Source organism: Priestia aryabhattai (assembly GCF_023715685.1).
GTDB lineage: Bacteria > Bacillota > Bacilli > Bacillales > Bacillaceae_H > Priestia > Priestia aryabhattai_B.
The window spans coordinates 1-48,476 of record NZ_JAMBOQ010000015.1; the positions used below are offsets into that span (position 1 = coordinate 1).

Consider the following 48,476-nt stretch of genomic DNA (forward strand, 5'->3'; position numbering starts at 1 on the left):
GCCTATATCCTATATTACAACCATCTACGAATAAAAGAAAAATTAAAAGGATTGACCCCTGTAGAATACAGAATTCAATCCTCATTAGCTGCCTAAATAACGTGTCTAACTTTTTGGGTTCAGTTCATCAGGAGCAGTAGTTTTTTCTGTTTTTACTCTGTATATAGTATACATGTTTAGTTAACATAATGGATTTTATCGTTAGATGCTTAGCATTCTATAGGAATTGTTTTATTAACCTACTATACGAAGGAAAGGTACCTAGCTTCCATAATATCTGTTACTACTCTCGCTGCCAAAGTAACAAGTATTATTACAAAAAAACATTGGCTAAAAATCAGCCAATGTTTTTTATATCAATTTGACTAACTATCCATAAGGTAACACTTAGAAAAGAAAAAAACACTAAAAATTAGTATTTCAATTTATTCAATAATAGAGAAAACTATTTAATAACAACATCCTCTTTTATGATCTTTTTTATCATCTTTTTTAATAATTACTTTGTCTGTCTTAATAATTACTTTGTCTGCTTTAATGATCACTTCTTTTTTATCATTATGAGAATCATATTTTTCACCATAAGACATTCAACACACCTCCCATCATATCGTTATACTATATGATATGTTTATATAAGAATAATGAATAGACAAGTGTACAAGCCCTCTTGAAAAATTTTATAAATAGAGTTAATTGCCCTAAAGAAGAAAATAATGTATATTTCATTTATTTTTACTTAACATAATGGATTTTATAGGTAGTTAATACATCTAGGAGTCTACAAAAATATCCTCCAGTTAAGTACTCTGGAGGATATTCGTATTTACATAATTATTCTTACAAGAAACCACACAAAATTAGACCTCTTTAGCTCCTAAGAGGCCTAATCTTATCTATTAATAACTGTACATCGTCTTGCCCCTCTACGGATTAAACGCTCGGCTTCTCTCAATGAAATTTGGACAAGTACAGCTTCATCAACATCGTTTTCTACATCAAAAACCGCAAATGCTTCTCCACCCACGATTAAAACACAAATGAATTCTACTTCTAAATCATCACAAGACCTAGGAATAGAATTAGCAATAGTACAACGTTGAATACCTCCTGCTAACAATGTTCTAGCCTCTTGCTCAGATATTCGAATAAAAACAAATTCTTCTATTTCTACATTTCCTTCTTCTACTTCGATTTCTACTAAAAGAAAGAATCTGTTTCTAATTCTTACTATACAATTTGCTCCAATCGAAATAATATCTTCCATATTCATTCTTTTCACCTCCTTTAATACTATAAAATGCAAAAAGGAGTAAAAACGTGTGGACAAACATTATCAAAAGCAGAAAAATCCTTTAGATAATCTAAAGGATTTTTCCATATATAACAGGAACAGGTTCATTTCTGATTAATCTTTTAATTTTTTTAGTTTAAATACCTAAAGTCAGGCTCGTTTTTTTAGGTATAAGTCCATATCGATTCTTTCTTTAAACATATAGTGTGTTTAAGTAAAGCCAAATTAAAATGAAAATTTCAGTAATTAATAAAAGGAGAAGATTACCTTGTATTATCATTACCAACCCGAAATAAACCCTAACGATCTACAACAATTTTCTCATGCTGATACTTTTAACAGACAACAACAGCCTCAGTCTTATCAACAACCTTACCACCAGCCTTATCATCACCCCCGTCCTCCTCGCTGTCGTTGGGTTCGTGAATGTAGATGGGTTCGCCATTGTTATCCAAGAGATGACTTCTATACCGATGGTTACGGCTACTAATCTGGTAGTGCCCATTAATTAGAAATAAAATAAATAGTATCCTGTATTTTAAGTGAAAAATGAAGGATACCGTGAAATACCAAATATCCTAATTCACAGAAAGACTATCTTGTTTTCGGAGCTAGGAAAAAGCCCTTAGATTATTTCTAAGGGCTTTTTGACTGGTTGTGGTGCAAAAAACATTCGCTAGAAAAATAAAGCGTTAGGTTCCCTTAAATTACTAGCTTAGGAGGCTAACCCAAACAGTTGATGGATGAATTCTTTTCTACTTTGGGCAGACTTCACCTCTTGGTAAACTTGCTTCTTTTTCAGCATATGCATGACTTCTATGCCACTCAGTATGTAAGTGGCTGTACGAAATGATTTGAACCCTAACATCGAACGAACACGCTTCTTAATAAAACGGTGATCTTGTTCCACGATGTTATTTAGATATTTTATCCGCCTTATTTGGATGCCTACGGGCATCTTTTTCTCTTTCTTCAACTCTTCAATAGCCACAGGATAGGCCGGATTCTTATCGACTGTTATGACACGGGGCATTGAAACATGAAAAGACCGCATAGCTTTCTTGAAAAAGCGTTTTGCAGCCTTATGATCTCTTGTTTTGCTTAAATAAAAATCAATCGTATTTCCTTTTGAATCAACGGCACGATATAGGTACATCCATTGACCTTTTACCTTAATATACGTTTCATCCACTCTCCAGAAATCATTGATTAGCTTAAGGTGACGCCGTACTCGTTCATCTAGTTCAGGACCATACTGATGAACCCAACGCATAATCGTTGTATGAGCAATCGATAATCCGCGTTCTTCCATCATTTCTACTATATCACGAAAACTGAGATTGTACCGTAGGTACCATCTCACGGTTAATAAAATAAGGTCAGGTTGATAATGTTTCCATTTGAATAGATTTTGCTTTTTCATACTAATCGCATCCCCTTTTTTAGAGTACTAGTATCAGTATGTCCAAGTTTGGAAGGTTACTTGCATATGTTTTTTAATTTTCGCACCAGAACCCTATATTTTATATGTTAAAATTCGGTGTTATTCTATGTTTTAGCTTAACTGATTAAAGAAACCATCTATTAGTGTAATAGATGGCTTTTCTATTTGAAATTTATAAACTTTATAGATTACTAAAAAATAGTCACTTTTCCTTAGAGTACATTTATACTAACTGGACAAACATACATATTGGATAATATAGGTATTATATTCATTCCCCTATGAAGAATGACGAATATACATATAAGGAAATAATCATAGAGAGACAACTTAATTATGTTTGTCGAAAAAGGGGAATGGATAAGAATGAATTTCGAAATTGGAATGACTATTTTTGTATTTATCATGACAATGTCGATCATCTTTTGGAGGCCAAAAGGAATTAATGAAGCTTGGCCAGCCTCAATCGGTGCGCTAATCATTTTATTGATGGGCGTGGTATCACGTGGAGACATTGTAGATATTATTAGTAAAATTGGTGGAGCTTCTATTACCATAATGGCAACCATTGTAATGGCTGTTATACTAGAGAGCTTCGGTTTCTTTCATTGGGCAGCCGCACGGCTTGCAAATTTAGCTAGGGGATCAGGACATCGTTTATATTGGTATATACAATTGCTCTGTTTTTTAATGACACTTTTATTTAACAACGATGGAAGCATATTAATTACAACCCCTATTTTAATTCTGCTCTTAAAAAACCTCAAACTAAAACCTCATCAACAAATTCCTTATCTTCTTAGTGGGGCATTAACAGCTACAGCTTCTAGTGCACCTATTGGAGTAAGTAACATTGTGAATTTAATTGCTTTAAAGATTGTCCATATGACTCTATATATGCACACAGCCATGATGTTTGTTCCAGCAACCCTAGGATTACTATTTATGTCCTGGCTTATGTATATGGTTGTCAAAAATAAACTTCCAAAAAAATTACCTACTGTTTCGTATGATATCGAACAAATCTTTTTCACAAAACATTTCCATCCTTTAAAAGGAAATATTTCTGTCGAAACAAAACGGAAACGTACCCAATTTATGTTGAAAGTCTTACTATTTGTATTCGTTATGCGTTGTTTACTCTTTGTTGCCTCTTATTTTGCAATTCCTATTGAACTAGTTGCTGTGCTGGGATCCCTCATTCTACTTATATGGAGATGGTATTATTTACGAACAAACCCTATAGACATTTTGAAAAAGACACCTTGGCATATCCTTATATTTGCCTTTTCAATGTATGTCATTATATACGGACTGCATAATGCTGGATTAACTACTATGCTCGTACACTTATGTGAGCCGATTGTGAACCAAGGATTATTTCAAGCAAGTTTTATTATGGGAGGACTTGTTTCCCTATTATCCAACTTCTTTAATAACCATCCAGCTTTAATGATTGGAACCATTACTTTAACAGAAATGGGCCTTGATCCGATTACATTAAAGACCATTTATCTTGCCAATATTATTGGAAGTGATATGGGATCATTATTATTGCCTATAGGAACCCTTGCCTCTCTTATTTGGATGCATATTCTAAAAGAAAATAAACTTAAAGTAAAATGGAAGGATTATTTAAGTGTATCACTGATTGTTATCCCCTTAACCACTCTTGTCACATTATTTCTATTATTCTATTGGATACAAATGGTCTTTGCATAAAAAAGTGCCATTCTATATTCATCTCTAGGAGGAGATTTTTATGAGTAATGTTATGACATTACTAGGAAAACAAATTGAAGTACAAATCTCACGAAAAGACTTGTTTGAAGGGTTACTCATCGATTTTGGTCAAGATATTCTTGTATTATTTAATGGTCAACACTTTGTTTATATTCCATTGCTGCATATTCATAATATCAAGCCTAGTAACAAAAAAAACCAAATAATCGATAGCCCAACTGAACAATCCTTTACGGAAGAAATTGAATCTATTTCTTATCGTAAAGTTCTAATTAACGCAAAAGGAATGTTTATTGAAATTTATACAACAGGAAACATATCGTTTCATGGATATATTTTAAATGTCTTAAATGATTACCTTATCTTTTACTCACCTGTATATAAAATTATATTTATCCCCTTAAATCATGTGAAATGGCTTACCCCATACAATCATAATGTCACCCCTTATGCTCTTGATAACAAAGCTTTACCTGTTAAACCATCTAATATTAGCTTTAGCCGAACGTTAGAGGAACAACTGAAAAAATTAGAAGGAGAGCTAGTTCTATTTGATGGAGGAAAAGATCTAATGAAAGTAGGTTTACTAAAAGGGATAGAGAATAACCTAATTGAATTAGTCATTGCAAATGGAGAAACCATATTTTTAAAACTAAATCATATTAAGTCCGTACATTTACCATAATGATCTATACAACGGACTATCCTCTTCTATGTACTTCTTAGAATTATGCCGAATCCTAAGAAGGAGTAATGTTACTCAAAGCCGATAATCTGGTACGTTATAGGCATTTTCAATGACAATATATTCACTGACTTATTTTTAGGTAACTTGCCTAAGTTGAATATTTTTTTGTCATTTGAACAAACTACTCAAGACGCCGTGAGGCATCTACCACTTTTCTTATTTGAATTCTCAATAGAAAAAAACTCCTGATCGCCCATGGAGTTTTTTTCTATTTTTAAGCTGTATATCGTATACATTCGTAGTTAACATAATCAACATTTCCGGAAGACATCACTAAAAAAACCTTGTCACAGTTCATTTTTCATACCTTGAAAGTCTTGTCTTTCTCACTCTTACATTAAATAGTAATTCGCTATTAGAATTGCAAGACTCTTTTTATATTTTTTTCGTGTTTAAAAAATTAGCCATAAAGGCTAAAAGGCCGCCTGAAGGCGGCCAAAAACTTGCTATTAAGAAGGTGTTCTTCTTATGTGTTTAGTGAGGAACATTAAATTTTTATAATAATAGTGTTATTTACCAAATAAACGTGTAAAAAAACTTTTTTGCTTTTGCTGTTCTTTTTCTTTTGTAGCTGCAATTTCTGATAACTGTTGTTGGTTATGTTTTTGTGATTGGCGTATGTAGTCCATCATATCTTTATCTCTATTATTAATTTGTTTACTTATTCTTTCGGCCAAGCGTTCTTCTAACTCTTCTAATTCTTTTAATTGTTTGCTCATCTGTTCTTGTTCTGTTTGTCTTTTCTCTTCAGATACTTTTAAAGCCTCTTTATAATGATCTAGCATTTCTAATAATTTATTATTAATGGACTGTTGTTGTTCAAACTGTTCTTTTATTGTATTTAATACAACATCTGTTGTGCGATTATTATGTTCTTGGTAAACAGTTAGCTCACGGTTAGTTTCTTTGTTTTTTGAGTGTTCTTCTTGTGTGTTTGATGAGGAACGGTTCCTATCAAATCCTTTTACAACAGTCGTTGCAGCTATTTCTAAAGGGAGTTTCTTCTCTTGGATAGCGTATTTTAAGTTTGACAATAAAGTTTGGTCAGTAACAGAATAGTAACGCTTTTTTCTGTTATCTTTCACAAACTCATAACCATGTTTTTCTAACTCAATACACCATTTTCTAATATTGCTGGAAGTTGTATTTAATCGCTTGGCCATTTCTTCAGCATTTATTGTATCCTGCTTAATATCCATACTTGGCCTCCGTTTCTAATATGTTATCTTTGTACTTTCTATATGATACAATTTTACTAAACAAATTCGAGAGAACTTAGCTATCTCCTTTTGTTTAGTAAAATTTGAATGTATAAAATTCTATATAACTGAGAAAATGGGAGAGTGAACCAACCTTTGGCCGCCAAGAGTTGGTTTTGTAATGTGTGCAGTAAGGGAAAGAAATAGAAACATAAAATTCTTTTATACAAGGACATTTGTATATTGTAAAATATTTATATAAAAGTAAAAAATAAAACTAACACAAGGTTAATTACTCTTAGCATGATTAACCTTGTGTTAGTTTTGCGATTAAAAGTAAATGGGTGATAGGATATTGGAGTCTCATAAAGTGATCTTAAGAGAAGCTTTAACAGTTGAGATTGAAAAAGAGAGAAAATCTTTGATTGAAACGGCATTTGAAGAGGGTTTTACAAGTAAAAATACAGTGGAAATTAGTCAATTTATTGATGATATGTTAAATGAATTGGAAAAGATCAGGTAGCCTCAAATAGTTATTTTTATTTAATACTAAAATTTTTTATATGAAAAGAAAGCTTCATTGTTACTGTAACAGTGGAGCTTTCTTTTCTACATGTGTGGTTTTTGTGTTTCAATAAATTCGATAAAAGATAAAAGGTGGATCATGTCCGTATACACGATATAACAGAGTCTTTATTTTGTCCAGTTAAAAGGTTACACAATAAAAAGCTACCTCGGCAGTGGAAGCGAGGCAGCTTTTCGTCAGGGTTCACACGTATAAAACGAATTAAAACGTATTCAAAGAAATTATATCATATTTTACCAATAAATATATATTTTCTTATTTTGCATATGTATAAAAGGTGCGCTTTTATACATTTTTCTGCTACTTAAGCCTTGGATAATCAGCGTTATATCAAGGATGTATAAAAAGCTGCATAAACGAGAAACAAGGACCTCATCAGAACCCTTTTCCCAATAGGGGTTCTCTTTTTTATGTCTTCCGGAAAGAGACATTATGTTAACTAATTTTGTATATTGTATACAGACTAAAAACAGAAAAAACTCCCTGTTGTGGTAGGTTGTTTTTTCTGTTTTTTTGAATGGACAATAAATCCAATAACTGGTATTTCTATTTATATTTTTAATCACCTTTCTTGTACTTACTCCAAAACTTAAACAGTTGAATAAAGTAGAAGGTAGAAAATATGTCTAGGAGGTTATGTTTTGGAATATCAAGACTTTAATTCTGAAGAACAACTTGAGTTTGTAAACCTTGGGGATGAAAGACAACCATATAGCCATTACCCATATCCAAGGCCGAGACCAAGACCATATTATCCATACTATTACCCACCATATTACTATCCACGTCCACGGCCATATTATCCGTATTATCCACCATATTATTATCCATATCCATATTACCCTTGGTACGGATATGGCGGAGGTTATTGAAAAGAATCTCATTCATAGTAATTAAAAGGAGTCGCATATGCGACTCCTAAAATCAGTAAAAATACAGTGAATGTTTTTCGTGTTTATGCTTCAAGTGGGATATAGGTGATCTTATAAATGAAAAATACATAGTATTAATCTGTATAAAAAATAAAAATATAACTTTTTATTTTTACATCCTTCTATTTTAAATAAATAAATACCAAGCACCCTGGGAATCATTGATCCCCAGGGTGCTTGGTTCTGATAATGTTGATTATGTTAACTAACTTTGTATATTATATACAGCTTAAAAAACAGAAAAAACTATCTCATGCGAATAAGATAGTTCTTCTGGTGAATGCTCTAAATAGATGTATTTGACACCTTACAGTGCCTTGAGTAGTTTGCTCTAGAGATATAATTCTATTCATTTAGATAAAAAATAGGTTATTGTTTAGGACAAGTTATTCTTAAAGTACATATGATGTAGTATGTAGCGACTCATAATATCTTTTTCTATAGTCATGTTCTTATTTTAAGAACATGGCATTTTTTATATTGTTTCCGGTAAAGTTCATTATGTTAACTAAAGATGTATATTATATGCAGCTTAAAAAAAGAAAAAACTACCTTTGCAAAGAGGGAGGTAGTTTTTCTCTTTAATCATGTGGGATTTTTGATGCTTTAAAGCATCTTGAGTAGTTTGCTCAAAGTCCTAACTTTTATTCTTTTTTATTATGATTGGATGCTTGTCCATTTCGGTTTCATTTTCTCTACATAAAATATAGTACCTCTGCGAAAAGGAGGTGAATAGTATGATCAATGGCTTAATTCAATTTATTCAAGCTATATTAGAAAGTGTAATTAATTTGGTAAACTCACTTCTTACGGTAGTTACTGATAATTTGGAAGAAGTAATTAATGCTTTAGTTCAATTACTTCAATCTCTGATACAATCTATCACTGCTTTTCTTAATGCACTTATCCCTATAATTGGTGAGGTTTTAGAGGGAGTAGTCACTACATTACTCCAATTCTTCCAATCTGTTGTACAAGCTCTTATTGATTTACTTGGTTCACTTCTTTCCCTTTTATAGTAGGAAAAGCACTATTTATAAGATAAATTTTGTTGTACTCATGGATAAAGCTCGTTGAATTAGCATAATTCTCCGAGCTTTATCTTCTTATAATTTTGATTATGTTAACTACCTTTGTATATCATATACAGTCTGAAAACAGAAAAAACTACCCTATGCTAGGCAGTTTTTCTCAATTAGTATCTATAACCATCAGTGTAGAAGTCGTCTCTTGGATAACAACGGCGAACCCATCTACATTCTTGAACCCAACGACAGCGAGGAGGATGAGGGTGATGATAAGGTTGGTGGTAAGGCTGTTGATAGGACTGAGGTTGTTGTTGTCTGTAAAAAGTATCGTAATGAGAAAATTGTTGTAGATCGTTAGGATTTATTTCAGGTTGGTAATGATAATACAAGGTAATCTCTCCTTTGTCTTTTCTCCAATACACTATATGTTTAAAGAAAGAATCGATATGGACTTATACCTAGAAAAACGAGCCTGACTTTAGGTATTTAAACTAAACAATGTAGGTAATGCTTGAAAATCTTCATTTTTATATAAATTTAATTAAAAACAGAAAAAAACAATCCGTGGGAGGTGGATTGTTTTTTTCTCAAGAAAAGATCAGGCTTATAGTTCCTAATTATATTTTATATTCCCCCTATAAACCCTTGATATTACTCAATTTATAGAGGGAGCTCTGTATATCGTATACATTAAGAAAACAAGAAAGAAAGCTGCCAGGGAGGACAGCCTTCTTTCTTAATACAAGGTTGCAGTGGAAGACGCCGTTCAAGCATCTTGAGTAGTTTGCTCAAAATATCCAAGATATTATTCATGATGGACGATTCACCTATAAATGAGTGGGTGAATATAGTGTAATTAGGATAAATGATGCCTTTATATACCTCTTTCTTGAAATTCTTCATTTGTTATAAAAGTCTAATTTTATTACAAAATACAAACTATGTTTTTTATACCAACAGATAAAGCCTTTGGTTAGTATCTCCAAAGGCTTTATCTATTCATTCAAATTTTCCTCAATATAAAGTTATAAAAAATTATCGTAAAAGGGAGTGTTTATATGTCTAAGGATGCTACATGTGGATTTGGATCTAGTTTTGCTTTAGTCGTTGTATTGTTTATACTTTTAATTATTATTGGATGCTGTTCTTACGGTGGCGGCTATGGTAGTCGTCATGGTTATTGTTAGTAAATCGTTGATGCTTCTTGCTTTGATGGTGATTTCTAATAAAAACAATTAAAAGAAAAAGTCCTTATTTATTAAAATAGGACTTCTTTTATTTTATTGCTAATAATTTTGATTATATAAAGTAGGATTGTATTCTTTATACAAATAAAAAGACTGATCTATGAAAGAGTAGATCAGCCTTTTAGTGAAGAGGAAGGTATTGCAAGTAACTGGTGGTGGCAGCATATGCAAATAAGAACGAAACTGTACTTTTAATACAATAATATTTAAATTATATTACTACCTAGAAAGTATATTATGGTAACTAAGGTTGTATAGCGTATACAGCTTAAAAAATAGAAAAACCAACCTCTGAGTCCTAAAGGTTGGTTTTTCTGCTCTATTGCTAAAGGATTTTCGTAGATGCCTCACGGCGTCTTGTGTAGTTTGCTCAAGATATAAATCTTTATTCTTATGTATGGACAATTATCCAATGTAATCATCCATGAGTATAGTAATTCATAACATGAAAGAGGTGTGTATATGAATTATTATCCTTATGATGATGGACGAAACCATCAGCAATTAGCTTGGCATGAAACACTCGAATTACATGAGTTAGCTGCCTTTCAAACTAATAGCCTAATTCAATTTAAAAAGGCAGTTAGAAAAATTCAAGATCGAGAACTAAAGAACTTATATTTAGAAGCTATCGAGGGAATACAAGGGAACCTTAATGAATTACTATCATTTTATGAGTATGGTCCGTATCCTGAAGAACATCATGTGGTGAGAAATGATGAGTCAGCTTTCTTTTCTGGAAGTTTATTGGGTTTTACAAAAACTTCTGTTCGTTCTTATGCTACAGCTATTACAGAAACAGCTACTCCATCGCTACATGAAATATTTAATCATCATTTACAAAAAGCTATTAACTTACACTATAAAGTCTTTACTTATATGTATCGAAAAGGCTATTATCTGGCTTATGATCTCACAAATCTCCGTATGAATGATGTTAAAAATGCAAAAAAAGCATTAAATATGCCTTATTAAAGAGCCATAAAATAAAGTGCTAAAAAATATAAACTACTTTTCATAAATCACATTATGTTAACTAAAAATGAATACTCTATACAGCCTGAAAATAGAAAAACAGTCCGTATTTTGCTTTTAAGATTGATATATAAAGTGAGATGTAAAACCCTCTCGACATTTATTCTTCTAAAGTAAGTTCGAAAATAAGCTGGTAATTACAGTCGGTTAAGTCGATTTCAATGATTTGAAAATCTTCCCCGTACCAATCCGTTTCAGTAATAATTAGTTTGGCCGTATTGAAATAAAATTCCTCCGAAAAATGGGGACGGAACGTAATTCCTACCTCTTTCCCTACGGTCTCATACTTTTTGAATTCTCGCAAATACAGTTCCGCATAGAACGGATGGTCTTTCCAAAAAGCTCTAGCGTTCTTTTCAATATGTGATTGGATATAGGTCTCACGCTCCTTAATGCTCATTTTTCTTATATGGCGAGGATAGTCTAAAATGTGACCCTCGATAAATGACCCCTTTTCATCACGAAAGAAATCACCATACAGCCCTTCAATCGAAAAATCCTCAATATGCGCTCTGATACCAAAATCCTCTTGTTCTTCTAGTTCTCGGTTAACAAGAATAGTAAGGACTTCTTTTTCGTTCTCAGCTTTAGCAATGGCAAAAAAGGACATCCCTGCATTGATAGCAAATAGTTTGGTCACATCGTGAACCCCCTGAATTTTAATTTGGTAATCTTTCCTATGATATTTGAATTTCCCGATATAGATAATTAACGACTAAAAAGCTAACTTTTTTTAATCTTGGTTATTGACTATGGTAATTATATTCTTTAAAATTTTTATTAGCACTCATTTGAGTGCGCACTCATTTCAGGAGGAAGCTTAACATGCCTAAAACACCGCCTGGATTCAAGCGTTTAAATGCTGATATACCAGAAGAATTATTTAAGGAATTTGCAAAGAGATGTATTGAAGAAGGTGTGAGCAAAAAAAATTTTCTTGTTCAACTTTTGGAAAAAGAACTCTTTAAAGATTCAAAGAAGTAAAAGAAAGCAAAATAAAAGGGCACTTCCTGTGCAAAGGAAGCACCCCCATGTAAAAAACTTATAAGGATTTTTATTATAACATGGGTTGCCCTCAAAAAACAGGAAGGTCTTATGATGGATCAAACCAAAAAATTGTTAATGGGAATTGAACATATTTTGAGTGTAGCTTCTGATTTAGTACAAGAAGTAGATCGTCTTAAACGTGTTGAAGAAGAATGTCAGATGCTTAAAGAAAAACTTTTTTTGAAACAACTTACGTCATCTGAACAAGACGTTTTTGCTCTTGCACTTGATGGCTATTCCATTACAGAAATGCAAGATATTTTATTTAAAGAAGAGAGCACAATTAAGAATCAGAGACACAGCATTCTACAAAAATTAAACGTTTCTTCGATGAAAGAAGCGATCGATTTTTATAAAAAAACTACCCAGACTTCTTCTCAAAACTTCACGAATTATCATCAAGAAATCTTTCAAAAACTCGTTAAAACTTCATAAAAGTTGAGGGGACTTAAAGGGGACAGTAGCTCAACATGTACAAAAAAGTGCCAAAATTGATGTCAACACCAGGTCAACATTAGGCGTTTTTCTCCTCTTTAGGTCAACAGCAGTTCGACAGACTGGAAGTTTTCGTGGGATCACTTTTTTTGAGGTGAAAACGTTGTTTTGCTGGGCTTTGCCCAGCATATCACAGCGATGTGATATCAAAAACCCCTTATGCTCTTCTCTACTCGTACTGGAAATTCTGCAATTTGATAGAAAAGGAATGATTTCATGGATATCTTTTTACGAAATATTGATCCGGTTGCTATGCAAAAAGTTGATGAACTAGCGAAAGAAAATGGGATGTCTCGCCAACAATTTTTGAAAGAACAATTCGAAGTATTAGCTTTTTTTGATGAGCAAGTAGCAAGAGAAAAAAGATTAGAAGCTATCATTGATCAGAACATTGAATTGATGAAGGAATGTGCGATAACAATCGAAAAGATGAACAACATTCTATATGAACTGATGGGAGATGTGGAGGAGTAATGGAAACACAACGACGTATGATTACACTAGATAAAGAAACGGATCAATACATCCAAGATTATATGGCTGAACATAAACTTCGTTTCCCAGGAGAAGCGATTATGGATATTTGTAAAAAGTATCGAGAAGAAAAAAAGAAAGAATGGTCGTTAGATTACATTACGGAAACTGTTAGTGAAAATCTTCATGATGTATTAAAAAGTGAACTTAAAAAGATTCGATTAGGAACAAATAGTGCAGATAAAAACACACAAATTCTTATCGAGTTTATGAATGGTTTGTATTTCCATCATGGCTATGATGCGATTATGACAACGGATCTTCTAGAATTAGAAGCAACCAAACTTGCGAAAAAAGTTGTACAAGAACGTATTTTGAATCAACGACAAAAACGACTGGATAAGGAGTATCCTAAAAGCTGAAATAGCCTTTAAGGCTATCTAGGTAGGCTTAAGCCTACTTTTCCTTTTAGTAAACGAGGTGAATATAGATTGATATGCAGTTATTGTGAGACAGAAGGAATAGAAGAAAACTGCTCTTTTTGTGGGGCTAGTTTAAATATACAAAGACCAAAACTAAAAGAATTTATGGTCTTAGAGAATGTAGAGAAGTCTCTCGATGAACTAGCATGCTTTCATACGTATGATTTGTTAGTTTTGCTGCGTTTTGGTACGTAAAGAACGGACAAAAGCATATGACTTAATGCTAACACTTAAAAAAGCTGGTGAGAGCCCTCAAATTGACCAAGCAATGGTAAACTATTCAGAAGAGCAATAGGTTCTGGTGCAAACATTGCATTTGGCTAAAACAGGTATATAGATTACTAGTGGAATTTGTACTTATGCAGTTAATCCAAACAGTTGATGAATGAACTTCTCTTGATTTTGGACAGACGTGTCCCGTAAAACAAGTTGTCCTTTTTTAATGATATGCATTGCTTCTATTCCCGAAAGAATAGATTTGGCTGTACGAAAGGATTTCAATCCTAACATTGAACGAACTCGCTCATCTAATTCAGGGCTATACTAATGAACCCAGCGCATGATGGTTGTATGAGCAATGGAGAGTCCACGTTCTTCCATCATTTCGACTAAATCATGAAAACTGAGGTTGTACCGCAGGTATCATCTCACAGTTAATAAAATAAGATCAGGTTGATAATGTTTCCATTTGAACAAATTTTCCTTTTCCATACTGATCACGTCCTTCTTCAGGGTACTAGTATCAGTATGTTCAAGTTTGAGAGATTACTTGCAGATATTTTGAAGTTCTTGCACCAGAACCAAACAAGTAACCTCTATCATCAAATAATTTATTTGATAGTCAGACGACAACAATTTAAATTTCATTCTATTTGCTAAATGCTTGTATAACAGGCTTTTAAAGAGCTTATATTGTCTACAATAGGTGGAATCAAATCGCTATTAATCTATCCAATTATGACAAGCTACTCCCCTAATAATCTACAGTCTATAGACAAAAATAGCATACAAGATCACTAAATTAAGCATCTAAGTCTAAAAAGTTATAGAATAAGGGATTAGCTTTATTCCTTTGAACTTCTCTTCTTCGTTCAGCAGTGAATAAACCTCTTAAAGTCCCAAAAAAATAGGCTTCAAAGGTTGTCTTTATCCGATTTCTTTTATAAGCAAACACGGTTTCTTTAAATGCTTGAACAGCAATTGCCACTAAATCCTCAACAGGCCTCTCTAGACGGCTTATTTTGTGTGATAACCGTACCTTACCCCATAGATGATAAATATCATCTGCATAGTTAAAAAAAGGCTGTACAGCTTCTTTAAACGAAGCTGGAATAAAAGACGGTAGATAATCTATTGAAAGTTTCATATTTAAGTTCTTACGTATGTATTTATTTAAATTTTTTAAAGTTAAATTATAGGTAGGAGTTTTTTTCACGTCTCTATTCTTACTCTCATAAGGGTTCTCAGTACTTTCTGTTTCAACATCTGTTTCAACATTAGATGCTAAATCAAGCTGTAAATAGTTAACCCAGTGATCAAAATAGGGATGATTGACAAACAAGTGTACTGGATTGCCCTTTCCATTATTACGAGGGCAACGACGATAAACAGTGACAATTTGTCTTTGTTTTCGAAGCTCCCTTAAATGACGGTCGATTGTTCCTTTGGATTTTTCATATGTTTCACCTAAATATGTACTACCAGGAAAGCAAAAGCCTTTTTCTGCAGCAAACCAACAAAGCCTGTCCAAAGCTTTCCTAGTTCCTTCGTGGAGACGATAATACTTTTCCCCATAAAGATTTATAATTTCTTTCAGTAATTTTCGTTTCATAGATTGATGTTGGGAACGATCCTCTATATAACTTTGATAGTTTTTCATATAATCAAATTCTTCTGCCGTAAGCATACGTGTAATAGGCATTAGTCTAATCTCTCCTTTTTAGGAACAAAAAAAGACATCGCATCCCATAAAAAAGGAAAACGATGTCGTCTTTTTGTATAGACTAAGCCCTTGAAATAAATCTAATTATCCTATAAAATGAAGGCGTAACTAAATTTAAGTAATAAGGCTTCGACAGGTGTTTTCCCTAGTGTGTTTAGGGTTAACGGTGTAAGGGTGTTGGCGCACCACTTGCACATGTTGGAGTCTTTTTATATTCCGCACTGTTTTGTTGATTCTATTATACCGTCTATTAATCTTATAATTCAATAAGAATTCATGATCTCCTCATAAAATCTCTGTATTCTACCTATGATTAAAAGTTACTTCATTTGGCTATACTGCTAATATTATAAAAACCTCACTACATATGTATCCTTTTACTTAATCATTAATCTTGAAAGTTATAAAATAAAAAACACCTACTCTCTTATTTGTTTTCTTGTTTTATATATTGTTTTACATATTTGTTTTCTTGTTTTCTTGTTTTAGGTCTCCTACAGATATTGGTATGACAGCATTTATCAGCTTAAACTATCACTAATTTTGCGCGAACTATCACTAATTTTGCGCGAACTATCACTAATTTTGCGTAAAACTATCACTAATTTTGCGTAAAACTATCACTAATTTTGCGCGAACTATCACTAATTTTGCGCATTTTCCTATATACGTTCATAAGTATCACCAATTTTGCGTCAGAAATGTAGATGAGGTGTAAGTATCACTAATTTTGCGTTAGAAATGTAGACGAGGTGTAAATATCACCAATTTTGTGCATGAAACTCAAGGGTTAAGGTAATAAATTATGACTAATTGATGTTTCAAGGACCAAAAGATTTCATGAAGTATCACTAATTTTGCGCGATATTTAAATTTCAAGGAAATGCAGCTTTTTAACGTGGCAATTTACACAGTATCACTTTTATGATATTTTAGTGATAGTTTAGAAAAATATGGGGGATTTTATGAAGAAATCGAATGTAGTTCAACCATATGATCTGGAAAGCATAAACATCAAAAATTGGGTAACAAAATCAAACATCCTCATTGAGAGTACATATAAACTGTCTTTACAGGAACAAAGAATCCTTTTGATTATGGCATCTAAAGTTCAACCTAATGATGAAACTTTAAAGACATATAGATTTCGAGCTAAAGATTTTATTGAAATCGTAGGAAACAAGAAAGGTACAGGTTTTTACTCATACTTAAAAGAAATCGTGAATGGTCTTCAAACAAAAATTCTTACGATAAAAGAAAAAGGCAGACAAAGAAATTACAACTGGGTAATTACGTCTATCTACGAAGAAAATGAAGGCTATATAACATTACAATTTCATCCTAGCTTAAAGTATCTGTTTTTAGAGCTTAAAGAAAAATTTACATCGTATCAATTAGAGAATGTAGTGAGACTCAATTCGGTCTATTCAATTCGTATTTATGAGTTGCTCAAGCAATATGAACGTCTGCGAAAAAGAGAGCTAACTCTGGAAGAACTACGTCATTTTTTAGCTATTGAACCTACTAAGTATAAACAGTATGGCCATTTTAAAAGTAAAGTACTAGCAGTAGCTCAAAAAGAAATCAATAATAAAACGGATATTCATTTTGAGTTTGTTGAAATAAAAACAGGAAGGAAAGTAACCTCTATAGAATTTATCATAACTGGTTCGTCTGCATTGAATGGCGGTAGCCCTTCTAAAGAGAAAAATCCTAAGGTAGAACAATCATCATTAGATTTAGTAACCAACGAAAAAGATAATAGTTTGGAGCCTGATTTAGTGAGATTGGGCGTTAAGTCCGAAAAAATTGAGTGGGTTTTATCAGAATTTACAAAAGAACAGGTTGAAAGAAATATAAAATACACGCAAGAGCGTTTAATTATTGGAGATATCGCTCATCCACATTCCTATGTAATAAAGGCCATCCAAAAAGATTATGCGAAACTTTCACAAGAATCAAAGATTAATAAACCTAAAAAGTCCATAAGAAAAGAATTAGTCCCAGATTTTATAAAAAAGGTTAAGGACAAACAACAGATTTTTGAGAATTCTACATCACAGGAAAAACAGAAATTATTCTTTGAAAAAAATGGAACTCAAAAAGATTTTGAAGAAACACTTATCCAGATTCAAGAATTAAAAAAGAAGTTAGTTTTAAATTCAAAAGAACCAAGCAAAGAAGAAATAGAAAAAGCCCACGAATTAGCAGTGCAGGAAGTCCTTCGAAATATGAAAGAGGACTTAAAAAACCGTAAAGAAATAGGTCTTGAACCGAGATTGATAGATGAATTTAAAAATAAAGAACTAAAGAAGATTTATAAAATCTTTTTACAGAGCCAAATTTCAAGCGATGTTTAAAGATAATACTTTTTTATTAACACGCCTTCTATGGTGTGTTTTTTGTGTATAAAATTTTTGTCTGTTAGGTAAATTTAATATACAATATTTCTAGAGAGATAGGTCTTGGGAGATTTTGTTATTTATTTTTATATTTTCTAACAGTATATTAAATTTACCTAGAATGGATGTGTCTTATTTGAAGATTCCTATTATTGTTCAGAGTTTTCTTGTCCATTTGCCTGAATCAGGAAAAAAGAGTTCCACAATTTCTATGTATACTCACGATTTGAAGAAGTTTTTTGAATGGTTAAATCTTCATCATTCTCATATAGCAACAGAAACCTTGCCAGAGGGCAAAGAAGTGTACGAAGAATACTTTACCTATCTAAAAGAAAAAAACTCCTCTGAAGCGAATTTGAAACGTATAGCTTCACACTTAAATGGTTTGTTAAGATATTACAACCTCACGGACCAGATTGGGATACTCAAGGCTACAACTAAAAAGCAGAGGGATTTAACTGACAGCGATTTTATTAATGAAAACGATGCCCTTGCGCTTTTGAAGTCTGTTATAAGTCATAAACATCTAACAGATACACAATTACAGATACATGAATATATAGCTTCTCGTAATTATTCAATATTAATTCTTATGCTTCATTACGGTCTTACGATTAATGAAGTTGTATCCTTAAATATAAAGGATATTAACTTTAGTCAAAATACATTAACTATTCTAACTAATAAAGGAAGCCGCCTTTTAGAGCTTTCTAAAGAAGATAAAAAGGTCATATATAATTACTTTTTAGCAATACCTCCACTATTTAGGCCTAAGGATTATACCGACGATCCTTTATTTATTTCTTTTCACCCTCAAAAGATGGTTTATTGGTATGATTACAACTTAAATAAACCTAAAAGGATTAGTTTAATTGGTGTAAAACGTATGATTGAAAAAGAAGTTAAACGCTCAGGCATAAAAGCTAGGGTGAGATCTACCCATTTTCGGAACAGTTGTATACTAAAAAAGATTTGTGAAGGTCATTCAAATGAAAACATTATTTACTACTTTGGTTTATCTAGCCGCCATGCTTTATATCGTTATAAGAGATACCTAAAGACAAAATAAGTAAAGGTATCTTGTTATCCTTTAATAAGTTGAACTTACCTTATGCATAAAATTTTATTATATCAATGGTTAAAGTTACTAAGTTCAACTTGTGTTACTTTTGAATTTTAATTAATTCTAGAAAAAAGCAACAAGTTCAATTTAAGTTAAACTTGTTGCTTTTAAATAGCGGCCGCCGTTTTTATTAAAGAGTAAAATATTATGTTATGAGTCCAATGAAATTTCATAGCTCTAAGGAATATTAGCAATATAACATATATAAAAACGCAATCCGAATAATCATTATCCTAGAATTTAAACAGAATTCCTATTCTCGATTTAAAGCTCGATGAACTACGTTCTAGAATTAGGTATATCCCTTTATTATCAAGGGTTTAGACTGATCTAGATTTATTTACTACGATCCAAAAAATTGAAGAAAATCTAATGAATTAATTAGAATATAGAGTTCTTTAAAACGTGTAAGTTCGCTCTTGTATCAAAAATAAAGCTCTCCAGAAAAAACTAGTTATTAAGTGATACAAATGTTTCATTTCTTATGTCTTGCAATGTGCCATGTTTCTATAAGAACACGATTGGCTTATTTTTTATAGAATTACTTACTAGACGGTTTAAAGTGATTAACCTCTACGCTAAAATAAATAAGAGTAGTGTATTGATTATGAAACTGGAATTAAAACTAGTATAAGTACCTTCTAAAATTACTAAATGTCTTTTTGTTCCAAGAGTTATAGAAACTCTAGATTTCTTCATAAATTAATGGAAGAACAAAAAAAGAAGCTTCTATGATTGAGTTCACCACTCCTTATGTAATATATATTCTCTTACATACAATCAAACAGACTAAAGGATTAATTAACAAAACTAGACTTATAACTATAGTATTTATAAAATATAAAAATTCCAGAAAAGAGTTTTTAAGTTAAATATATAACTTATTGAAGTGCAACATAAATATTTCACCTCTTGAAAAGTTCATAATTTTATCTAGAATTGAAAAGAAGAGGATCTAAAAACATTTCAGAGAAGATTAAAAACTTTAAATGTTAAAAGGAATATTCATCTATTACTAGAATTTAACTAGAAACAAAAACCTTGATTAATATCTGGTGTAACTAGGTTCTAGAATCACCATGAATCCCTTTATAATAACCTTACATACCATCTAGATTTTTTATATAGAAAGGAGAATTCTAGAAAAAATGTCTAAAAACTTAGATGATGAAATTGTTTACACCTTAAAAGACACAGTTCAGCTAACTGGCTTAAGTGTTGACTTAATTCGCTTATATGAGAAAGAATTTAATCTCCAGATTCAACGAACTGAAGGAGGCCATCGAAGATACAATAAACAAAACATCGATTTATTAATTGAAATTAAGAAACGAATCCAAGAACAAAACTGGAGCTATAAGATGATAAACCAATGGATTCAGGGAGAAATTGTACCAGAAGCAGTTGAGGTTCAATCAAACTTTGAGAAAAAAGTAGAATCTCTTGAAGAAAAAGTTCAAGAATTACTTAATCGCTCTGAAAAAGACGAGCAATTTCAGCTTGCACTTATACAACGACTAGACGAACAAGGAAAGCTTATAAAGCAACTTACGGAAAAGCTGGACCATCAAGACAAATACATTGAAAACAACCTAGAAAAACGAGATGAGAAATTGACTAGTGCAATACGTGAAATTAGCGATACAAAAAAACTTATAGCGGCCGCACAGGAGAATCTGGAATCAAAACCAAAAGGGTTCTGGACCAAGCTTTTTGGAAAGTGAGAAATCATAACTACTTTCCACTTGACTTTTTAAACATTTTTTCTTTTTTATTCAAATGATATTTTTTACAGCTCATTCTTTACTATAGGTAGTCATAAACCTTGTAATAGTTATAATTTATTTTTGATGGCACATCGAACATTTAAACAAGTAGGGAACTAATTTAAAATTTCACATTAAAACAAGCTCTTAATAGAATCTAATAAGAGCTTGTTTTTTTCTAGTGGCCTCCATTGAAAAAATTCTTTTATAAAAAGGTATTACATTTTCTCCTTCAATTTTAAGTTTGAGGTTTAAATGAATAAACCAAAATTATAATGATACGGTCTAAATTTTTATTTAGAAAAGATACTGCTAATACTAATTTTAATAATGCTTAATTTTATTTTCTATAGAAGAATTTTTTATAAATACACTTATAGCTTTAATATCATGTCTTCCAGTTACCGAAGGGAGAATATCATTCCTCACACAATTAATAAAATTCAGTAATTCCTAGCAGTTCATTATATGATATTTCAATAGTTTCTATAATCGGTATTTCTTCAGACATAAGACTAATAAGAGAAGGTCTTGCAAAACAATCAACAGTGTTAAATCGCCCCGAAAAAAAGGTAAGCGTATCCCTTGTTACACACCCCAAAAAAATTAAAACATTATTCATTTTGATTACTTCCAACTCCCTTTTCTTTTAATTTGTTGCATGTTTAAATTGTGAAAAATAGAAATGAATTCTCTCTTTATGAGAAGAAAAATTTAAACCATCTCCCCTTTGATAAATCTTGATAATAATTATATTTATGTGTTTTCAAAATATAAAAACCTACGTCTAATTTACTAAAAATATGACTAGACATGTATAAGGAAAGTTAATTATTTTTATATATAATGGAGGAAAACTAATGAAAAATATTCACGTTCTTCTACTTAACTACTCCAATTCAATTACTTTAAGGAAAGCCTTAAATTCGCTGAATTTTATTCATCACCATGTGAGGGACATTACTGTTCTAAAGGAAAATAATTCATCCTTAAAACCCGATATTTCCACTATTAATCAAGAAATTAAATATATAACATTGCTCCAGAATGACTTAGGAAAGACGCTAAATGAATATATTCAAAAATTATCCTATGATTATGTTTTATTTCTTTATAACCAAGATTACTTGAACGCAAATATAAAAGATGTAAGGTTGCAATTATATGATAATCAGTATGTAATAGCCTATCCCTATACAATTAAAGACAAAGTTATCCAACGTCCTTTTTTAATAAAGACTTCTTTTCTAAAACAAACTAATTTCTTTTTAAAGTATCAGACTCCATTTAAAGAAGCTATATTATCAGCGTGGCTTTCAAGGCTTAAAAAATCATATATTGTAAATGAAAGCGGGAATTTTATAAATCAAACAATCAAAGATAGTACCACAAGTACTCTCGAAAAACTGAATTTTATAGAAAAATACCAGCGGGACTTAGAACAGGGGATAAATACTCCTTCAATTTCAGTTATTATTTCCAATTACAATATGGTTAAATATGTAGGCACAGCTATTAGTTCATGTCTTTTACAAAACAACCCACCAGAGAAAATATTGGTAATTGACGATGGTTCAACTGATAATTCCTATAAGGAACTAGAAAGATGGAGAGAACACCCGCAATTTAGGCTCTTAAAAAAAGAAAATAGAGGCAAAGCCAGATCGCTAAATGATCTATTACCGTATGTAGAGACAGATTTTGTAGTAGAATTAGATGCTGACGATTGGTTTGATCCTGATGCCTTTTCAATTATTAGAAAACATTTGAGAACTGTATTGAATGATGTTGCTGTTCTTTATGGAAACTTAAGAACTTGGAAACAAACACCTTCGGGCGGTGTAAAATATAAAGGGGTAAAGAAGGGGAAACCAATTGGTAATAAAAGCGAATTACTTTCTTATCGATTTCCTTTAGGTCCCCGTATTTATCGTACTTCTTCTTTAAAGAAAAATAATGGATTTCCAATAACTGCGTACGAAAATGGACGAATGTATGAGGATGTTAGCATATTAAATGCATTATTAAAAGAACACCGTTTGTTATACGAAGATTTTACTGTTTATAACGTTAGAGAACACGATTTAAGCATTACAAAAAAAAAGCAGTTCAATTGGAACAATTTTATAAAATACCTAGAATAACTAAACCGTTTGAGGAAATCTTATAGAATTAATAAATTGAAAGTTGATATTGACTTCAACACCTGGATTGTACCCAGAAGTATCAGATACTATAACAAGGTCACCTGCAGCTGATAAGAGAATACCTTCAATCAAACGGTCATCAAGAGCGATTTCAACACTTGAACCAATGTGTCTTTCTAATTCATTTATTAAATTAGTTCTAAACATCTAATTACCTCCCTCTTGAAGTTCTATAACTGTTTCAATCTTAACAGTCCTTATAAAAACTAACGAACCGTCACTCTCTATCAAAACAACATAATCTGATTGAACAGAATTTAAAATTCCTGTATATTTCTCAAAAGGTGTTGAAATTTCGACTTGTTTATTTATTAAATCGCGCAATAGAAGTTTAAGGCTAAATCTTGATAATAGTGAAAGACTATTACTAGATGTAACTTGATTTGTTAAATCTTTAGGTTCCAACAGTATCATCCTTTCATAAAATATCGTTTTTTCCTGTCTATGTCTTTAAAATATGTTTATCCAGCTCTTGGGGTGCTCAGCATTTTAATTATTTTAGTTACAAATACGCATTAGACATAGTTAAATATAGAGGAGAAAAAGAGTTCTGATGCAAAAAATACACCCTGAAAATATAGAATATCAGCTTTCTTTAAATTTCTACCTTATGAAGACAACACAAACAGTTTATTTTCTAAATTGTCAGTTTGCCTACACGTTTTTCAAAAGTGTTAATTTGTTGTTTTTGCTAAAGGGCGTTTTTTATGAAGAAATTTAATAGGTAGCCTATAGCAATAAAGGAATAAAAGCATAGTTTAGTAAATAAGGGGTTAAATGAAAAACTATGTTTAAGTAAGGGGTGTAGAGAATGAAAGTTATGACTATTTTGGGTACAAGACCTGAAATTATACGCTTGAGCCTTATTATTAAGAAGTTAGATGATTATGCTGAACAACATATTTTAGTGCATACAGGACAAAATTTTACTTCTTCGTTAAGTGAGGTGTTTTTTCAGGAATTAAAGATTCGGAAACCCGACTATGTATTATTAAACCAACAGCATACATTGGGAGAGCAATTATCGAAAATATATGAAGGTTTAGAGAAAATTATTTTAACAGAGAAGCCGGACAAAATTTTAGTATTAGGGGATACTAACAGCGGTTTGAGTGCAATTTTAGCCGAAAGAATGGGTATTCCAGTTGTTCATATGGAGGCTGGAAACCGATGTTTTGATTTAGAAGTACCGGAGGAAAAAAATCGCCGAGTTATTGATGCAATTTCAAGTTTTAATCTCCCCTATACTCCCCAAAGTAAAGAGAACTTAATTAATGAAGGTGTTCCACGAGATCGGATTATTGTGTCTGGAAATCCCATTTATGAAGTTTTAGCACATTACAAAGTTGAAATTGAACAAAGCGAAATCCTCAGAAAATTAATGTTGGAAAAGGACGACTATTTTTTAGTTACAGCTCATCGTGCCGAAAATGTTGACCATGAAAATCGTTTAGCAGAGATTATTAAAGGAGTTAACATGATTGCTGAGGTCTATCAAAAAAGAGTCATTTGCAGTATACATCCACGAACTAGATCTCGCATAGAACGTAGTTCAACAATAGACATTCATCCATTAGTTGAGTTTTATGAGCCATTTGGCTTTTTTAATTTTATCAAACTCGAGAAAAATGCTTACTGTGTTCTAACGGATAGTGGGACAGTTCAAGAAGAATGTTGTTTGTTTTACGTTCCAACTGTTACAATTCGCAAAACAACGGAAAGACCCGAAACAATAGAATGCGGAAGTAACATGTTATCGGGAATAGATGCTAGCCAAATAGTAAACTGCGTTAAAGTAATGGTCAATCAGCAAAAAAACTGGTCCTACCCCGAAGGATACGACCATAAAAACGTATCAGATAAGGTAATTAAAGTAATATTAGGAGGACTTAAAGTTGTTTAATAATCAGACTATTTTAGTGACAGGTGGTACAGGTTCATGGGGATATGAATTGGTTAGACAACTATTAGAATCTAACCCGAAAGAAATTCGTATTTTTTCGAGAAATGAGTCAAATCAATTTACAATGAAACAAGAATTTGATAATAATCCAAAATTGCATTTCACTATTGGAGATATCAAAGAGAGAGATTCATTAATTGAAGCGTGTCAGGGTGTTGATTATATTTTTCATTTGGCAGCTTTAAAGCATGTTCCAGTATGTGAAGATCAACCAATTGAAGCATTAAAAACAAATGTCGCTGGGACACAGAATGTGATAGATGCGGCTATAAGCTGTAATGTGCATAGAGTTGTTTATATTTCTACGGATAAAGCCGCAAATCCTTCAAATTTCTATGGATTATCAAAGGCAATGGGAGAAAGGCTAATTATCCACGCAAATACATTAAACACGAAAACAAGATTCGTATGTATACGTGGGGGGAATGTTTTAGGAACAAACGGTAGCGTCATCCATGTATTTAAAAAACAAATTCAAGAAAAGGGTAAAATTGGTATAACCGACCTGGATATGACTCGTTTTTTTTTAACACTTGAAGATGCTATTAAACTCGTATTCAAGGCAACTTTTGAGAGTATCGGTGGAGAAATTTTTGTTATGAAAATGCCCACATGTAAAATTTATGATCTTGCCCAAGTATTAATAGAAGCTTCTACGAAAGAAAAGGTTAAAGTAGAAATACTTGGTATTCGTCCTGGAGAAAAAATCCACGAACTGCTTCTTTCAGAATATGAAAGTACAACGACAATTGCTTATGATGATGAATATTTTGTTATTCTTCCCCCTATCCATATTGAGGGACTTAAGGAACATTATTCAAAGTATAAGCCTGTAAATTTAGTAAATTATAATTCCAGTAAAGAATTAATGGATAAAGACGAAATTAAAGAAATGTTAAAGAAAGGCAGGTTTATTTAAATGAAAGTACTAATCCTTGGCGGAAAAGGAATGGCCGGTCATATGATAACATCTTATTTTCAACAAAAGCCTCAGTATACTGTGTTCTACACATCAAGGGATCCAGATGATAAGAATGGTATTTATGTAGATGTAACCAGTTCAACAAACCTAGAAGAAATCATAGAATCTATAAAGCCGAATATTATAATTAACTGTGTTGGTATTTTAAATGAGCATGCCAGTAACAATAATAAGCTAGCTTTTCAGGTAAATAGTCTATTACCACATCAGTTAGTTAAATTAACCGAACGTTACCAAGGGAAATTAATTCACATTAGTACAGACTGTGTTTTTTCAGGAATAAAGGGTGATTACACAGAAAACGATACTCCAGATGGAACTTCCATTTATGCTCAATCTAAACAACTAGGTGAAATTATAAGTCATAAACATTTAACCATTCGTACATCGATTATTGGTCCAGAGCTAAAAGAAGATGGAATTGGTTTATTTCTATGGTTTATGAAACAAAAAGGAAAAATAAAAGGATATGAAAAAGTATTATGGAACGGTGTAACGACCCTGGAATTAGCTAAAGCCATTGAAGCAATGATTAAGCAAGATATTAACGGGTTATATCATCTAAGCCTAGAGAAGAAAGTATCGAAGTTTGAACTATTAAAGTTGATGCAAGAAATTTTCGAGAAAACGGATATTGTAATTATTCCTGATTCACATATTGTACTTGATCGAACCATTAAAAGTACAAGGGTCGATTTCAAATATGAGCTCCCTACTTATGAACAAATGTTAAGAGAATTGAAAGATTGGATGGAGCCTAAATGAACTCGTTACCGAAATTGTTAATCACGGGGGCAAGCGGGTTCACTGGCCAACATGCATGCATTCACTTTTTGAAAGCAGGGTTTGATATAACTGCAGTAACGAGAAACAACAACTTTAATGACCAAATCAAAATAGAGTATTGTGATCTCACAGATAAAGAGGCTGTAAAAAAATTAGTTAAAAAGGTTAAACCTCAATATCTTCTTCATTTAGCAGGACAAAACCACGTAGGGCAATCATGGCTTGATCCCCTTTCTTCATTAGAAGCAAATTTTATGTCAACACTGTATCTAATTGAAGTACTTCGCCAAGAAAATCCAGATTGTAAAATTATTATAGTCGGTTCAGCTCTGCAGTTTGACCCTAAAGATATTTCTACTCTTAAACATCCCTATAGCTTAAGTAAAACTTTTCAAGTTCTAATCGCTCAATCATGGGAAATTCTATATAACATGGATATTGTAATTGCTAAACCTTCAAATTTAGTAGGACCAGGTCTATCAAACGGTGTTTGTTCCATATTTGCAGAAAAAATAGTTGAGATGGAGAAAAATAAATGTCAAAAAGTTCTTGAGGTGAATAACCTACATGCACAACGTGATTTCGTAGATGTACGGGATGTTATTCGTGCATATGAAATTCTTTTTAAAAAAGGTAAATCAGGAGAAGTCTATGAGGTTGCTTCCGGAAAAAGTCATTCTCTTGAGGAAGTTACCAATCAATTTAGGCATTTGACCGATGTAGATTTTAAAATTAATTCTCAAGTGAATAACCACCATGAAGAAAGTTTTGAAATTAATTGTTTGAAAATACAAAATTTAGGCTGGAAGCCGCGTATATCTTTAGAATCGTCATTAAGTGATATCGTTACGTTTTACCGTAATAATGTAATGAATACAAGCTGAGTAAACGTATAAGTAGTAAACAAAATCTTCAAATAGAAGAGGGGATGTTATGAGAGATGTAGGAATCGTTATGCCTGTATACAAACAAGATCCTGATTATCTAGAACTGGCATTAAGATCAGTTCTAGAACAAACATATAGGCAGTACCATTTCATTATTGTATCAGACGGCGCTCCAGAAGAAACAAATAATGTGATTAAAAAGGTAGTAGGAGAAGACCCACGAGTGCATATTATCTTAAAAGAAAAGAATGAGGGAGTAGCTAAAACTCTAAATATTGGTTTTAATTATTTAATGGATATTAAAGAAGTAAGGTATTTCACATGGGTTTCCAGTGATAATTACTACTTTCCAAATTTCATAGAAAAATTAAGAGACGCATTAGAAGATTCTCCTAGTAATGTGGGGTTATCATTTAGTAGTTTTGTACATGTGGATTCAAATCGGGTTCCATTAGAAGGACCTGAGTACAAAGATTTTCATAAATATCAAGATCAGCCTAAAGAAAATTTACTCGATACATGTTTTATTGGTGTAGCCTTTATGTATAAAAAACAGATGGCTGCAATGATTGAAGGATATCGATTGGAGCCCATAGAGGATTATGACTATTGGGTACGTTTAACAGAACATTGTGAAATTGTCTATGTACCTTACGTATTAATGGAATACCGAACTAATTCTCCCCAGAGTATATCTGCACAATTAAAAAATTCAAAATTGAGGCATAGACAATGGAGATACGCTTTTAATTTGGCAAAACAAGAAGCAAGAAATCGAAGAGGTATTCCATTTGAATTAACCGTAATTTACCCCGTGAAAGATGGTTCAGAACAAACAATTGAAAAATTAGAAGAATTATTTGAACAATATTTTAGCAATTATAAAGTAATTATTGTGGATACAAGTTCAAATAAATCTGGAATTAATATTCTTCAACATATTGAAGATCCACGAGTGAAGTTTTTGGAGGCTCCAGGTGTAACTGAAAGGGAGGCAATTCTTATAGGAATGGAGGAAGCTGATACCCCATTTACAATAATTTATGGAAAAGGGAATTTTCCTTCAACAACTTATATCTTACAGAGTGCAATGTTATACCTAACTCAATTAATAAAAAAGAAAAATGAACACCAGATCGTTGCTATAGTAGATAATTTTAATGGACAAATTACAAGTCGGGGAAGAGTTTCAGAAGACCCGGTTTTTGGAGACATCTATTTTACTGAAAAACTAAGAAACATCTTAAAATTAAATAAAGGTTAGATATATTTAAGGGCTATCGATTAAGATTTATAGATTACTAAGAAACTCTAAAAACTTTTTAAATAGGAAGCAAGGTGAGTATTTTTGCCTAAAATTTTAGTTAATTCAGTACCCAAAAGTGGCACAAACTTATTAATGCAAATTATAAAGGGAATTCCGGGAATATATAATGAGCAACATATTTCTTATGATGGACACCGTTTTCGAGAAATACTAGACATAAAACCAAACCAAGTGGTCAGTGCTCATACTCCTTATAATTTATCATTTTCAAAAGAATTAAAAAAGCATGATATCAAGCAAGTTTTTATTTATCGGGATTTAAGAGATGTTTCTGTTTCACTTGTACATTTTATTAATAATAAATTGCCTGAGCACCCTTTGTTTCCAGTCTTCAGAAACAGATTAGTAACATTTGAAGAGCAATTAAATGCGTTAATCTTAGGTATTGATTTTGAAGGAGAAGAAAAAAATCATCAATCAGGAATACAACGTTATCCGGGAATCTATGAGGAATTTCGCAGGATATACGAATGGAGAAAAGATTTGACGATATGTAGTTTACGTTATGAAGATCTAATTGGGGACGAAATAACAAAGGATCGAACATTAATGAGAATTATTGCTTATTTATGGGAGGATTTAGACACATTAAAGATAGAGAAGTTAGAACTATTAAATTTAATAAAGAATAATATAAAGCCAAAAGATTCTTGGACATTTCGGAAAGGGAAAAGAGGCAGTTGGATAGAGGAATTTACAGAGTCCAATAAACTTAATTTCAAGAAGATGATGGGAACGTTCTTAATTGAACTTGGTTATGAGAAAGATACTAACTGGTAAACTTGAAAAAAAAACGGATCAAGATATTGATTAATCAATATCTTGATCCGTTTTTTAAAAATTTTCTAATTCATAAATCATATTTGTGAAATTTGCTGCATATTGATCAGGGGAAAAATTCATTTCTATATGTTCAAGAGCTTTTTCTCTAATGTTTTCCCTTAGAGAAATATTTAGTATCAACTCTTTTCCTTCCTGTACTGCTTGATCAATATTCTCTAATTTAAAAAATTTCCCTGTGACATTATGTTTTATAAAACTACGCACTCCATCTGAATCTGATGATAGGACAGGGCATTTACAAACCATAGCCTCCAGTACCGCATATCCGAACCCTTCTACTTTTGATGTTGAACACAAAAAACCACCTGAGTCACCAATAATCGAGAAATACTCAGCCATTTTGCTATGAGGCTGGTTTGCGTAAATAGTGAGATTGCTTTTTAGCCCTAACTCTTCAACCTTTTTTTCAAAAGCCAACCTTTCCTCTGCTGTAGACAAAGTATTATCTTCAAACATCCAAAGCTCAATAGAAGGATTTTCGTGAATTAATGCAGCACCAATTGAAAGAAAATCTCTCCAATTTTTATTTTCTTCCAATCTTCCTACCCACCCAATGATTGGTTCATTTTTTTTAGGATATACCTGATATTTAAACTCTTTTGTGTTAAAGCAATTATGGAAACAAAATTTTTTCTTAGAAGGAAAGTAGTTTTCAAATGCTTGAATAAGGTGGGGCGTTTGAGGATATAAAATACCGTCACAATAATGGTTAATAATAGAATAGGCGTGATTTTTCAAAAAGTTCTCTGCATATTCCTTATTAAAACCTAAACCCTGAATTTCATAAATTAGAGATCCTTGATATCCGAAATTTCTTATTTTCTGTAATAGAAGCAAATCTGAGCCAACTACTATTGCGTCATAATTTCCTTTTAAAATAACGCCTTTAATTTCGTCATCTTTATTTGCAACAAAAATAGAAGTATCTATTTTGTTTTGCAGGCCTGTTCCTGGTTGTGTATATAAAAAATGACAGTTGACTCCGTTTTTGTTAAGTGCATAGAAGCGTTGTCTATTTAAAGTTTCAACTCCTCCGCTAGGTACAAAAAATGTAAATAAAACATTCATATTTTTATCAGAAGAGGTCATACGTTTCGGAACGTTCCATTTTGAGCCATTAATAATACAATCATTTTTATTCATGGTAGCATCAAAAGCAATAGTTCCCTTGCCTTCATTTAATTTCCAATAACCAAAAAGACTTTTTTCATTTCCAGTTAGTTCTCGGCTTATATTTTGTTGGATTTCAACTTGTGTCCTTGCTGTATTCCAAATTCTTATTTCATTCAAACCTCCCACATAAAAACCGTAAGGTTTTACTCCTCCAAAAGTTCCTGAAGGAACAACAATTTTTTTTAGGCTAGTCACTCCCTTTTTAACAAATTCTCCATTTATATATAGGTGAGGTGTTTTATTGAGGTATACGACTGCAATATGTGTCCAGTCATTTATTAAGGTGGAGAATACTAAAGTTGCAGGTAAATAACTAGTTGTATGTTCATATACGGAGACACCATTTGTTCCCACGGATACTCCAACACCTGCTCGAGAAGAATCACCATCTCCATATGCACCAAAAACTGGTGTAATGGCAAAACGTTGGTTAAATGTTTCTGAGATCCCATTTCTAGACTCTTCATCAATTCCATGAGTAACTTCGGGTTTTGCCCAAAATTCTAGGGTGAATGTATTTTGGATGTTTTTGAATAATTGTTCTTGTGTTGTAATAGTATCATTACCACAGAATGTAAGAAAAATATTGTGTAACATAATTAGAATTCCTCCTAAGACTTTTTGTTATCTTATGCTCTATTATTTTTTTTGATTAAATGTTAAATCTTAATACATAAGAAAAGGAAACTCCCATTTACACAAAATTATTGACGGTCCCTTATTTTTTTTATGCGTTATTATAAAAATGTTAAAAATTGTAATATAGTTAATAAAAAAGAATACAAAAAATAGTAATTAATATCATTCCAAGAGCCTCTTAAAAGCAATTTAGAATGATTACTGATAATCAAACAAAAGGTCTATCTCAAGCTTGGAAAGGAAGATTAGGAATGTCAAAAGTTTCTATAATTGTTCCATTTTATAATTGTCCCTATATTAATCAAGCGCTAGATAGTTTGATAAAACAGACGTATAAAGATATTGAAATTATTGTAGTAAATGATGGTTCTAAGCATTATTCAGAAAAAGTTATTCCATACTTAGATAAAATTAAGTATATTGAAAAGGAAAACGGTGGGACGGCAAGTGCTTTGAATATGGGCATTCAAAATGCAACTGGAGATTATTTTTGTTGGCTCAGTTCTGATGATATCTATTCCCTTGAAAGAATAGAAATTCAGTTATCATTTATGAAAGAGAAGAATGCATTGTTTAGTCATACCAATTATTATTCCATCAATACAAAAGGACGTATTACTTCTTCACCTTTAGGTATACACCCTCCGAATCGCCTTGAAATTATCAAAAGAATCAGCAGAGGGAATTTTATTAATGGCTGTTCTGTTATGATAAATAAAATAATATTTAATCATATAGATATTTTTGATGAAACACTCTCATATACACATGATTATGATTTATGGATAAGAATAATTCAAAAATTTGATGTTTACTATGTCCTTCAACCGTTATTATTCTACAGAGTTCATAGGCAAATGGGAACAAAAAAATATGCATCTATTATAAGGAAAGAAACTAATCTAGTTGTTAATCGACATAAGGATATGATGGAACGATTACTGTTAGAAGAGTTAAGAAAGCAAAAAAGCAAATGAGTTGATATTACGCTTTTCACGTATAGGTTTACACTATACGCGAAAAAGAGATTAATAGGACAGTCCTTTTGTTATTATTGTTATATCAGAGAAGTTTACATTAAAAGTGAAAAAAGTATGCACCTTTGTGGTCGGAAAAATAACTTTTTAGAATTAATGCGTTTTTTGATGTAGTTTTCTTAAAGAAGTGATATGGAAGCAATAATCATAATTAAGGAGAGAAAAATTCGAGAGGTTAAATTCCACTTAAGATGAAGATAAATATCTTATAAATGGATTTTTAATTTATAGAAATAAAAGAAAGTACTAGGATAAATCCCATATTTTCAGTTTATCATAGCTTATGTTTAAGAAGGAACGTTATTAAGTGACACTCTTTCGATTGCTTCGTATCGTAAAGATAATAGCAACTATCCAACTGAATAATATAACTACGTAAATAATTGCAATCCATAAATTACTAATATGCCAAGGGAGAAGCAATGTCCAAGTATTCGTTAATATAATAAATCCTCCAACCAGGACTCCTAATAAGTAAGGAGGTAAATTTCGTACTAACCATGCTGCAATGGGTGCTGCAACAATTCCTCCTAACATAAGGGCTATTACCCAAAACCAATTAACTTCTTCCCAGCCTAATGAAATCAAGAATCCTAAAGTAGCAGATACCGCCACGGCAAACTCACTTGTATCTACTGTACCAACGACTTTTCTAGCTGAAGCCCCTTTTTTAGATAATAATATTGGAGTCGTGAGTGGCCCCCATCCTCCTCCACCAGTTGCATCTGCAAATCCTGCAATTAACCCCAATGGAATCGATTGATTTCTAGATAAATCAATCGATTTTTTCTCTCTACCTAGATTAAATCTAAATAGAAAGCGAAAAAGGACATAAAACCCGAGAATTAATAAAAATAAAGAAATATACGGCTTAGCAACATCACCTGGTAACGTGCTGATAAAGCAAGCTCCTACAAATGCTCCAATAGAACCTGGAATAATTAATTTAATTAGAGCTTGGCGATCAACATTGCCAAACTTCATATGGGAAACACCTGATGCAGCAGTCGTTACTACTTCCGCTAGATGTATGGAAGCCGAAGCTATAGCAGGAGCCATTCCAAACGTCAACAAAAGTGATGACGAAGTGACACCATAGGCCATTCCTAAAGAACCATCGATTAGTTGAGCTAAAAAGCCGATAAATGTAAAAATAATTAGTTTTCTCATTACTATCCTCCTGTAAAAATATCTTTTTTCTACTTTTATAAGGTAATACCTTTAACATAATAAAAAGGAGCATGCTAAGATCATAACTATTAAATGCAAATAACAAAAAAGCCATACAGCAAAGTCTATACCAATTGCTCACACAACCATTATGCGTTGGAGTCATCAATACGGACCTGAATTAGAAGTAGTAGTACAACAACATCTTAAGTAGCAGATGACTCATGAGGAGCTATATTAAAATAGAGGAGCAATCGATGTATTTTGCCATGCTGTTCATTTTGAAGGAAACACAATTGATTTTTATCTAAGCAAAGTAAAAATCCCAAGGCTGTGAAGCATTCTTCAAGAAAGCGTTGCGGTCTTTTCATGTTTTAAAACCATGTGTCATAAAACTTGATAAGAATCCGGACTATCCCGTAGCTGTTGAGAAGCTCAAAAAAGAGAAAAAGATGCGAGTAGATATCCAAATAAGATAAGTAAAATATCTTAATAACATAGTAGAATAAGATTATCGATATATTAAAAAGCAAGTTTGTTCTATGTGAGGAATGAAATTCTTCCTAAAACCTAAAAGAATTCATCGATAAACTGTTCGCACTAGCTTCATAAGCTAGAGATTTAAAGAAAGCTGATAACCTAAATTTCTAGAGCATAGTTTTCACCGCGGACGGACCTGCAATGGGAGGCTTGAGCCGTTTGAATTGAAAAGCTCACATACGGTTCTTAGGGGAGTTAGGGACAGTAATGCCCCTCGCTTACCCGACTAAATGAAATCATGTTGTCTACTCCTAGTATTATCCTTGTTAGTTCACTTTTAAATATATTGATTATGAAAAAATGTATTTTTTAATGCTGATAAAAAAAGAACTCTGAATTACAGAGTTCTTTCTTTTATGCTTTTTAGATTTATTTAAATTCCATCAATCGTTCTTGGAGGCGATTATGTCATTTAATTAACACTTAAGCATATTATAATTTATGCAAAATGGTTTTTCTTGTTACTATAAGGATGTATTTTTTATTATATAAAATTCCTTTAGAGCAAGCTCTAAAGGAATTCGTTTAGTTATATATAATATTCCCCTTTTTTTTAGAAGGGGAATACTATATATTAGTCTTCTTTAATTTCCATAGCTGTCAATACTTTAGTTTCAACACTAGATGTTAACGGAGCAAGGAAACTTGAAAGTAAACCTGTTAGAGTGCCTCCTACGGGAGTGACTGTAGGATCTTCAGCTAAACTTAAGTCTAGTGTTAAGAAATAACGATTCTCTCCACATGAAGGATCTTCGTCTACCCAATGGAAAGAGGTAGTTGTTGTACCGAATGGTAGTGTTAATAAGTCTCCTGTAGTTAGCCCGAAAAGAACAACTGCACTAACTGGAGAGGTATCAGTGGTTTCAAAGATTGGCACAAATGGACTATTGTCAGTACTTCTCCAAATTCTGAAAGTACCCTCAATTGCTAAAGGTACACCAATCGTACCTAAAAGTATCAAAGCAACTATACCAGTTATTAGGGTAATATCACCTGGTGTCCATTCTACTGTGCCTTGTAATAAAATTTTGTTATCATCATCTTCCACATCAATTTTAACGCTAGCTAACGTATCAAGTGGAAGAGTAGTCCCTCCTGGAACGCCAGGAACAGTAGGAAAAACTATTCTTGAGCTTTCACTTACATCAAATTCAATAAGTGAAGCTTTTTCTTCTTTATGGTGTTCGCATTTGTGTTCGCATTTGTGTTCGCATTTATCTTCACATTTATCATGACACTTTTTATCATTTTTATGACCCATATCAAATTCCTCCTTATCACTACATTTTTTGTTCCTTTTATCTTCACTATTATCTTTAATAACTTTTTTAAAATAATAATCTGACATATCGTCACCTCCTATTAATGGATGGAGCATACACTCCTCTATATAAAATGAAAAAAGTAACTGAAATGCAACGGACAAGAGTCTATTATTAAAAAAATTTTCATTTTAAGTAAAAGGTATAAAACAAAGAACAGCTTAAGAATATTTTCTTAAGCTGTTCTTTGTTTTAAATGATTAAACTTAAGCGAGTTTTCATTCAAAAGATATTGTTTCAGATAGAGAATGTTTATAATTAAGAATATAGCAAGAATGTAGGATTTGACGGTCCCCCGAATAGTGATTAGATATACTAGGTTTATATAGAGTATACAAACAGTAAACGTTAGGTAAATAACAATTATTGGATTTTAGTCAATAATTTGGACATAAAAAAGTTAAGTCTTAAGCTGTTTTTCTAATTTGATCCTCAATAGCTTGAGGTGTTTGATAGCCGAGGCTACGATGGATTCTATTTCGGTTATACCAACCTTCTATAAACTGGAACATGGCTAACTTTGCAGCTGAATAGTCTGTGTATTGCGTATGATACACTTCTTCTTTCTTTAATAATATGGCATGAAACGACTCTATACAGGCATTATCATAAGGGCAGCCTTTCTGGCTGAAAGACTGCTTGATTTCGTATTTTTGGACATGCTGAGTAAACTCACTACTGGTGTATTGTGAGCCAAGATCCGTATGAAGAAGTAAGCCCTTTCGGGGCTTTTGAGCAGTATAGGCGTTTTGAAGTGCTTCAATGACCAGTTCGGATGTCATTGAACGAGAAAAAGAATAGCCAACGATTTTTTTAGAATGTAAATCCAATACAGACGCCATATAGTACCAGCCATCTCTTACCGTAGGGATATACGTAATATCTGCCACCCATTTCTCATTAATCGTCTGAATAGAGAAATCTCGTTTTAAACGATTATTCAGCTGCACAACCTTTTCTTTTGACGGATAGGGACGATATTTTTTCTTCGTAATTGAACGAATTCCAGCCTTTTTCATCAAGCGTTGAACACGCTTTAGACTTAGATAAAACCCCTTTCTTAATGAGACCCTATGAATTTTCGGAGCACCATAACGCGCTTTGCTTTTCAAATGAATTCGTTGGATTTCTTTCGTCAGTACCTGATTTTGATGACCATGCTTTGACATCGTCTTTTTGAAGGAGTTATAGTAGCTACTTCTTGAAATCGTCAGCACTTCGCACATTTTCTGGACTGTGTATTGCCCCTTATATTTCTCGATAAAATGGTTTAGCTCTGCTTCGGTTACTTTTTCGCGAATATGGCCATAGCCCTTTTTAGAATTTCTAATTCCTGTTTTAACCGAAGGTTTTCTTTTTGAATCTCAGCTAACTCCTTTGGTTTCACAGAACCTTTATCTGAACTGATGGGCGTGAATTCTTTCACCCATTTATAAATCGTTACTTCTGATACGCCATATTCGCTGCTTAATTCTTTAACTGAGTTTCCCGCATGATATAAATCCACAATGGTTTTCGTAAACTCATCATTATACTTTTGGCCCTGTAGGTTTACGTTCCAATTCGGACACATCCTCTCAAAAAATAATTGTAAGGATTTAATTAAATGGTGTCCATGAAACTATACTAACTCCATTATCTATTTACGAAAAAGAATAAAAAGATTAACTTTATATATTAAACACTAATTAATTTTATTTTATTTATAGGGGAAATATTTAACGTGTTTTCATTAAAAGTATGTTAAGTATTTCTTAGTTTGTAGTCAAAGGTTATATTTGTCGTCACTAAGAGTAAATGATAAAACATAAAAATAAATAAGGTAGTTTCACCATTTACCTATATACATAAAATATTTTTAAGTATCACTTTAATTTAATGAGTAACATATATAATCTCTTAAAAATTATACATGTTACGATGATAAGTGTTGGAGTATTATTCTTTTAAATTACTCTTTCGACTTTGAATCATTTGATGAACAATCTCTTCATTAGATTCTAACATTTCTCTGGTGGTAAAGTGATGTTGTTTCGCATGGCGGGAAAAATTAGCTTTACTATACCATTGATGACATAATGGACAGGGTAATTCGTTCTCTACTTCGTAAGGTGTGGAGATCCAACGTGTTGAAGGTACGAAAGGTTTACGCGTAATTACTTTTGTAGTTGAATAATCTCCTTTTTGTATAGGTACCTGTAGTGGTTCTGTGATCGCAACCACTTCATTTGTATACGTGTTGTATAGAGCATCCTCTATTTCCTCTTTAATTAGAAGATAACCTGCTTCCGACATAGATAATCCAAGCTCTTCACATCGTTGTTGAAATTGAGTATAGATACTTTCTGGTAATCGAATTGGTAGTACTCTACTAGGTTCTTTTCGCTTGGATTGACGGGCGTATTTATCCAGTCTTCCCATTATTTCTCACCCCATTTTTAGTTTGTATACAGATTCAACACCTTATAGATGAACTCCTGCTGACATACTGAATACAAATTGTAGTTATAAAGTATGTATCTCACTTACATTATGTATAAAAATTATTTCTTTCCTTTTTGATGAAAAGTCATTTTTACATTCATCAACTAAATGCTTAAGATAGAGTCGTAATTAAGGATAGGTTGGACGGTATGAGTGGCTGTCATAGTATTTAGTGTAGGTGGGGCTGATACGTGGGAACAGGGCATAGAAGAAATATCCTTTTTTATTTTGTATAAGAAAATAATATTCAATTATTTATGTTAGATGTCATAACAAAGTTATAGTTTTTCTATATCGATTTCTAGTAATATAAAAATAGTTGTTTAAAGATTTGAAAAGACTTCTTTACACAAAGACAGCGTCCAATTAGTTGGACGCTGCCTTTGTATATTTTTCCTATAGTTCACATTATATTAACTAACTTTTCATATCGTACACAGCCTGAAAACAGAAAAACTCCCTGGTTTCCAGCAGTTTTTTCTTCCGGTAAAGTGAATTTTAGACCTTTCACCAAAGAGATTGGAATTTTTACATAGGCATATTTTATAGCATGTAAGATATTTATAAGTGTTTGGACGAGTTTTCTAATTTATTACAATAAAGAGATAAGTAAAAAAGAATAAGAAGTATTAGTGAAATGTAGCTAATACTTCTTATTCTTTATTTTAGAGAAGGTGTTTTAATTTGCCCGTATGTTATTATATTATGTTAATAAACATTAAAGATGATTTATTAACATTCACGAACAAATACAGAAACACCAAATACACCTAGTCTTTCACTAAATACCTGTTCAAATCCATTATCAAGTAAACATTCTACTGCAATTCTATAAACGTCACCTGTTTGTAATAAACGTCGACATGGTCTAGCGTTTCCAATAACAGTTGCTTCTACAATTGTACGCGGAGCTCGTATATCTAAGGGATTTCGCTGCCAAAGGATAGTTACGACATCAGGAGGTTGAGGGATAGATACATTACCAGTCCTAGTATAATTAGTTTTACTAAAATCACTCATGTTAATCACCTCTTTTCTTCTCTATATTAGATGAAAGTAAAAAGGCGATTGCTTGTACTACTGCTGATTTTCAAAAAAATATGTGCTTGTCCCATAATACTTTTCTATACAAGACAAATGATCTTTACATGTAATAAGTCCTTCTGTTTTTTTAGGATTTTAATTTGGTTATTTTCATAAGTAACTAAAATTGGGTTTATGTGAACTAACTTTGTATAACGATATACAATTTCAAAATATATTTATTGTTTATTATTAAAACGTCATAAGCTGTTCTTGTTTTATCTTTTTTTAAAATAAGTCTCATATCATAGGACAAGCATACAAGCATACTTTCTATTAGTGAATACCATATATAGAAATATAAAGAAAGGGTGATTAAGATAAAAAAATATAAGTGTCACTATAACGATGAAGATGGTAATTATTATGTAGACAATTCTTATCCGCAGAAAAAGAAAAAGAAAAAAGAATCACATGACTGTTGCTATGATTATGATCATAAAGAAGATAAAGAATCATATAACTGGTACTGTGATCATGATCATAAAGAAGATAAAGAATCATATAACTGGTACTGTGATCATGATCATAAAGAAGATAAAGATAAAGAATCACATGACTGTTACTGTGACCATGATCATAAAGAAGATAAAGATAAAGATAAAAATAAAGATAAAGGGAAATTAGTTGAATTTGCTTATCAAAATGCATCTCCTATTTCTAATCTTCCCCCTGGACCAGGTGGTCTAGCACTTCCTCAAACTGTCGCAGCCGTTACACTAAATGAAGTAAAGGCAGGTAACGTTGTATCATTAAATGGACTCTTCCATATAAACAATGATAGTCCTGCAGTCCAAGATTTAGTAGCCAATATTTATAGAGGTATCCCATCGCCAGGTAACCTTATCTATCGGAAAGTAATTGAGATTGATAAGGCTGAATTCGTGAATGATGACTTTACTGAAGTCGTAGTTCAATACGTTGATGATAGCTTTAGAACTACTCAAGAAAATGTAACCTATACTTTAGTTGCAACACAACGTACTGGTTCAGGCCTCTTCCTTGCTGGTCCAATTACTTTTACTGCAACAGAAATTAAAGGGCCATTTTAGGAAAATTAAAGATTTCGAAAAGAGAAGGTATTTTCCTTAGTTGAATGAGACTTCTCTTTTTTATATAAACTCACTGTATTAGTATGTATACGTTATATGCACCTAGTTACCTTAAGGTAATTTATCAGAAAAAGGCTTTTGGATTTGATAATTCAAAAGCTTTTTTTATTAAAAAGATTTTCCTATCAAAGGACAAGCATACAAACACTCTACTAACAAATGAATAAAATATATAGAGATGAAGAATGGGGGTGATTAACATAGAAAAATATTATTTTCATTATAATGATAAAGATGATAAATATTATGTAGACGAGTCTTATCCTCAGAAGAAAAAGAAAAAATCACATGACGGTTGTAAAGTTTATGTGAAAGTTAACTGCTGTTGCGATGACAAGAAAGACGATCACAAGAAGAAAGATTGCAGTTGCCATAAAAAACATCATCACAAGAAGAAAGATTGTGGTTGTCATAAAAAATATTATTATGAAGAAGAATCTGATTATTAATTTTTAAATTAATAGTCCTCTTTACTTTCTAATTTAGTTCTTAAGAAAAAACTACTTATCATCTCGGTAGTTTTTTCTGTTTTTATGCTCTATGCACTATACATTTTTAATTACCCTAAAACAGAATTACCTGTAGTTAACGGATCGCAATTTAGGCCGCAAATAAACCTCACCTAAGGATCTAACAACATATTAACACTTTATCAAAGCCTTATGAAGATAATCACCGATCTTTACACATGAAGGGAAGGTGTGAAAATGTATAATAACGTAGACACATCATTTACTTCTGGAAAGAATGTTCCTTTCTCACCTGCTATATCTACCGGATATATAGCTCTCGTTTATGGATATAGCATTTACCATCGCACTACTATTTATTTTATTAATCATTATTGGTGCATGTACTTTCTGCGATTATAAAAGATGACCTAATCGTAGGCATCCAACTGCCTGAAAAACTTCGGTTCGAATACTGAAGTTTTTCAGGCGAATGGGCGGCAATAAAAGGGGTTAGATATATTTTGAACTCCCAAAAGGGACGCGTCACAGTAGCATTATGAGTCTACTTTTCCTCTTGCCAATACCCAGGCAAGCCTGTGCACTATCCTGAGCTAAAATTTACGAAGTTTACAAACCTTCACTTATGTTCACCATACTCATCTTCCCCTAGCAGTGTTCTGAGTCATTCACTGACTCTCCGTTTCCGCATTTCCACATGCAACCCACGAACCCGTTACCAGGTCCGCAGTTTTGGATGGAGATAGTTTTTGCGTCTAAACCAGGGGCGTGAGCCACACTATATAAAAGCGACTTCTTGCCGCACTATAATGTAATTTATAGGTAGTCATAAAACAAAGTAAGAATTATACAGTTTGATCAACAGTTATAAGTCTTCTCATTTTTAGAGAAAAACCTTTCCTCCCACTTGGATTGTTTTTTCCCTTTTTTATAAACAATCATATAATCTCATTTTAATTGATTTAATTAACCTTAATAATCTCTAAGCATATAATTCAATAATGAAATCTTTAAGTACTTCATTAACGTTAGGGAGGTATAGTTGTGGAAACAAGGAGTATTTTAATTGCATTAATTGGTGCCTGGTTTATTCTCGCACCTTGGGTTGTTGGTTTTTCAGATCAATCAGGAGCTTTGTGGTCAAGTATAATCTTTGGAATCATTCAGATTATCGTATCATTGTGGGTCTGTAACAAACCTGGTTGGACTTCATGGCAGAACTGGGTTTCAGTGCTTACTGGTGTCTGGTTTGTAATTTTTCCGTTTATTTATTCATTAACAAACGAAGAAATTTGGTCGAGTATAATACTTGGGATAATCACTATTATATTGAGCTTATTAAACTTGGGATCTAATTCTAAAAGTTTCGATTAAAAAGTTAAATGAATATTGTTCAATATTTTAGGCATCTATGAAAATCCTTGCAATAGAGCAGAAAAAGACTATCCCTTTTCACTGGGAAAAGATAGTCTTTTTCTGTTTTCAAGTTGTATAGTACCGATGCAGAGCCTTTAAAGGCTCGATTATGTCGAATAAGAGACATAACAGTTCGAAAAAGCAAAGTCCACAATTTAGCCCTCCCCTGTTTGATAATTCGTGTTTGTCTTTATACTTTCCTGGGCTAGATTCTCGCAGATTTAATCCCGCGTATTTTAAAATTTGGTGTGCATTATCAAATTTTTTAATATCACCTAACTCAGAATAAAGTTCAATAACAATTACCATCTCAACACCAGTTACAATCAGTATTTCAGCAATACCCGAAAGGGTGAGAACGGGTTTTTCTAAGCCTTCTTCTAGTGCACATATTTCTTCTGTCAGCATCTTATATCGTTTAATATTTATGGCTATTTCTCGTTGTACCATCTGTAGTCCAACGGTTAATCCTATTGAACATACAGCGGCTTCTTGAAGTCGCTGTATGCGTTTGAAACCTGGTCACTGAACACTTCCATGAGTGGACCATATCTCTGCTACCCTTTCGGATGTCTTTCGATTAAGTTGAACTAGGAGAGGAATATACTCTAGTGTAGCCAAGTCCTTCTCTCCATTCCGGTTCTTAAAAACGGTTAAAAACTCTGGAAAATACTTATCCAACCAAATTATGCCTCCGTCCTTGTAGAGCTTGTAAATCACCTACAATTTGATTCCTGCCTCCACTTCCACGTTTTGATCTATTGGTAAACGAGGATAAGAAAATCAATCACCTTTTATCAGTTGAGCGATAACTCTAGCATCCTTAATATCATTTTTCGTTGGAGAGTTTTCATTGAGCTCTTTACTTCGCTTAACGTGTAGAGGATTAGCGCCTCCCAAGGAGACAAGTCTCTCCTTTAGTGTATAGGCTAGATTTAATCAGTAATACCAACACAAACATCAGCTTTCTCATGTTTGTGTTGCACCTCCTCCATCCAGACAAAGCAAGTATCAAACCCTTCTTTTGTATTCGTGGAGGTAAGAGATTTTCCTAAAACCTTTCCTCGACCATCTTGCGCACGAGCAACATGCTTAAATTTAGCAATATCCACTCCTATAATTAGTGTATGGGGTGTAACTTGATTTAACTTTTTGGGTACAATTCATAAGAGTTCTCCTTGAATAATGAACTGAAGTCATGGCAATGACCTTCTGCCTCATATTAAGGGGACTCTTTTATTTCAAGACACCAAGTAATTTCAAACAGGAATGCTAGTTGTAGAGGTAAATAATATAACCTGAAAGACTTCCCCTTCTTATAATTTGTTTATATGAATTTTTTAGTAACACAGACCAAGCAACCCGGTCATATGCTGATGAATGAAAAATGAAAGGTTGTGAATAAATGAACTATTATGTTTATATTCCATATTGTCCACTGATATATCTATATCAATCACCTGATCATAAATACAGAAATTCAAATCCTGGAGACATGTATTATACTCACCCTAATTATTTCGATTATCGTTTCTATTCTGTTCCAACTTATCATGAAATAGGATGCCAAATTGACAAAAGGATAGTTAGAAAAGAAAAAGGTAACCTAGATCTCGATACTTCATCAAATTGTGATTCAGATCCTGATACTTCATCAAATCGTGATTCAGATCTTGATACTTCATCAAATTGTGATTCAGATCCTGATACTTCATCAAATCGTGATTCAGATCTTGATACTTCATCAAATTGTGATTCGGATCTTGATACTTCATCAAATCGTGATTCAGATCTTGATACTTCATCAAATCGTGATTCAGATCTTGATACTTCATCAAATCATGGTCCATATGGTGATATATCTCTAATATATCAACAGATGATTCATTCAAAAATAATACATCCAATGGGTCTAAATAAAAAATCATAAACGAAAAAGTAATTGCCGAAAAGGGGGATAAGTTATAAAAAAGGATAGTATCCTTTTTTATATAATTACTTACTATGCAATTAGCGTAGACAAAACTCATAATATTGTAAAAAAATAAAAAAACTAATCTATATATTGAGCAAACTAAAAAAGACGCTGCGAGACAGCTACTCAAAATCCTTGATGCAATAGGGAAAGAAAAGCCTATCCCTTTAGATTATATATGCTATACAAAGTCAATTAAGTCGGGTAAGCGAAGGGCATCGCTGCCCCTCGGAACCATACGTGAGCCTTTCAACTCATACGTCTCAAGCCTCTCATTGCAGGTCTATTTGCTGTCGTATCCTTTACCTTCTGTCACATCGTTTGATCTTGCGATCCCTCTATTGTTTACACAGATGACAAAGGGCTTACCAAGTTTCTCATCTTATAGATACAACCAGGTTAGGTGGGTTCTTTACTCCAGGCAGGATAAGGAACGCGTCACAGTAGCATTATGAATCTACTTTTCCTCTTGTCAATACCCAAGCAAATCCGTGTACGACCTTGAGCTAACTGTTACGGAGCTTATAAAATTTACTTTCGTTCACCATACTCGTCTTCCCCTAGCGGTGTTCAGGGCCGTGCACTGACTCTCTTTTTCCCCATTTCCGCATGCAACCCACAATCCCATTACTACACCCGCAGTTTTGTACAGGGATAGTTTTTGTGTCTAAACTAGTACTCTATAAGTCACACTATATAAAAGCGACTTCTTGTCGCACCATAATCACAGTTATAGGTAGTTAATACATCTAGAATTCTACAAAAATATCCTCCAGTCAAGTAGTCTGGAGGATATTCGTATTTAAATAATCATTCCTACAAGAATTCACACAAAATGAAACCCCTTTAGCTCCCAAGAGGCTTACTCTTATCTATTAATAACTGTACATCGTCTTGCACCTCTACGGATTAAACGCTCAGCTTCTCTCAATGAAATTGGAACAAGTACAGCTTTATCAACATCGTTTTCCACATCAAAAACCACAAATGCTTCCCCACCTGCGATTAAAACACAAATAAATTCTACTTCTAAATCATCACAAGACCTAGGAAGAGAATTAACAATAGTACAACGTTGAATACCTCCTGCTAACAATATTCTAGCCTCTTGCTCAGATATTCGAATAAAAACAAATTCCTCTATTGCTACATTTCCAAATTCCACTTCAATTTCTACTAGAAGAAAGAATCTGTTTCCAATTTTCACTATACAATTTGCTCCAATCGAAATAATATCTTCTATATTCATTCTTTTCACCACCTTTAATACTATAGAATGCAAAAAGACGTAAAAACGTGTGGACAAACATAATCGGTAATGTGTGAATTTTATTTAGTTTAAATACCTAAAGTCAGGCTCGTTTTTAGATATAAGTTCATATCGATTCTCTCTTTAAACATATAGTGTGTTTATACAATGCACAACGATATCCTTGCTTTCTTGCAAGTTTCATCCTGTCTAGCGTATTTTCATGATTAAAGACCTTTCGGTCTCTCTTTTTCCAATACTCTGTTATACACGTATCATTTGGGCTATTTTAATTCTAATCTCATAGGACAAGCATACAAACACTTTTTCAATTAATGAGTATATTAATATAGAAAAAATAAAAAGGTGAGTGATTACAATAAAAAAGTATTATTTAGATTATAACTCTGAAGATGATAGCTATTATGTAGATGAATCATATCCTCAATACAGAAATAACAATGATCATAAAAAGAATAAAGAACCTGAGAAGATTTGTTTTAACATTAACATTCACAATAATCTAGCAAATCAAGGTGGGAATGCTGGAGTTAGAGAAAATGCAGAAACAGGCGGACAAATTAGTGGAAATGCTGGGCAAAACGCAAATCAAGGCGGGCAAATTGCTAAAAAGGGTGGACAAAACGCAAACCAGGAAGGTCAGGTCGCCAGCAAGGGTGGAAAAAACAAACTAAAAGAATTTAATTTAGAAGAGGAAATGGAAGACGAGTAAAAAACCCAAATTAACTTAATTTAAGTAGACTACTCAAGACGCCGTGAGGCATCCAATAATCAAACACGAATCTCTTCTTCAAGAGCAGAAAATCAACCTTTAGGACTCAGAGGTTGGTTTTCTGTTTTTTAAGATGACTATGATATACAACCTTAGTTAACATAATGTACGTTATCTGTAATTGCTATATATACAGTAAGGACAAATAAAAAAAGCTAGCATGAAGCTAACTTTTTAAAATAGGAAATAAAGCTAAATAATAATTAAAATAAAAATGATGTTTAATTATTAGCAACCACCACCAAAGCCTCCGCCAAAACAAGAAGCGCCAATAATGATTAATAAAATGAATAGTACAATGATTAAGGCAAAGCCACCCCCACAGCCGCCTCCGCCATAGCCGTAACCGCCGCCATAACCACAGCCGCCGTAACCACAGCCGCCGTAACCTCCAAAAAAGCCCATATTTCCACCCCCTATATGCTTAATACTTTTAAGATATGTATAAAAAGTGAAAATGCTCGCCCATACTCTGCACTGATAGAAATAACAGGATTTTTGTAGATATATATAAACCCTTTAGATTACTTTACATAGAATGAATGAACCATCCCATTGAATCCCAGTAGATCAGTTACCCTCCCTAACGGATTTGCAGTTGTTAAAAAACAGAAAAACTCCCTGCCGCCTGGAAGTTTTTCTGTTTTTTTAGATGTATATCATATATATGTTTATTTAAAATAATGGATTTTATTGGGGTTAATTATCTGAAAAGGTTTTGAATATTATTAGAGAAGGCACTAGGAATGCCACTTCGATAAAGCCATTTCTTTTTTTGACTTTGTAAATTATGAAGGTGAAAAATAAAGTTAAAAGGATTCTAAGTTTGAGACGAAAATTATTCGAACTACATCATATTCCTTTATTTCCCTTTAGGTAACTTGCCTATTGGGAATAAAATTTTATTTTTTGAGCAAACTACACAAGATGTCGCCAAACATTGACACATACAACTAAATTCTGCAACAGAAAAAACCTACCTCTTTTGACTGGGAAAAGGTAGGTTTTTTCTGTTTTTAAGCTGTATATTCTATACAGGTTTAGTTAACATAATCAGAATTATGGATATCAAATAGGTGCCGAATCACCGACAATCAGAAGAATACATAAAAATAACTAACTATGTAAAATAAGAAGGTGTTTTATGTATTATCACCAATATTACTATCCATATTTTCAATCCCAAATGAATCGTCAACCGCAACAACAGCAATATCCTTCAGTTGATACTGCTATTTTCGGTCATTCGGTAAGTGCCTTTCAAAAACTTGCTCTGGAATCCAGTACTTTACTTAAAATGTTTGCTGATCCAAGTTTTTCTCATAATTTGATGAAAGCAGCACAGGCTGGAAACCAAATGAAAGTTGACAGTTTAATTAAATCGATAGGAATAAGTACACCTGTGACAGTTAAGTACAACCCAGATGGAATTTTATTAACTATGCATGCTCAGGCTCAAGGTTCAGAATGTTGTACCTTAACCATGTTTCTTAAATGGGGAGAATTTCGAGAGAAACCTTTTTAAAAATCTAAGAGAATCGTTTGTCTTACGAACGATTCTCTTACTGCATATTCTATTTCTCTCAAGTTAATATAATGTGATTTATCGGCATTCATAAAAAATGGACATTTGGCATAATAGATAAAATAAAGGACCCAACGATAAAAAAACATTGGCTAAGGCTTAGCCAATGTTTTTTTATCGTTGGATAGACACTCTGAAGAAGGTGTTTTCTCAGAAAAACGGATAATTCTAAGAATACAAATTACATTCTATTCATTGACATGTTTTTAGGTGAATTATCTATGCGGATAACATTTAACAATTTGAGCAAACTACTCAAGATGATGTAAATCATCACTCTGTATAAAATCATGTGTAAACAGAAAAAACTATTGTTCAGTGAACTGCACCCCAATTGTTAGACAAAAACTAATAATTGGAGGTGCAGTTTTTTATGTCAAAACACACACTTGAAACAAAGTTAAAAGCTGTAGATTTCTACATCAATAAGCAATATTCATATAAAG

General features: G+C 32.4%; 49 protein-coding genes and 2 pseudogenes. 30 read left to right on the forward strand and 21 right to left on the reverse strand.

Translation table 11 applies throughout. The annotated features are described in order from the left end of the window. A partial coding sequence (locus M3225_RS27225; protein ID WP_251400393.1) for an IS3 family transposase occupies window positions 1-96 on the forward strand: 96 nt, incomplete at its 5' end. Window positions 97-449: 353 nt separating this feature from the next. Here the strand turns inward: M3225_RS27225 and M3225_RS27230 are convergent. The 3 genes from M3225_RS27230 to M3225_RS27240 all read right to left on the reverse strand — a co-directional run bounded on the left by M3225_RS27230 (window position 450) and on the right by M3225_RS27240 (window position 2,717). Then, window positions 450-590, reverse strand: a complete 141-nt coding sequence (locus tag M3225_RS27230) for a hypothetical protein (RefSeq protein WP_251400307.1) — start codon at window positions 588-590, stop codon at window positions 450-452. A gap of 302 nt (window positions 591-892) precedes the next feature. Next, a complete protein-coding gene (locus M3225_RS27235) occupies window positions 893-1,273 on the reverse strand; it encodes a hypothetical protein (protein ID WP_251400310.1) in 381 nt (126 codons plus the stop codon). Window positions 1,274-2,009: 736 nt separating this feature from the next. Continuing rightward, complete coding sequence (locus tag M3225_RS27240; RefSeq protein ID WP_251400312.1) at window positions 2,010-2,717, reverse strand: IS6 family transposase; 708 nt, start codon at window positions 2,715-2,717, stop codon at window positions 2,010-2,012. 387 nt (window positions 2,718-3,104) lie between these two features. On the opposite strand from M3225_RS27240, the gene M3225_RS27245 reads away from it, so the two are divergent. Together M3225_RS27245 and M3225_RS27250 are read left to right on the forward strand one after the other, a co-directional pair. Further along, window positions 3,105-4,460, forward strand: coding sequence for an arsenic transporter (locus tag M3225_RS27245; RefSeq protein WP_251400314.1), 1,356 nt, complete (start codon window positions 3,105-3,107; stop codon window positions 4,458-4,460). 40 nt (window positions 4,461-4,500) lie between these two features. After that, window positions 4,501-5,166: a DUF2642 domain-containing protein gene (locus M3225_RS27250; protein WP_251400315.1), complete on the forward strand. Its 666-nt coding sequence runs from the start codon at window positions 4,501-4,503 to the stop codon at window positions 5,164-5,166. A gap of 572 nt (window positions 5,167-5,738) precedes the next feature. On the opposite strand, the gene M3225_RS27255 is transcribed toward M3225_RS27250, so the two are convergent. Beyond that, a complete protein-coding gene (locus tag M3225_RS27255) occupies window positions 5,739-6,428 on the reverse strand; it encodes a hypothetical protein (RefSeq protein ID WP_251400317.1) in 690 nt (229 codons plus the stop codon). 370 nt (window positions 6,429-6,798) lie between these two features. On the opposite strand from M3225_RS27255, the gene M3225_RS27260 reads away from it, so the two are divergent. Next, entirely contained in the window at window positions 6,799-6,951 is a 153-nt protein-coding gene (locus M3225_RS27260) for a Spo0E family sporulation regulatory protein-aspartic acid phosphatase (RefSeq protein WP_251400319.1), read from the forward strand. A gap of 720 nt (window positions 6,952-7,671) precedes the next feature. Here the strand turns inward: M3225_RS27260 and M3225_RS27265 are convergent. Beyond that, window positions 7,672-7,845, reverse strand: a complete 174-nt coding sequence (locus M3225_RS27265; protein WP_251400321.1) for a hypothetical protein — start codon at window positions 7,843-7,845, stop codon at window positions 7,672-7,674. A gap of 838 nt (window positions 7,846-8,683) precedes the next feature. Here M3225_RS27265 and M3225_RS27270 point away from each other — a divergent pair. The 4 genes from M3225_RS27270 to M3225_RS27285 all read left to right on the forward strand — a co-directional run bounded on the left by M3225_RS27270 (window position 8,684) and on the right by M3225_RS27285 (window position 11,196). After that, the gene (locus tag M3225_RS27270; RefSeq protein ID WP_251400323.1) at window positions 8,684-8,965 is read left to right on the forward strand and encodes a hypothetical protein; all 282 of its coding nucleotides are present in this window, start codon (window positions 8,684-8,686) and stop codon (window positions 8,963-8,965) included. A 211-nt stretch (window positions 8,966-9,176) separates the two neighbouring features. Beyond that, entirely contained in the window at window positions 9,177-9,332 is a 156-nt protein-coding gene (locus M3225_RS27275; protein WP_251400325.1) for a hypothetical protein, read from the forward strand. A gap of 700 nt (window positions 9,333-10,032) precedes the next feature. Beyond that, window positions 10,033-10,161: a YjcZ family sporulation protein gene (locus M3225_RS27280; protein ID WP_251400329.1), complete on the forward strand. Its 129-nt coding sequence runs from the start codon at window positions 10,033-10,035 to the stop codon at window positions 10,159-10,161. Window positions 10,162-10,683: 522 nt separating this feature from the next. Beyond that, window positions 10,684-11,196 carry a spore coat protein gene (locus M3225_RS27285; protein ID WP_251400330.1) on the forward strand — a complete coding sequence of 171 codons (513 nt, stop codon included), beginning with the start codon at window positions 10,684-10,686 and terminating at the stop codon, window positions 11,194-11,196. A gap of 160 nt (window positions 11,197-11,356) precedes the next feature. On the opposite strand, the gene M3225_RS27290 is transcribed toward M3225_RS27285, so the two are convergent. Beyond that, a complete protein-coding gene (locus tag M3225_RS27290; protein WP_251400332.1) occupies window positions 11,357-11,896 on the reverse strand; it encodes a hypothetical protein in 540 nt (179 codons plus the stop codon). Between the two features lie 185 nt (window positions 11,897-12,081). Here M3225_RS27290 and M3225_RS27295 point away from each other — a divergent pair, with 185 nt between their 5' ends. From M3225_RS27295 to M3225_RS27310, 4 genes are all read left to right on the forward strand, one after another. After that, window positions 12,082-12,240 carry a hypothetical protein gene (locus M3225_RS27295; protein WP_251400334.1) on the forward strand — a complete coding sequence of 53 codons (159 nt, stop codon included), beginning with the start codon at window positions 12,082-12,084 and terminating at the stop codon, window positions 12,238-12,240. 114 nt (window positions 12,241-12,354) lie between these two features. After that, window positions 12,355-12,738: a response regulator transcription factor gene (locus M3225_RS27300; protein WP_251400336.1), complete on the forward strand. Its 384-nt coding sequence runs from the start codon at window positions 12,355-12,357 to the stop codon at window positions 12,736-12,738. A 276-nt stretch (window positions 12,739-13,014) separates the two neighbouring features. Then, window positions 13,015-13,272, forward strand: coding sequence for a hypothetical protein (locus M3225_RS27305; protein WP_251400338.1), 258 nt, complete (start codon window positions 13,015-13,017; stop codon window positions 13,270-13,272). Then, window positions 13,272-13,694 (forward strand): hypothetical protein, encoded by a 423-nt coding sequence (locus M3225_RS27310; protein ID WP_251400340.1) that lies wholly within the window; start codon window positions 13,272-13,274, stop codon window positions 13,692-13,694. Before M3225_RS27305 ends, M3225_RS27310 begins: the two co-directional genes overlap by 1 nt. 417 nt (window positions 13,695-14,111) lie before the next feature. On the opposite strand, the gene M3225_RS30020 is transcribed toward M3225_RS27310, so the two are convergent. From M3225_RS30020 to M3225_RS27320, 3 genes and pseudogenes are all read right to left on the reverse strand, one after another. Then, window positions 14,112-14,264, reverse strand: a complete 153-nt coding sequence (locus M3225_RS30020; protein WP_445164678.1) for a hypothetical protein — start codon at window positions 14,262-14,264, stop codon at window positions 14,112-14,114. A 36-nt stretch (window positions 14,265-14,300) separates the two neighbouring features. Beyond that, window positions 14,301-14,465, reverse strand: a pseudogene (locus M3225_RS30025) (IS6 family transposase); the annotation flags it as partial. Window positions 14,466-14,775: 310 nt separating this feature from the next. Further along, entirely contained in the window at window positions 14,776-15,675 is a 900-nt protein-coding gene (locus M3225_RS27320) for a transcriptional regulator (RefSeq protein ID WP_251400342.1), read from the reverse strand. 986 nt (window positions 15,676-16,661) lie between these two features. Between M3225_RS27320 and M3225_RS27325 the strand changes: the two genes are divergently transcribed. The 4 genes from M3225_RS27325 (at window position 16,662) to M3225_RS27340 (ending at window position 23,131) form a co-directional block, all read left to right on the forward strand. Beyond that, window positions 16,662-18,056, forward strand: a complete 1,395-nt coding sequence (locus M3225_RS27325) for a replication initiation protein (RefSeq protein ID WP_251400344.1) — start codon at window positions 16,662-16,664, stop codon at window positions 18,054-18,056. 169 nt (window positions 18,057-18,225) lie between these two features. Beyond that, window positions 18,226-19,167 carry a tyrosine-type recombinase/integrase gene (locus M3225_RS27330; protein WP_251400394.1) on the forward strand — a complete coding sequence of 314 codons (942 nt, stop codon included), beginning with the start codon at window positions 18,226-18,228 and terminating at the stop codon, window positions 19,165-19,167. A gap of 1,202 nt (window positions 19,168-20,369) precedes the next feature. Then, window positions 20,370-20,945, forward strand: coding sequence for a MerR family transcriptional regulator (locus tag M3225_RS27335; RefSeq protein ID WP_251400346.1), 576 nt, complete (start codon window positions 20,370-20,372; stop codon window positions 20,943-20,945). A 902-nt stretch (window positions 20,946-21,847) separates the two neighbouring features. Then, window positions 21,848-23,131, forward strand: a complete 1,284-nt coding sequence (locus tag M3225_RS27340) for a glycosyltransferase family 2 protein (RefSeq protein ID WP_251400348.1) — start codon at window positions 21,848-21,850, stop codon at window positions 23,129-23,131. Here the strand turns inward: M3225_RS27340 and M3225_RS27345 are convergent, their stop codons facing one another. Continuing rightward, the gene (locus tag M3225_RS27345) at window positions 23,132-23,341 is read right to left on the reverse strand and encodes a hypothetical protein (RefSeq protein WP_251400350.1); all 210 of its coding nucleotides are present in this window, start codon (window positions 23,339-23,341) and stop codon (window positions 23,132-23,134) included. Beyond that, on the reverse strand, window positions 23,342-23,599 hold the full coding sequence (locus tag M3225_RS27350) for a DUF2642 domain-containing protein (RefSeq protein ID WP_251400352.1): 258 nt from the start codon (window positions 23,597-23,599) through the stop codon (window positions 23,342-23,344). Between the two features lie 406 nt (window positions 23,600-24,005). Between M3225_RS27350 and wecB the strand changes: the two genes are divergently transcribed. The 6 genes from wecB (at window position 24,006) to M3225_RS27380 (ending at window position 29,919) form a co-directional block, all read left to right on the forward strand. Next, window positions 24,006-25,097, forward strand: a complete 1,092-nt coding sequence (gene wecB / locus M3225_RS27355) for a non-hydrolyzing UDP-N-acetylglucosamine 2-epimerase (protein WP_251400354.1) — start codon at window positions 24,006-24,008, stop codon at window positions 25,095-25,097. Then, window positions 25,090-26,076, forward strand: coding sequence for a polysaccharide biosynthesis protein (locus M3225_RS27360; protein ID WP_251400355.1), 987 nt, complete (start codon window positions 25,090-25,092; stop codon window positions 26,074-26,076). Before wecB ends, M3225_RS27360 begins: the two co-directional genes overlap by 8 nt. Then, on the forward strand, window positions 26,077-26,904 hold the full coding sequence (locus M3225_RS27365) for a dTDP-4-dehydrorhamnose reductase family protein (protein ID WP_251400357.1): 828 nt from the start codon (window positions 26,077-26,079) through the stop codon (window positions 26,902-26,904). Then, window positions 26,901-27,809, forward strand: a complete 909-nt coding sequence (locus M3225_RS27370; protein WP_251400359.1) for an NAD-dependent epimerase/dehydratase family protein — start codon at window positions 26,901-26,903, stop codon at window positions 27,807-27,809. Before M3225_RS27365 ends, M3225_RS27370 begins: the two co-directional genes overlap by 4 nt. Before the next feature lie 49 nt (window positions 27,810-27,858). Further along, complete coding sequence (locus M3225_RS27375; protein ID WP_251400362.1) at window positions 27,859-29,076, forward strand: glycosyltransferase; 1,218 nt, start codon at window positions 27,859-27,861, stop codon at window positions 29,074-29,076. Window positions 29,077-29,160: 84 nt separating this feature from the next. After that, window positions 29,161-29,919: a sulfotransferase domain-containing protein gene (locus M3225_RS27380; RefSeq protein WP_251400364.1), complete on the forward strand. Its 759-nt coding sequence runs from the start codon at window positions 29,161-29,163 to the stop codon at window positions 29,917-29,919. Window positions 29,920-29,973: 54 nt separating this feature from the next. Here the strand turns inward: M3225_RS27380 and M3225_RS29850 are convergent, their stop codons facing one another. Next, complete coding sequence (locus tag M3225_RS29850) at window positions 29,974-31,752, reverse strand: glycosyltransferase (protein ID WP_308215774.1); 1,779 nt, start codon at window positions 31,750-31,752, stop codon at window positions 29,974-29,976. Between the two features lie 236 nt (window positions 31,753-31,988). Between M3225_RS29850 and M3225_RS27395 the strand changes: the two genes are divergently transcribed. Further along, the gene (locus M3225_RS27395; protein WP_285886096.1) at window positions 31,989-32,771 is read left to right on the forward strand and encodes a glycosyltransferase family 2 protein; all 783 of its coding nucleotides are present in this window, start codon (window positions 31,989-31,991) and stop codon (window positions 32,769-32,771) included. 363 nt (window positions 32,772-33,134) lie between these two features. On the opposite strand, the gene M3225_RS27400 is transcribed toward M3225_RS27395, so the two are convergent. Then, window positions 33,135-34,001, reverse strand: coding sequence for a sulfite exporter TauE/SafE family protein (locus M3225_RS27400; RefSeq protein ID WP_251400366.1), 867 nt, complete (start codon window positions 33,999-34,001; stop codon window positions 33,135-33,137). A gap of 121 nt (window positions 34,002-34,122) precedes the next feature. Here M3225_RS27400 and M3225_RS29995 point away from each other — a divergent pair. After that, window positions 34,123-34,507, forward strand: a pseudogene (locus M3225_RS29995) (DDE-type integrase/transposase/recombinase); the annotation flags it as partial. 608 nt (window positions 34,508-35,115) lie between these two features. Here the strand turns inward: M3225_RS29995 and M3225_RS27405 are convergent. The 4 genes from M3225_RS27405 to M3225_RS27420 form a co-directional block, all read right to left on the reverse strand. Then, window positions 35,116-35,889: a hypothetical protein gene (locus tag M3225_RS27405; protein ID WP_251400368.1), complete on the reverse strand. Its 774-nt coding sequence runs from the start codon at window positions 35,887-35,889 to the stop codon at window positions 35,116-35,118. A 381-nt stretch (window positions 35,890-36,270) separates the two neighbouring features. Next, a protein-coding gene (locus tag M3225_RS27410) for an IS3 family transposase (protein WP_251400370.1) occupies window positions 36,271-37,436 on the reverse strand; the annotation gives its coding sequence in 2 pieces (ribosomal slippage) (window positions 36,271-37,184 and window positions 37,184-37,436; 1,167 coding nt in all). 365 nt (window positions 37,437-37,801) lie between these two features. Further along, window positions 37,802-38,284 carry a hypothetical protein gene (locus M3225_RS27415; RefSeq protein ID WP_251400372.1) on the reverse strand — a complete coding sequence of 161 codons (483 nt, stop codon included), beginning with the start codon at window positions 38,282-38,284 and terminating at the stop codon, window positions 37,802-37,804. 795 nt (window positions 38,285-39,079) lie between these two features. Then, entirely contained in the window at window positions 39,080-39,367 is a 288-nt protein-coding gene (locus M3225_RS27420; RefSeq protein WP_251400374.1) for a hypothetical protein, read from the reverse strand. Between the two features lie 374 nt (window positions 39,368-39,741). On the opposite strand from M3225_RS27420, the gene M3225_RS27425 reads away from it, so the two are divergent. From M3225_RS27425 to M3225_RS27435, 3 genes are all read left to right on the forward strand, one after another. Beyond that, window positions 39,742-40,482 (forward strand): hypothetical protein, encoded by a 741-nt coding sequence (locus M3225_RS27425; protein ID WP_251400376.1) that lies wholly within the window; start codon window positions 39,742-39,744, stop codon window positions 40,480-40,482. Window positions 40,483-40,727: 245 nt separating this feature from the next. Next, window positions 40,728-40,991, forward strand: a complete 264-nt coding sequence (locus tag M3225_RS27430) for a hypothetical protein (protein WP_251400377.1) — start codon at window positions 40,728-40,730, stop codon at window positions 40,989-40,991. 1,065 nt (window positions 40,992-42,056) lie between these two features. Then, window positions 42,057-42,386: an SPW repeat protein gene (locus tag M3225_RS27435; protein WP_251400378.1), complete on the forward strand. Its 330-nt coding sequence runs from the start codon at window positions 42,057-42,059 to the stop codon at window positions 42,384-42,386. Between the two features lie 108 nt (window positions 42,387-42,494). On the opposite strand, the gene M3225_RS27440 is transcribed toward M3225_RS27435, so the two are convergent. After that, the gene (locus M3225_RS27440; protein ID WP_251400379.1) at window positions 42,495-42,878 is read right to left on the reverse strand and encodes a transposase; all 384 of its coding nucleotides are present in this window, start codon (window positions 42,876-42,878) and stop codon (window positions 42,495-42,497) included. 485 nt (window positions 42,879-43,363) lie between these two features. Then, a complete protein-coding gene (locus M3225_RS27450; RefSeq protein ID WP_251400381.1) occupies window positions 43,364-43,540 on the reverse strand; it encodes an IS110 family transposase in 177 nt (58 codons plus the stop codon). Between the two features lie 293 nt (window positions 43,541-43,833). Between M3225_RS27450 and M3225_RS27455 the strand changes: the two genes are divergently transcribed. After that, complete coding sequence (locus M3225_RS27455) at window positions 43,834-44,358, forward strand: MSCRAMM family adhesin SdrC (protein WP_251400387.1); 525 nt, start codon at window positions 43,834-43,836, stop codon at window positions 44,356-44,358. A gap of 913 nt (window positions 44,359-45,271) precedes the next feature. Here the strand turns inward: M3225_RS27455 and M3225_RS27460 are convergent. Continuing rightward, complete coding sequence (locus M3225_RS27460; RefSeq protein ID WP_251400389.1) at window positions 45,272-45,652, reverse strand: hypothetical protein; 381 nt, start codon at window positions 45,650-45,652, stop codon at window positions 45,272-45,274. 370 nt (window positions 45,653-46,022) lie between these two features. Between M3225_RS27460 and M3225_RS27465 the strand changes: the two genes are divergently transcribed. Further along, a complete protein-coding gene (locus M3225_RS27465; RefSeq protein WP_251400390.1) occupies window positions 46,023-46,385 on the forward strand; it encodes a hypothetical protein in 363 nt (120 codons plus the stop codon). Window positions 46,386-46,673: 288 nt separating this feature from the next. Here the strand turns inward: M3225_RS27465 and yjcZ are convergent, their stop codons facing one another. Continuing rightward, complete coding sequence (yjcZ, locus tag M3225_RS27470; protein ID WP_251400391.1) at window positions 46,674-46,850, reverse strand: sporulation protein YjcZ; 177 nt, start codon at window positions 46,848-46,850, stop codon at window positions 46,674-46,676. Between the two features lie 739 nt (window positions 46,851-47,589). Here yjcZ and M3225_RS27475 point away from each other — a divergent pair. Further along, entirely contained in the window at window positions 47,590-47,970 is a 381-nt protein-coding gene (locus tag M3225_RS27475; protein ID WP_251400392.1) for a hypothetical protein, read from the forward strand. Window positions 47,971-48,476 lie beyond the last annotated feature (506 nt).

Coding starts and splice junctions, on each gene's coding strand:
- M3225_RS27285 (WP_251400330.1), top strand. CDS start 10,684: ATGAATTATTATCCTTATGATGATGGACGAAACCATCAGCAATTAGCT.
- M3225_RS27440 (WP_251400379.1), bottom strand. CDS start 42,878: ATGGTACAACGAGAAATAGCCATAAATATTAAACGATATAAGATGCTG.
- M3225_RS27310 (WP_251400340.1), top strand. CDS start 13,272: ATGGAAACACAACGACGTATGATTACACTAGATAAAGAAACGGATCAA.
- M3225_RS27455 (WP_251400387.1), top strand. CDS start 43,834: ATGAACTATTATGTTTATATTCCATATTGTCCACTGATATATCTATAT.
- M3225_RS27345 (WP_251400350.1), bottom strand. CDS start 23,341: ATGTTTAGAACTAATTTAATAAATGAATTAGAAAGACACATTGGTTCA.
- M3225_RS27230 (WP_251400307.1), bottom strand. CDS start 590: ATGTCTTATGGTGAAAAATATGATTCTCATAATGATAAAAAAGAAGTG.
- M3225_RS27305 (WP_251400338.1), top strand. CDS start 13,015: ATGGATATCTTTTTACGAAATATTGATCCGGTTGCTATGCAAAAAGTT.
- M3225_RS27420 (WP_251400374.1), bottom strand. CDS start 39,367: ATGAGTGATTTTAGTAAAACTAATTATACTAGGACTGGTAATGTATCT.
- M3225_RS27370 (WP_251400359.1), top strand. CDS start 26,901: ATGAACTCGTTACCGAAATTGTTAATCACGGGGGCAAGCGGGTTCACT.
- M3225_RS27400 (WP_251400366.1), bottom strand. CDS start 34,001: ATGAGAAAACTAATTATTTTTACATTTATCGGCTTTTTAGCTCAACTA.
- M3225_RS27245 (WP_251400314.1), top strand. CDS start 3,105: ATGAATTTCGAAATTGGAATGACTATTTTTGTATTTATCATGACAATG.
- M3225_RS27460 (WP_251400389.1), bottom strand. CDS start 45,652: ATGAATATAGAAGATATTATTTCGATTGGAGCAAATTGTATAGTGAAA.
- M3225_RS29850 (WP_308215774.1), bottom strand. CDS start 31,752: ATGTTACACAATATTTTTCTTACATTCTGTGGTAATGATACTATTACA.
- M3225_RS27320 (WP_251400342.1), bottom strand. CDS start 15,675: ATGCCTATTACACGTATGCTTACGGCAGAAGAATTTGATTATATGAAA.
- M3225_RS27365 (WP_251400357.1), top strand. CDS start 26,077: ATGAAAGTACTAATCCTTGGCGGAAAAGGAATGGCCGGTCATATGATA.
- M3225_RS27270 (WP_251400323.1), top strand. CDS start 8,684: ATGATCAATGGCTTAATTCAATTTATTCAAGCTATATTAGAAAGTGTA.
- M3225_RS27300 (WP_251400336.1), top strand. CDS start 12,355: ATGGATCAAACCAAAAAATTGTTAATGGGAATTGAACATATTTTGAGT.
- M3225_RS27255 (WP_251400317.1), bottom strand. CDS start 6,428: ATGGATATTAAGCAGGATACAATAAATGCTGAAGAAATGGCCAAGCGA.
- M3225_RS27395 (WP_285886096.1), top strand. CDS start 31,989: ATGATTACTGATAATCAAACAAAAGGTCTATCTCAAGCTTGGAAAGGA.
- M3225_RS27280 (WP_251400329.1), top strand. CDS start 10,033: ATGTCTAAGGATGCTACATGTGGATTTGGATCTAGTTTTGCTTTAGTC.
- M3225_RS27295 (WP_251400334.1), top strand. CDS start 12,082: ATGCCTAAAACACCGCCTGGATTCAAGCGTTTAAATGCTGATATACCA.
- M3225_RS27240 (WP_251400312.1), bottom strand. CDS start 2,717: ATGAAAAAGCAAAATCTATTCAAATGGAAACATTATCAACCTGACCTT.
- M3225_RS27335 (WP_251400346.1), top strand. CDS start 20,370: ATGTCTAAAAACTTAGATGATGAAATTGTTTACACCTTAAAAGACACA.
- M3225_RS27375 (WP_251400362.1), top strand. CDS start 27,859: ATGAGAGATGTAGGAATCGTTATGCCTGTATACAAACAAGATCCTGAT.
- M3225_RS27405 (WP_251400368.1), bottom strand. CDS start 35,889: ATGTCAGATTATTATTTTAAAAAAGTTATTAAAGATAATAGTGAAGAT.
- M3225_RS27325 (WP_251400344.1), top strand. CDS start 16,662: ATGAAGAAATCGAATGTAGTTCAACCATATGATCTGGAAAGCATAAAC.
- M3225_RS27340 (WP_251400348.1), top strand. CDS start 21,848: ATGAAAAATATTCACGTTCTTCTACTTAACTACTCCAATTCAATTACT.
- M3225_RS30020 (WP_445164678.1), bottom strand. CDS start 14,264: ATGTTAGGATTGAAATCCTTTCGTACAGCCAAATCTATTCTTTCGGGA.
- M3225_RS27235 (WP_251400310.1), bottom strand. CDS start 1,273: ATGAATATGGAAGATATTATTTCGATTGGAGCAAATTGTATAGTAAGA.
- M3225_RS27265 (WP_251400321.1), bottom strand. CDS start 7,845: ATGGATAATAATATGGTGGATAATACGGATAATATGGCCGTGGACGTG.
- M3225_RS27415 (WP_251400372.1), bottom strand. CDS start 38,284: ATGGGAAGACTGGATAAATACGCCCGTCAATCCAAGCGAAAAGAACCT.
- M3225_RS27250 (WP_251400315.1), top strand. CDS start 4,501: ATGAGTAATGTTATGACATTACTAGGAAAACAAATTGAAGTACAAATC.
- M3225_RS27475 (WP_251400392.1), top strand. CDS start 47,590: ATGTATTATCACCAATATTACTATCCATATTTTCAATCCCAAATGAAT.
- wecB (WP_251400354.1), top strand. CDS start 24,006: ATGAAAGTTATGACTATTTTGGGTACAAGACCTGAAATTATACGCTTG.
- M3225_RS27430 (WP_251400377.1), top strand. CDS start 40,728: ATGGGGGTGATTAACATAGAAAAATATTATTTTCATTATAATGATAAA.
- yjcZ (WP_251400391.1), bottom strand. CDS start 46,850: ATGGGCTTTTTTGGAGGTTACGGCGGCTGTGGTTACGGCGGCTGTGGT.